The sequence below is a fragment of the Sphingopyxis sp. YF1 genome (genome assembly GCF_022701295.1).
Taxonomy (GTDB): Bacteria; Pseudomonadota; Alphaproteobacteria; order Sphingomonadales; family Sphingomonadaceae; genus Sphingopyxis.
In genome coordinates this window covers 57,672-113,614 of sequence record NZ_CP033204.1, presented here as the reverse complement: position 1 = coordinate 113,614, position 55,943 = coordinate 57,672, and the positions used below count along the sequence as shown (strand labels likewise).

Annotated in this window: 54 protein-coding genes (2 of these 54 cut by a window edge); 19 read left to right on the top strand and 35 right to left on the bottom strand. The window is 68.5% G+C overall.

The features are described 5' to 3' along the window. From EAO27_RS00595 to EAO27_RS00570, 6 genes are all read right to left on the bottom strand, one after another. Positions 1–176, bottom strand: partial view of a DUF924 family protein gene (locus EAO27_RS00595; protein WP_242775976.1) — the beginning only. 400 nt of this gene lie to the left of the window's left edge; 176 of the gene's 576 nt are visible here — the first part of the coding sequence; the start codon lies at positions 174–176; the stop codon falls past the left edge of the window. A gap of 7 nt (positions 177–183) precedes the next feature. Continuing rightward, positions 184–591: a hypothetical protein gene (locus EAO27_RS00590; protein WP_242775973.1), complete on the bottom strand. Its 408-nt coding sequence runs from the start codon at positions 589–591 to the stop codon at positions 184–186. Between the two features lie 94 nt (positions 592–685). Then, positions 686–1,897 (bottom strand): hypothetical protein, encoded by a 1,212-nt coding sequence (locus tag EAO27_RS00585; protein WP_242775970.1) that lies wholly within the window; start codon positions 1,895–1,897, stop codon positions 686–688. A 215-nt stretch (positions 1,898–2,112) separates the two neighbouring features. Further along, complete coding sequence (gene tldD, locus EAO27_RS00580) at positions 2,113–3,555, bottom strand: metalloprotease TldD (protein WP_242775967.1); 1,443 nt, start codon at positions 3,553–3,555, stop codon at positions 2,113–2,115. 192 nt (positions 3,556–3,747) lie between these two features. Beyond that, on the bottom strand, positions 3,748–4,527 hold the full coding sequence (locus EAO27_RS00575; RefSeq protein ID WP_242775964.1) for an SDR family oxidoreductase: 780 nt from the start codon (positions 4,525–4,527) through the stop codon (positions 3,748–3,750). Positions 4,528–4,537: 10 nt separating this feature from the next. Further along, the gene (locus EAO27_RS00570; protein ID WP_242775961.1) at positions 4,538–5,038 is read right to left on the bottom strand and encodes a thioredoxin family protein; all 501 of its coding nucleotides are present in this window, start codon (positions 5,036–5,038) and stop codon (positions 4,538–4,540) included. Positions 5,039–5,094: 56 nt separating this feature from the next. On the opposite strand from EAO27_RS00570, the gene EAO27_RS00565 reads away from it, so the two are divergent. From EAO27_RS00565 to EAO27_RS00545, 5 genes are all read left to right on the top strand, one after another. Further along, positions 5,095–6,612 (top strand): carboxyl transferase domain-containing protein, encoded by a 1,518-nt coding sequence (locus tag EAO27_RS00565; protein WP_242775959.1) that lies wholly within the window; start codon positions 5,095–5,097, stop codon positions 6,610–6,612. A 95-nt stretch (positions 6,613–6,707) separates the two neighbouring features. Continuing rightward, positions 6,708–7,841, top strand: coding sequence for an acyltransferase family protein (locus EAO27_RS00560; RefSeq protein ID WP_242775957.1), 1,134 nt, complete (start codon positions 6,708–6,710; stop codon positions 7,839–7,841). 12 nt (positions 7,842–7,853) lie between these two features. Next, positions 7,854–8,060 carry a hypothetical protein gene (locus tag EAO27_RS00555; protein WP_242775954.1) on the top strand — a complete coding sequence of 69 codons (207 nt, stop codon included), beginning with the start codon at positions 7,854–7,856 and terminating at the stop codon, positions 8,058–8,060. 77 nt (positions 8,061–8,137) lie between these two features. Next, complete coding sequence (locus tag EAO27_RS00550) at positions 8,138–9,247, top strand: S41 family peptidase (RefSeq protein ID WP_242775951.1); 1,110 nt, start codon at positions 8,138–8,140, stop codon at positions 9,245–9,247. Between the two features lie 224 nt (positions 9,248–9,471). Next, positions 9,472–10,221 carry a methyltransferase gene (locus EAO27_RS00545; protein ID WP_242775948.1) on the top strand — a complete coding sequence of 250 codons (750 nt, stop codon included), beginning with the start codon at positions 9,472–9,474 and terminating at the stop codon, positions 10,219–10,221. 31 nt (positions 10,222–10,252) lie between these two features. Here EAO27_RS00545 and EAO27_RS00540 read toward each other — a convergent pair whose 3' ends face one another. The 6 genes from EAO27_RS00540 to ispG form a co-directional block, all read right to left on the bottom strand. Beyond that, complete coding sequence (locus EAO27_RS00540; protein ID WP_242775945.1) at positions 10,253–10,732, bottom strand: GNAT family N-acetyltransferase; 480 nt, start codon at positions 10,730–10,732, stop codon at positions 10,253–10,255. Continuing rightward, a complete protein-coding gene (locus EAO27_RS00535) occupies positions 10,729–12,546 on the bottom strand; it encodes a hypothetical protein (RefSeq protein ID WP_242775942.1) in 1,818 nt (605 codons plus the stop codon). Before EAO27_RS00535 ends, EAO27_RS00540 begins: the two co-directional genes overlap by 4 nt. Continuing rightward, complete coding sequence (locus EAO27_RS00530) at positions 12,543–12,977, bottom strand: hypothetical protein (protein ID WP_242775939.1); 435 nt, start codon at positions 12,975–12,977, stop codon at positions 12,543–12,545. The genes EAO27_RS00535 and EAO27_RS00530 overlap by 4 nt, the downstream gene beginning before the upstream one ends. After that, on the bottom strand, positions 12,958–13,728 hold the full coding sequence (locus tag EAO27_RS00525) for a hypothetical protein (protein ID WP_242775936.1): 771 nt from the start codon (positions 13,726–13,728) through the stop codon (positions 12,958–12,960). The genes EAO27_RS00530 and EAO27_RS00525 overlap by 20 nt, the downstream gene beginning before the upstream one ends. A gap of 15 nt (positions 13,729–13,743) precedes the next feature. Continuing rightward, positions 13,744–14,598: a hypothetical protein gene (locus EAO27_RS00520; protein WP_242775934.1), complete on the bottom strand. Its 855-nt coding sequence runs from the start codon at positions 14,596–14,598 to the stop codon at positions 13,744–13,746. Positions 14,599–14,722: 124 nt separating this feature from the next. After that, positions 14,723–15,874: a flavodoxin-dependent (E)-4-hydroxy-3-methylbut-2-enyl-diphosphate synthase gene (ispG, locus tag EAO27_RS00515; protein WP_242775932.1), complete on the bottom strand. Its 1,152-nt coding sequence runs from the start codon at positions 15,872–15,874 to the stop codon at positions 14,723–14,725. A 179-nt stretch (positions 15,875–16,053) separates the two neighbouring features. On the opposite strand from ispG, the gene EAO27_RS00510 reads away from it, so the two are divergent. The 3 genes from EAO27_RS00510 to EAO27_RS00500 all read left to right on the top strand — a co-directional run bounded on the left by EAO27_RS00510 (position 16,054) and on the right by EAO27_RS00500 (position 18,092). Further along, complete coding sequence (locus EAO27_RS00510) at positions 16,054–16,785, top strand: TorF family putative porin (RefSeq protein ID WP_242775929.1); 732 nt, start codon at positions 16,054–16,056, stop codon at positions 16,783–16,785. 222 nt (positions 16,786–17,007) lie between these two features. Next, the gene (locus EAO27_RS00505) at positions 17,008–17,742 is read left to right on the top strand and encodes a TorF family putative porin (RefSeq protein ID WP_242775927.1); all 735 of its coding nucleotides are present in this window, start codon (positions 17,008–17,010) and stop codon (positions 17,740–17,742) included. 212 nt (positions 17,743–17,954) lie between these two features. Further along, positions 17,955–18,092, top strand: a complete 138-nt coding sequence (locus EAO27_RS00500; protein WP_242775924.1) for a hypothetical protein — start codon at positions 17,955–17,957, stop codon at positions 18,090–18,092. 580 nt (positions 18,093–18,672) lie between these two features. Here EAO27_RS00500 and EAO27_RS00495 read toward each other — a convergent pair. Next, a complete protein-coding gene (locus EAO27_RS00495; RefSeq protein WP_242775921.1) occupies positions 18,673–19,188 on the bottom strand; it encodes a GNAT family acetyltransferase in 516 nt (171 codons plus the stop codon). A gap of 271 nt (positions 19,189–19,459) precedes the next feature. Between EAO27_RS00495 and EAO27_RS00490 the strand changes: the two genes are divergently transcribed. Continuing rightward, on the top strand, positions 19,460–20,362 hold the full coding sequence (locus EAO27_RS00490; RefSeq protein WP_242775918.1) for a DMT family transporter: 903 nt from the start codon (positions 19,460–19,462) through the stop codon (positions 20,360–20,362). A gap of 185 nt (positions 20,363–20,547) precedes the next feature. On the opposite strand, the gene EAO27_RS00485 is transcribed toward EAO27_RS00490, so the two are convergent. Further along, entirely contained in the window at positions 20,548–21,507 is a 960-nt protein-coding gene (locus EAO27_RS00485; protein WP_242775915.1) for an L-threonylcarbamoyladenylate synthase, read from the bottom strand. 52 nt (positions 21,508–21,559) lie between these two features. Between EAO27_RS00485 and EAO27_RS00480 the strand changes: the two genes are divergently transcribed. Then, entirely contained in the window at positions 21,560–23,293 is a 1,734-nt protein-coding gene (locus tag EAO27_RS00480; RefSeq protein WP_242775912.1) for an acyl-CoA dehydrogenase, read from the top strand. Positions 23,294–23,327: 34 nt separating this feature from the next. Here the strand turns inward: EAO27_RS00480 and EAO27_RS00475 are convergent, their stop codons facing one another. The 9 genes from EAO27_RS00475 to EAO27_RS00435 all read right to left on the bottom strand — a co-directional run bounded on the left by EAO27_RS00475 (position 23,328) and on the right by EAO27_RS00435 (position 35,554). Continuing rightward, positions 23,328–25,307 (bottom strand): serine hydrolase domain-containing protein, encoded by a 1,980-nt coding sequence (locus EAO27_RS00475; RefSeq protein WP_242775909.1) that lies wholly within the window; start codon positions 25,305–25,307, stop codon positions 23,328–23,330. A 61-nt stretch (positions 25,308–25,368) separates the two neighbouring features. Beyond that, on the bottom strand, positions 25,369–26,667 hold the full coding sequence (locus tag EAO27_RS00470) for an amidohydrolase family protein (RefSeq protein ID WP_242775906.1): 1,299 nt from the start codon (positions 26,665–26,667) through the stop codon (positions 25,369–25,371). 29 nt (positions 26,668–26,696) lie between these two features. Next, positions 26,697–27,695, bottom strand: coding sequence for a dipeptide epimerase (locus EAO27_RS00465; protein WP_242775903.1), 999 nt, complete (start codon positions 27,693–27,695; stop codon positions 26,697–26,699). Then, positions 27,692–29,323 carry an amidohydrolase family protein gene (locus EAO27_RS00460; protein ID WP_242775900.1) on the bottom strand — a complete coding sequence of 544 codons (1,632 nt, stop codon included), beginning with the start codon at positions 29,321–29,323 and terminating at the stop codon, positions 27,692–27,694. The genes EAO27_RS00465 and EAO27_RS00460 overlap by 4 nt, the downstream gene beginning before the upstream one ends. After that, positions 29,320–30,402: an alpha/beta hydrolase gene (locus tag EAO27_RS00455; RefSeq protein WP_242775898.1), complete on the bottom strand. Its 1,083-nt coding sequence runs from the start codon at positions 30,400–30,402 to the stop codon at positions 29,320–29,322. The genes EAO27_RS00460 and EAO27_RS00455 overlap by 4 nt, the downstream gene beginning before the upstream one ends. Continuing rightward, the gene (locus EAO27_RS00450; protein ID WP_242775895.1) at positions 30,399–31,544 is read right to left on the bottom strand and encodes a hypothetical protein; all 1,146 of its coding nucleotides are present in this window, start codon (positions 31,542–31,544) and stop codon (positions 30,399–30,401) included. Before EAO27_RS00450 ends, EAO27_RS00455 begins: the two co-directional genes overlap by 4 nt. Further along, complete coding sequence (locus EAO27_RS00445; RefSeq protein ID WP_242775892.1) at positions 31,541–32,587, bottom strand: DUF1611 domain-containing protein; 1,047 nt, start codon at positions 32,585–32,587, stop codon at positions 31,541–31,543. The genes EAO27_RS00450 and EAO27_RS00445 overlap by 4 nt, the downstream gene beginning before the upstream one ends. A 141-nt stretch (positions 32,588–32,728) precedes the next feature. After that, on the bottom strand, positions 32,729–34,696 hold the full coding sequence (locus EAO27_RS00440) for a beta-lactamase family protein (protein ID WP_242775889.1): 1,968 nt from the start codon (positions 34,694–34,696) through the stop codon (positions 32,729–32,731). Between the two features lie 249 nt (positions 34,697–34,945). After that, complete coding sequence (locus tag EAO27_RS00435; protein ID WP_242775886.1) at positions 34,946–35,554, bottom strand: XRE family transcriptional regulator; 609 nt, start codon at positions 35,552–35,554, stop codon at positions 34,946–34,948. Positions 35,555–35,830: 276 nt separating this feature from the next. Here EAO27_RS00435 and EAO27_RS00430 point away from each other — a divergent pair, with 276 nt between their 5' ends. Further along, positions 35,831–38,290, top strand: coding sequence for a M20/M25/M40 family metallo-hydrolase (locus tag EAO27_RS00430; protein WP_242775884.1), 2,460 nt, complete (start codon positions 35,831–35,833; stop codon positions 38,288–38,290). On the opposite strand, the gene EAO27_RS00425 is transcribed toward EAO27_RS00430, so the two are convergent. Both EAO27_RS00425 and EAO27_RS00420 read right to left on the bottom strand, forming a co-directional pair. After that, a complete protein-coding gene (locus EAO27_RS00425; protein ID WP_242775881.1) occupies positions 38,265–38,957 on the bottom strand; it encodes an alpha/beta fold hydrolase in 693 nt (230 codons plus the stop codon). The genes EAO27_RS00430 and EAO27_RS00425 overlap by 26 nt on opposite strands. Positions 38,958–38,990: 33 nt before the next feature. Further along, positions 38,991–40,487, bottom strand: coding sequence for a 4-hydroxyphenylacetate 3-hydroxylase N-terminal domain-containing protein (locus tag EAO27_RS00420; protein ID WP_242775878.1), 1,497 nt, complete (start codon positions 40,485–40,487; stop codon positions 38,991–38,993). Positions 40,488–40,588: 101 nt separating this feature from the next. Here EAO27_RS00420 and EAO27_RS00415 point away from each other — a divergent pair, with 101 nt between their 5' ends. Next, positions 40,589–41,587 carry an AraC family transcriptional regulator gene (locus tag EAO27_RS00415; protein ID WP_242775875.1) on the top strand — a complete coding sequence of 333 codons (999 nt, stop codon included), beginning with the start codon at positions 40,589–40,591 and terminating at the stop codon, positions 41,585–41,587. A gap of 82 nt (positions 41,588–41,669) precedes the next feature. Here the strand turns inward: EAO27_RS00415 and EAO27_RS00410 are convergent, their stop codons facing one another. The 7 genes from EAO27_RS00410 to EAO27_RS00380 all read right to left on the bottom strand — a co-directional run bounded on the left by EAO27_RS00410 (position 41,670) and on the right by EAO27_RS00380 (position 46,878). Beyond that, positions 41,670–43,223 carry an FMN-binding glutamate synthase family protein gene (locus tag EAO27_RS00410; protein ID WP_242780370.1) on the bottom strand — a complete coding sequence of 518 codons (1,554 nt, stop codon included), beginning with the start codon at positions 43,221–43,223 and terminating at the stop codon, positions 41,670–41,672. Between the two features lie 162 nt (positions 43,224–43,385). After that, positions 43,386–43,529: a hypothetical protein gene (locus EAO27_RS00405; protein WP_242775871.1), complete on the bottom strand. Its 144-nt coding sequence runs from the start codon at positions 43,527–43,529 to the stop codon at positions 43,386–43,388. A 28-nt stretch (positions 43,530–43,557) separates the two neighbouring features. Continuing rightward, positions 43,558–43,848: a hypothetical protein gene (locus tag EAO27_RS00400; protein ID WP_242775868.1), complete on the bottom strand. Its 291-nt coding sequence runs from the start codon at positions 43,846–43,848 to the stop codon at positions 43,558–43,560. Beyond that, positions 43,845–44,159: a hypothetical protein gene (locus EAO27_RS00395; protein ID WP_242775865.1), complete on the bottom strand. Its 315-nt coding sequence runs from the start codon at positions 44,157–44,159 to the stop codon at positions 43,845–43,847. Before EAO27_RS00395 ends, EAO27_RS00400 begins: the two co-directional genes overlap by 4 nt. Before the next feature lie 72 nt (positions 44,160–44,231). Continuing rightward, positions 44,232–44,792: a hypothetical protein gene (locus EAO27_RS00390; RefSeq protein WP_242775863.1), complete on the bottom strand. Its 561-nt coding sequence runs from the start codon at positions 44,790–44,792 to the stop codon at positions 44,232–44,234. Between the two features lie 527 nt (positions 44,793–45,319). Further along, positions 45,320–46,525, bottom strand: coding sequence for a UxaA family hydrolase (locus EAO27_RS00385; RefSeq protein WP_242780368.1), 1,206 nt, complete (start codon positions 46,523–46,525; stop codon positions 45,320–45,322). 14 nt (positions 46,526–46,539) lie between these two features. Then, positions 46,540–46,878, bottom strand: a complete 339-nt coding sequence (locus EAO27_RS00380; RefSeq protein WP_242775860.1) for a UxaA family hydrolase — start codon at positions 46,876–46,878, stop codon at positions 46,540–46,542. 229 nt (positions 46,879–47,107) lie between these two features. On the opposite strand from EAO27_RS00380, the gene EAO27_RS00375 reads away from it, so the two are divergent. Genes EAO27_RS00375 through EAO27_RS00350 form a run of 6 tightly spaced genes read left to right on the top strand, consistent with a single transcriptional unit; the run spans position 47,108 to position 52,084 of the window. After that, positions 47,108–47,842, top strand: coding sequence for an SDR family oxidoreductase (locus EAO27_RS00375; protein ID WP_242780365.1), 735 nt, complete (start codon positions 47,108–47,110; stop codon positions 47,840–47,842). Further along, positions 47,839–48,981, top strand: a complete 1,143-nt coding sequence (gene lldD / locus EAO27_RS00370; RefSeq protein ID WP_242775821.1) for an FMN-dependent L-lactate dehydrogenase LldD — start codon at positions 47,839–47,841, stop codon at positions 48,979–48,981. Before EAO27_RS00375 ends, lldD begins: the two co-directional genes overlap by 4 nt. Next, complete coding sequence (locus EAO27_RS00365; protein WP_242775804.1) at positions 48,978–49,316, top strand: L-rhamnose mutarotase; 339 nt, start codon at positions 48,978–48,980, stop codon at positions 49,314–49,316. The genes lldD and EAO27_RS00365 overlap by 4 nt, the downstream gene beginning before the upstream one ends. Positions 49,317–49,325: 9 nt before the next feature. Beyond that, a complete protein-coding gene (locus EAO27_RS00360; protein ID WP_242775801.1) occupies positions 49,326–50,183 on the top strand; it encodes a fumarylacetoacetate hydrolase family protein in 858 nt (285 codons plus the stop codon). Positions 50,184–50,186: 3 nt separating this feature from the next. After that, entirely contained in the window at positions 50,187–51,065 is an 879-nt protein-coding gene (locus EAO27_RS00355; RefSeq protein ID WP_242775789.1) for an amidohydrolase family protein, read from the top strand. Further along, positions 51,062–52,084: an aldo/keto reductase gene (locus EAO27_RS00350; protein ID WP_242775786.1), complete on the top strand. Its 1,023-nt coding sequence runs from the start codon at positions 51,062–51,064 to the stop codon at positions 52,082–52,084. Before EAO27_RS00355 ends, EAO27_RS00350 begins: the two co-directional genes overlap by 4 nt. 34 nt (positions 52,085–52,118) lie before the next feature. Here the strand turns inward: EAO27_RS00350 and EAO27_RS00345 are convergent, their stop codons facing one another. From EAO27_RS00345 to EAO27_RS00335, 3 genes are all read right to left on the bottom strand, one after another. After that, positions 52,119–52,913 carry an IclR family transcriptional regulator gene (locus tag EAO27_RS00345; RefSeq protein WP_242775783.1) on the bottom strand — a complete coding sequence of 265 codons (795 nt, stop codon included), beginning with the start codon at positions 52,911–52,913 and terminating at the stop codon, positions 52,119–52,121. Between the two features lie 76 nt (positions 52,914–52,989). Then, on the bottom strand, positions 52,990–54,096 hold the full coding sequence (locus EAO27_RS00340) for a mandelate racemase/muconate lactonizing enzyme family protein (protein WP_242775780.1): 1,107 nt from the start codon (positions 54,094–54,096) through the stop codon (positions 52,990–52,992). A gap of 517 nt (positions 54,097–54,613) precedes the next feature. After that, entirely contained in the window at positions 54,614–55,549 is a 936-nt protein-coding gene (locus tag EAO27_RS00335; RefSeq protein ID WP_242775777.1) for a hypothetical protein, read from the bottom strand. A 352-nt stretch (positions 55,550–55,901) separates the two neighbouring features. Between EAO27_RS00335 and EAO27_RS00330 the strand changes: the two genes are divergently transcribed. Next, positions 55,902–55,943, top strand: the 5' end (the start) of a protein-coding gene (locus tag EAO27_RS00330) for a M3 family metallopeptidase (RefSeq protein ID WP_242775774.1). Its footprint extends 1,950 nt past the window's final position; the window shows 42 of its 1,992 coding nt (coding positions 1–42); its start codon is at positions 55,902–55,904; its stop codon lies off the right edge, out of view.

Genomic DNA, 55,943 nt, shown 5'->3' with positions numbered 1-55,943 from the left:
GCGGGCTGCGACCGCAACGCTTCGCGCCAATCGCCCGCCAGATCGCGCACCGCGGCGTCGAAGGCATCGCCGCCGCGATACCAGTCGTCCTGGCCGTGCGTGTCGAACCAGAAGGCAAGCAGCCGCGCCGCCCAGTCGGCGGGCGGCGCGGCGAGGGTGCGGTCGTCGTCGGTCACGCGGCGCTTATTTCTTCGCGCCTTCGGGTTTGCGGTACGGCACGAAGTCGCCGAGCGCGACGAAGCCGCTGTACATGTGGCTGCTGCGATCGCGCAGTTCGAGCGTATCGATGCTGCACAGCTGGCTGCTGCTCGTCTTGAGGACGAGGATATCGTCGTCGTCGAGCGATTCAGCGCCGCTGCGCGGCCGGTTGACCCACAAGGTACTGCCCGAGCGGTAGACGATCGCCGTGCCGTCGATGACGGTCGAGCTGCGCGCCGACGCGAGCGGGATGCACTTCTGGGGTTCACCCGCGACGCGGCCCTCGAGCATCTTCTCAAGCTGCGCTTCGGGCGACAGTTTCTCCTTTGCCGTCGCGGCAGGCGACACCGCAACCGCGGCGGCGGCGATGATGGAAAAAATCAACGGACGCATGGGTAAGACTCCTGTCATTCAACACACACCCTCTGCCGCAGATATAGGAAGGAACGCGTGAACGACAACTGACTCGCCCGCACTTTTCCGCCGGTCAGCAGGCCGAATCGGGCAGCGGAATGCCGAGCGGCCCCTTGCATTTCTTCTTCTTGGGCTTGTCGGCCGGGGTGCTGCTTTCGCCGCCGCCGCTCATCCCGCCCATGCCCCCGAAGTCGGCGCCGACCATCAGCATCGTGTACGAACGGAAGCGCACCTTCGCGGTCCAGTCGATGTTCCATACCGCATTGCCCGCGGGCTTGGGCGGATAGGAGAAATTCGCCTCGGGACCGAAGGCATTGAGGTTGCCGATCATCATCTCGCCCGATGCCTTCTTGACCTCGGCGGGGATCTGGCACGTCGTCTGCGACGGCGGCATCACGATCTTCTTGGTGATCAGATTGGCGACCACCGAGGGGGGCAGCCAGTCCCACAGCCCGCCGCCGAACTCCTTCGTCGCGCTGCTCGTCCACCACACCATGTCGCCGCCGCCCGCGCCGCGGTCCATGCCGCCGATCGTCCACGCCGCATAGCCCGTGGCGTTGGTGACCGGGTTCCAGCGGATCATCACCGATCCGTCGGGCTGGTCGGCGGTCGAGGCCTGGAGCGCGGGCATATAATCCTGCGCCAGCGTGAAATTGATGTCGCTGCCGACATTGCTCGCGACGCGGTGCGCGCCGAGCAGCGAGCTGTCGCGCGCGGGAAATTTGTCCGACTTGCCGTTCGGCCATTCCATATAGGATTTGCTGTTCGACGCCGACACTTCGCGGATCACGGGCACCGCGGTCGAGAAGAGGTTCGGCGGCACCTGCCCCGCCGCGACCTTGGCGAAATCGATGATCACCGGCTGCCCCGGCCCCGCCTTGGCGCCGCAGCCCCAGTAGAGCAGCAGCCGTCCCTTCGGCCGTTCGAATTCGGGGGTATAGTCGCCGGTCTTGCGCTCGGGGCTGATCAGCGGCACCGATTTGCCGAGCTTCGCCTGCGGCAGGAAGAAATGGTCGCCCTTGGGCGGCGGCGCGGTCGGCACCGTGTTCGAACCGAGCCGCAGATAGAGCTGGCGCGCCAGCGCCTTGTCGGGGCCGCCGCCGAACATCATGCTCATCGCGCCGCCCATGCCGCCCTTTCCGCCCCCCATCGCGGCAAAGCCCGACATCGTCGCGGCGTCCATTTCGTAGCGTTCCTTGGGACCCGTGGTCTTCTGCGCCGCGGCCGGCGCGGTCAGCATCGCGGCGATCGCCGCAAGCGAGGCGAACTGGAAAGTCTTGCGCATAAATCCTCCCTGCAACCGGCGGCGGCGCCCCCGGCGGAAAAGTTCATGCGACCCAATTCTTCTCTATGTTTGAGAGCGCTATAGGCGCGAGAACGGCCGACGCCAAGTGATGCGCGTCACAGGGTCGCGTCATTGCGAGCGAAGCGAAGCAATCCAGAGTGTGACAGGCCGCTCCGGATTGCTTCGCTTCGCTCGCAAGGACGATGGAGAGGGGGTCAGGCCGTCCCGCCCACCGTCAGCCCGCCGACCAGCAGCGTCGGCTGCCCGACCCCTGCCGGGACGCTCTGGCCGCCCTTGCCGCACACGCCGATCCCTTCGTCGATCGCCATGTCGTTGCCGATGCCGAGCAATTTGGTGAGCACGCTCGGTCCGTCGCCGATCAGCGTCGCGCCCTTGATCGAGTCGCCCAATTTGCCATTCTCGACCTTGTACGCCTCGGTGCAGCTGAAGACGAACTTGCCCGACACGATGTCGACCTGTCCGCCGCCGAAGCTCTTGGCGAAGATGCCGTTCCTGACGCGGCTCAACAGCTCGGCGGGGTCGTCCTTGCCGCTCTTCATGAAGGTGTTGGTCATTCGCGGCATCGGCGCGTGGGCAAAGCTTTCGCGGCGCCCGTTGCCGGTCGGCGCGACCCCCATCAGCCGCGCGTTGAGCCGGTCCTGCATATAGCCCTTGAGGATGCCGTCCTCGATCAGCACCGTCTCCTGCGTCGGGGTGCCCTCGTCATCGATCGACAGCGAGCCGCGGCGACCGCCGCCTTCGGGGCTTTCGAGGCTGCCGTCGTCGACCACGGTGACGCCGGGCACCGCCACGCGCTCGCCGATGCGGCCCGAAAAGGCGCTCGTGCCCTTGCGGTTGAAATCGCCCTCGAGCCCGTGGCCGACGGCTTCGTGGAGCAGCACGCCCGGCCAGCCGGGGCCGAGCAGCACGGTGAACTCGCCCGCGGGCGCGTCGACCGCGCGCAGGTTGACGAGCGCCTGTGCCAGCGCCTCGTCGATCGCGCGGTTCCACTGCGCGGGTTCGAACAGATGGTCGTACATGTAGCGCCCGCCGAGGCCGAAATAGCCCGATTCGCGGCGGCCATTCTCCTCGACCACGATGCTGACGTTGAGCCGGACGAGCGGGCGGATGTCGGTGGCGAGGAAACCGTCGGCGCGGACGATCTCGACCACCGACCAGCTGCCCGCGAGCGCGACCGAGACCTGCACGACGCGCGGATCGCGCGCGCGCGCGGCGGCGTCGACCTCCTGGCACAGCGCGACCTTCTTCGCGAAGGGGATCAGGTCGAGCGGGTTCGCCTCGTCATAGAGGTGGCGGTTGGTGCGCGGCGGCGGCGCGGCGTGCGGCTGGTTCGCCGGGTCGAGCAGCGCGAGCGTCTCCGCGGCGCGGCGGATCGCGCCGGCGCTGATGTCGCTGGCATGGGCAAAGCCCGTCATCTCGCCCGACACGGCGCGCAGGCCGAAACCCGCGTCGGTCGAATAGTCGGCGGTCTTGAGCCGCCTGTCGTCGAACCCGAAGCTCTCGGTCGCGCGATATTGCAGATAGAGTTCGCCGTCGTCGGCCTTGGCCAGCGCCTCGCGCGCGAGCTTCTGCGCCAGATCGGGGTCGAGCGCGTCGGCGCGATAGAGGAAGCGGCGGGGATCGGTGAGACTGGTCATCGCGCCGATATAGGCGCGCGGGTCCGTCGCGCAAAGGGCGATCGTCGGCGGCAGGCAATCGCCGGCCCGGGCGGACCTGGGAACGGGAAACGGATTGGCTTGAACGGCCGCCGCAGCGCCATCGGCCACAGGAAGGATCGTCCGACATCCGCACCGGTCGTCTCCCGCCACCCGGCGGGGGAGATGCGCGGCTCAGCGAAAGGTCGCCATGCCCGCGCCGTCGATGTTGAGCTTCTGCCCCGAGCAATAGGGGTTGGCGTCGCTGACGAACCAGACCACCGCCGCCGCGACGTCGGCGGGGACGGCGACGCGGCCGAAGGGCATTTTGGCGGCGAGATGCTGGATGTCGTCCTGTCCGGTGATCGCGCGCGACAGACGTTCGCCCATGTCGCTGACGGTGAGCGCGGGGGCGACGATGTTGACGCGGACGCCGTTCGCCAGCTCTTCCTTGGCCAGCGTGATCGCGAGCGCTTCGCCCGCCGCCTTTGCCATCGTGTAGGGCGCGCCGTTGGGCGAATTGCTGAGCGTCGCGATGCTCGAGATGACGATGATGTCGCTGCGGGCGTGGGTGCGCAGTTGCGGCAGCGCGAGGCGCGACAGCCGGTGCGGGCCCGCGGCGTGGACCGCGAACAATTTATCGACCTCTTCGGGGCTGGTGTCGGCGACCGACAGCCCACGGCTCGCGATACCGGCATTGTTGACGAGGATCGACAGTGGGCCGAAATCGGCCTCGACCGCGGCGACCATCCCGGCGCAGGCACCCTCGTCGGCGACCGACGCCTGATAGGCCCTGGCCTTGCGGCCCAGCGCCCGGATCGCGGCGACGGTTTCGGCGGCGGCCTCCTCGCCGCGCGTGTAGTTGACCGCAACGTCGGCGCCGGCTTCGGCGAGGCCGATGGCGATGCCGCGGCCGATGCCGCGCGAGGCGCCGGTGACGAGCGCGGTGCGCCCCGCAAGGTTCATCTCGGTCATCTCTCTCTCCCTATTGCATCAGTTCGTCATAGATGGCGTCGTCGCTGCGGCTCGCCGCGTTGCGCCATTTGGGCGCGGCCTTGCGGTTGAGGACCTTGCCGTCGGCATCGAGCACCGCGACCGTCGGGGTGCCCTTGATCCTGAAGCCGAAGCGTTTCGGCACCGCGGCGTTGCGCACGATGCCGCGGTGCGGCATGCCGATGTCGGCAAAGACGATGTGATAGCGGTCGCGCACTGGCGCGAAGCGCTCGCTCGCGACCAGATTGGCGAGCCAGGCGCTGTCGTGGCAGCCGTTCATTCCCATCACCAGCAGCACGCGCTTGCCCGAAGCCTGCGCCGCGGCGAGCGCGGCATCGACCGCCGGCATCGGGTCGCTGCCCTCGGCGAAAGCGTCGGTCCGATAGGGATCCTCGACGCCCGCGATGGTGCGCGGCGCCTTGTCGGCGGCGGCGTGGACGGCGGTGAGCGGCAGGAGCAGGGCGCCGAGGACGGCGAGGGTTCGGGGGGTCATCGGGGCACGATAGGTTTTGCATGACGTTTCCGTCAACGTAAGATAGCCTTCCGCCCATGAGCTGGAAAAAAGAAGTCGAAGAGCTGGGCGCGCGACGCGCGATGGCCGAAAAGATGGGCGGCGAGGAAAAGGTCGCGCGCCAGCACGGGCGCGGCAAGATGGACGCGCGGGCGCGGCTCGCGGCGATCGTCGACCCCGGCAGCTTTCGCGAGATCGGCAAGATCGCGGGGCGCGGCAGCTATGGCCCCGACGGCGAGCTCGAGGATCTGGCGGCGTCGAACTTCATCTTCGGGCGCGCCAATGTGGATGGGCGGCCGGTGGTCGCGAGCGCCGATGATTTCACCGTGCGCGGCGGCGCCGCCGATGCGGCGCTGCACCGCAAGTTCATCCAGTGCGAGGCGATGGCGCACGAATATCGCCTGCCCCTGATCCGCATGATCGACGGCACCGGCGGCGGCGGGTCGGTCAAGACATTGGAGGACATGGGCTATACCTATATCCCCGCGGTTCCCGGCTGGGACCAGATCATCGCCAATCTCGACACCGTGCCGGTGGTCGCGCTCGCGCTGGGCCCGACCGCGGGGCTGGGCGCGGCGCGGGTGGTGGCGAGCCATTACAGCATCATGGTACGCGGGCTGTCGCAGCTTTTCGCGGCGGGGCCCGCGGTCGCGGCGGCGATCGGCGATACGCTGGACCGCGAGGAGCTGGGCGGGGTCGACGTCCATACGCGCAACGGCGTCGTCGACGACGAGGTGGCGTCGGAGGCCGAGGCGTTCGCCGCGGCGCGGCGCTTCCTGTCGTACCTGCCCTCGTCGATCCACGAGCGCGCCGCGCGGACCGAATGCCGCGACCCGGTCGGGCGCCGCGACGAGAGCCTGCTCTCGGTCGTGCCGCGCGAGGCGAAACAGGTCTATTCGATGCGGCGCATCGTCGAGGCCGTGTTCGACCGGGGCAGCGTCTTCGAAATGGGCGCGCGCTGGGGGCGCGCGGCGATCACCGCCTTTGCGCGGCTCGACGGCTGGCCGGTCGCGGTGCTCGCGAGCGATCCCTCGTACCTCGGCGGATCGTGGGACGCGAAGACGAGCGAAAAGGCCGAGCGCTTCGTCAAGATGGCCGACCAGTTCCGGCTGCCGATCGTGCATCTCGTCGACAATCCGGGCTTCATGATCGGCGGCGAGGCCGAAAGGACCGGGACGATCCGCTACGGCGTGCAGGCGATGAACGCCATCTATCGCGCGTCGGTGCCGCTGGCGTCGGTGGTGGTGCGGCGCGCTTACGGGATCGCGGGGAGCGCGATGTCGAACGCCGAGCGCTTCCAGTACCGATTCGCCTGGCCCTCGGGCGACTGGGGCAGCCTGCCGATCGAGGGCGGGGTCGAGGTCGCGTACAAGAGCGAGCTCGAGGCGGCCGAGGACCCCGCGGCGCATCTCGAGGCGATCCGCGAGCGGCTCAACCGCGTGCGAAGTCCGTTCCGCACGGCGGAGAAATATGGCGTCGAGGATATCATCGACCCGCGCGACACACGGCCGCTCCTGTGCGAGTTCGCCGAGCTGGCGTGGCGGGTGCTCCGGTAATTTCGTCATTGCGAGCGCAGCGAAGCAATCCAGGGTTGCGTAAACCGCTCTGGATTGCTTCGCTGCGCTCGCAATGACGGGGTGAAGGGGGGCCTGTGACAGCGCAACGCCATTACGGCATGGACTGGCTCCGCATCGGGGCGTTTGCGCTGCTCATCCTCTATCATATCGGCATGTATTTCGTGCCGTGGGACTGGCATGTGAAGATCGCCGAGCCGCTTGACTGGGTGGCGATCCCGATGCTGGCGACGAACAGCTGGCGGCTGGCGTTGCTGTTCCTCGTATCGGGTTATGCGAGCGCGGCCTTGTTCGCCAAGCTCGGCGGGCCGGGCCGTTTTGCGAGGTCGCGCAGCGCGCGGCTGCTGATCCCCTTGCTGTTCGGCATGATCGTGATCATCCCGCCGCAGCCGTGGATCGACCTCAAGGGCCAGCACGGCTACCCGCACGGCTTCCTGCATTTCTGGCTGCACGATTATTTCGGCTTCCAGTTCATCGACGGCATCGCGCTGCCGACGTGGCAGCATCTGTGGTTCGTCGTTTACCTGTGGGTCTATACGATGCTCGCGGCACTGCTGCTCGCGCTGATCCCCCGGGCGGCGCGGGCGCGGATCGCCGATGGCGCGGCGCAGCTGCTCGGCGGATGGCGGCTGCTGGTCGTGCCCGCCCTGTGGTGGATCGCGCTCTATCTCGCCTTTCCCGACCATGACGAGACGCATGCGCTGTTCGACGACGGGCCGTCGCATCTCCATTATCTCGCCGCCTTCGGCATCGGCTGGCTGCTGCGGGTGCGGCCGATCCTGTTCGAGGCGGTGGCGCGCTGGTGGAAGGTCGCGCTGGTCGTCGGGCTGCTCGCCTTCATCCCCGTCGCGTGGATCGAAGGAACATGGCCGGGCGACACGGTCGCGCCCGACTGGGTGTTCCTGCCCTATCATGTCGCACGCCATATCAACGGCTGGCTGCTGATCGTCGCGCTGGTCGGGATCGCCGATCGCTGGTGGAACCGCGATCGTCCGAGCCGCGCGATGCTCGCCGAGGCGGTCTTCCCCTTCTACATCGTCCACCAGACGATCATCGTCGTCGTCGGCTGGTGGCTGCTCAAGGGACAGGTCGCGGCGCTGCCCTCCTTCCTGATCCTGCTTGTCGCGACCGTCACCGGATGCTGGCTTTTCTACGCGATCGGGCGCAGCATCGGCTGGCTGCGGCCGCTGATCGGACTGCAGCGGAAATAGGGGAGAGCGGGCATGGCGGCTCTGAAGGGCCTGATGGCGATCGTCGGCATCGCGGCGATCATGATGGGCGGGCTGTGGATCCTGCAGGGGCTCGACATCGTGCGCTGGCCCGCCGACAGCTTCATGCTCGGCGACCGGGTCTGGACGCGCAATGGCGCGCTTTTGTCGCTTCTCGGTGTCGTGCTGATCTGGCTCGCGCGCAAAAGAGCGCAGTCCTGATCATTCGACTACAAATGTAGTTGATCTGTATTGAGGACGTGATACACCCCGCTTGCCGGGGCCAGTGGAGATTTGTCATGACAGGTTTTTCGCGCCTCCTTCCCGCCCTGCTGATGGCCACGGCGCCGCTTGCCGTGCTGCCGGTGGTCGCCGCCGAAGAGGCCGCGCCCGCCCCCGCAGTCGATGCCAACGCCGTTGCCGAAACCTACGCCGCGCTGCTCGAACGCGACTATGTCTACCCCGACACGGGGCGGCGCTACGCCGCGGCGATCCGCGCCGCGATTGCCGCGGGGCGCTACGCGCCGCTGACCGGCGCGGCGCTGGGCACCGCGATCGATGCCGATGTGAGCGCGGTGTCGCCCGACGGACATCTGCGCGTCCGCGCACCCGACAATGCCGCCCCCGCGCCGGGCGGTGCCGCGCCGGTGAAACGCCCGCCGCGCGTGCCCGTCGAGCAGGCGGGATGGATCGCGCCGGGAATCGCCTTCGTGCGCTTCAACGTCTTTCCGAACGATCCCGCGGTGACCGCGACGGCGGCGAAATTCATGGCCGACCATGCCGATGCCCGGGCGATCATCTTCGACATCCGGACACACGGCGGCGGCGGCATGGACCAGATGGACGTCATCTTTCCCTGGCTGTTCGCAAAGGAAACGCGGCTGGTGACGATGGCGACGCGCGCGTCGGTCGATGCGCAGGGCGGATCGCCGATCGACGGCATTCCCTCGATGCGCAAGGTCGCGGGCGCCGCGGGCATGGTGACGCGCGAGCATTGGGCGATGCCGAACGGCGACGCGCGGCTGCGCGATGCCCGAATCTATGTGCTGACCTCGGGGGCGACCGCGTCGGCGGCCGAGCATTTCTCGCTGGCGATGAAGCATACGGGGCGCGGGGTGCTGATCGGCGACCCGACCGCGGGCGCCAATCATTTCGGGCGCGGCGAGGAACTGGGCGGCGGCTTCACCGGCTTCATCCCCGTCGGTCGCACCTATGACCCCGCGACCGGGCAGGACTGGGAAGGCGTCGGCGTGCTGCCCGACATCGCGGTCCCGCCCGCCGACGCGCTGGTCCGCGCGCTGACCGAACTGGGCGTCGATGCCGCCGAGGCGAAGCGATTGTCCGACGCGCATATGCCGTCGGCGCCGATGGAACGGCGCAAGGGCCGGGTCCGCGCGCCGGCGCGGTAACGCGGTTTTCGTTCCGTTCCCGACGGACGCGCTCCGTTGCGGCCGCCTTTCCGCGTCATGGCTGAGATGTGGCAGGTTCGGAGCGCCGTTGATCGATTGCCAAAGTGTGTTGGTAGAATAATACAGAAAGGCGGGCAGCGAAGATTTTATTCCGATGTGCATCCGATCGCGCGACTCCCGGCGTCCAGCCGATATTCGCCGCCGTCGACAAAGGGAGGAATATCATGCCGCGTCAGGCCCTGCTTCGAAACACCAGCTTCCTGTTTGCTACCTGCGGACTCGCGGTGGCGGGCATCGCCGCGGTCGCACCCGCGCGCCCGGCACTGGCGCGGGTAGTGATCGACACCAGCCGCCCCGACAGCGACAAGGCGCAGGATGCCGCGCGCATGCCCGCGATGATGATCCGGTTCGCGCAGATCAAGCCGAAGCAGACCGTGGTCGAACTGCTCCCCGGTGACGGCTATTTCACGCGCGTCTTTTCGAACGCCGTCGGCGCGAGGGGCAGAATAATCGCTGTCGAACCCGGCAAGAAGGATCTGATCAGGGCGTTGTCCCGCGACCCGCGCCGCGGGAATATTTTTCTGTCGTCAGGGGCGTTCGATCGGTTCGCCGCTGACGGTACCGCCGATATCGTCTGGACCTCACGCAACTATCACGACCTGAAGGGGCCGAGCGTCCCCGCCGATACCGCGGCGCGGGTCAACAAGGCGGCGTTCGCGGCGCTGAAGCCGGGCGGCTATTATGTGGTGCTCGATCACAGCGCGGCGCCGGGATCGGGCACGCGCGACGTCGACACACTCCACCGGATCGACGCCGAGACGGTGAAGGCCGAAGTGATCGCGGCGGGCTTCGTGCTCGACGACGAGAGCCCGCTGCTCGCGAACCCCGACGATGCGCGCACGGCGGCGGTGTTCGACCCTTCGATCAAGGGCCGGACCGACCAGTTCATACTGCGCTTCAAAAAGCCCGGGTGAACGGTCCGGCCCCTGCGTCGGGGCGAAGGAGCTAGGGCCGCGCCAGTTCGGTGAGCGCGTCGCCGTCGACGCGCATCACGGTCCATTCGTCCATCATGCGCGCGCCGAGGCCCTCGTAGAAGCCGATCGCCGGGGCGTTCCAGTCGAGTACGCTCCATTCGAGCCGCGCGCAGCCGCGCTCGACGCAGAGCTTGGCGAGATGCGCGAGCAGGGCCTTGCCCAGCCCCGACCCGCGTGCTTCGGGGCGGACGAACAGGTCTTCGAGATGGATGCCGGGCCGGCCCTCGAAGGTCGAGAAATTGTGGAAGAAGAGCGCAAAGCCCTGCGCCGCGCCGCCGATCTCGCCGATCACCACCTCGGCATAGGGACGCGCGCCGAACAGTTTTTCGCCGAGCGTCGCCTCGTCGAAGCGGACTTCGTGCGCGAGCTTTTCATAGTCGGCAAGGTCGCGGATGAATTGCGCGATCAGCGGCAGGTCGGCCCGCGTGGCGGGGCGGATCGAAAGGGTCAATACAGGTCTCCGGGCTGGCGTCTGGGGTAGGTGCCTTCGCTTTTGGCGCGCGCGACGATCGTGGCGGCGGCGGCCGTTGCAGCGACGCGCAGTTCGGACCCTTCGTCGAAATAGGCCATGCTGTCCATCTCCGCGATGGCGGCCTGCCCGGGCTGTTCGAGGCCCGCGACGGCGGCCGCCGTCCGGGCTGCTTCGAGCGCGCCCGCGGTCACCGCTTCGCCATCGGCGACATCGATGACCTCGCCGTCCGGCGGCGTCTCGTCGGGTCCGGCGCGGCGGTAACGCGCTTGGTCGCAGGCGATTTCGTCGTCGCCGGCATCGTCGGCGAACAGGTCGCGCGGCTTGCCGCCGAAGCGCGCGCATTGGCGGCGATATTCGCCGTCGTCGCGGGCGAGCAGCGCGATCCGTGCCGTCATCGCGTCATGGTCGCGGCGGTTGCAGGCGATTTCGAGCGCGGCGCCGCGTGTGTCTTCAGGAGTGCCGGTGCACCGGGCAGCGAGCGCGTGCGGATCGGCTTCCAGCGCCGCGACCGCAGCGTCCTGCCGCGCGTCGTGCGCGGTGTAGCAGGCGGCCGAAACATGGCGGTCGCGCTCCATGATCTCGCGTCCGCCATCGCCGTCGCAGAGGATTTGATAGGCCGCGTCGTCGGCGGCGAGCATGTCGCCCAGCGCGCTCTCGACCGCGATGTCATAGCTCAGGCACGCGTGGAACAGCGCGCCCCTGCGCTGGTTCTCGGGCGTCGCCTCGCATTGCGGCGCGAGCGCCGCGCCCTTCATCGCCAGCGCTGCGCCCGCGATACGATCGCGCTCCGATTGCCGCGCGTCGCAGGCGCCGGCGAGCGCCGCGCCGCGCTTGCCGTCCGGCGTGGCGGTGCAAAGCGGGTCGAGCCGCGCGGGGTCGTCAAGCAGGGCAAGCGTTTCGGCCTCGGTCGCTTCGGCGGCGGCCTGTGCCGCCTGACGGCGCGCGCAGGCGGCTTCGGTCTTCGGCGTGCGCTGGTCGTAGGGCGGATATTGCAAAGCACCCGAGCATTTGTCGTTCGCGAGCCGCCGGTCGAGCAGTTCGACCGGGTAGCGGTCGTCGTCGCGAGCCGCGATCACCGCGCGCATCGGCTCGCCCCTGGCGGCGGCGTCGAGCATGTCGTCGGGAACGGTCAGGCCGGCGACCGGGCCGTCGGCCTCGATCGTGTCGAGCCATGCGAGCGCTTCGTCGAAGCGGCCGAGTTCGCGCAGCGCGTTGACGACATGGAAAAGCGCGGCCTGCTTCGCGGCGGCGGGTTCGTCCATCGCCGCGATCAGCGCGGGGGCGTCGGCGGCAAAGGCGGCGACGCGGCGCCGGCGCAGATCGGGGTCGACCGTCGCCCAGGTCGAGCGCTGGAGCAGGTGAAAGCGAAGGCTCGCCGGGCGGCCGAGCTGCGTCGCGAGCCACCAGGCCTGTGCGTGGCGGTTGTCGGCGGCGAGCGCGCGATAGGCGGGGTCGGCGATCAGCGCCGGCAGCCGCGCGAGTTCGGCGGCGTCATAGGCGCCATAGGCCATCGCATCCTGTTCCCCCATCGCGGCATAGTCGGGCAGGATGACGAGGCCGTTGCCCGGGCAGACGGGAATCTGCACGTCCATCGCCGGATCGCCGAGCCAGCTGCCGTCGGGCAGCGTAATCAGCGGGAAGGCGGGGTAGCCGACCTCCTGCGTGAAGCGCTCGCCGCCGAGCGGGCAGGTGAAGCTGCGCCGGTCGGCGGCCGCTTCGCCGTCTCGCGCCGCCAGCGGGGCGGTCGTCGCGAAGAACAGCAGCAGCGCGGCGACGCGGAGCGCACGGATCATGCGCCGCCGCTCGCAAGGCGCCCGCGCGCGGCGAGGATCGCGAGCGCGACAAGGACGAGCGCGGGCTGGCCGATCACCGCGGGGGCATCGGCCCGGAAGGTCGCGGGACCGCAGATGCCGGCCGCGACCTCATAGATGTGGAGCGCGCCGTGGAGCGTCAGCCACAGCCCGCCGACGAGCGCGGCGCGCCAGCGGCGGACGGGGTCGCGCGCGGCGTAGAGCAGGATCGCGCCGCTGCCGAGATAGGCGAGCCCGATGTCGCGGATGAAATGCGGGTTCGGCGGGCCGGTGGTGACGACGGTGGGGACGAAGACATACCAGTCGAGCGGCTTCGTCAGCATGAAGGCGCCGTTGGCGATACAGCTGATCGCCGCGACCAGCAGAAGCAGCTGGACGAGCCGGTCGGGCGCGTCAAATCCCGGTCTTGTCATCTCCCGTCTCCCGTTTCGTTTCATTCGCCCTGAAGAAGCGGTCATAGGCGGTGAACAGCGCGGCGCCGACCGACGAGGCCATCAGCCCGACGACGAGGCTGTCGAAGACCATCAGCGCCCAGACCGCGGCGGCGGGCGCGCCCATTGCCCAGCGATGGTTCATGCCGTGCAGCCACGACAGCGGCGCGAAGACGAGCGGCAACAGCAGCGCGAGCAGCAGCAGCCAGGGCCAGCTTCGCGCGATCAGCGCCTTCATCGGGGTCGTCCGGTCGCCGAACAGCCCCGCGAGCATCACGAAGAGATAGGGCAGCGAGAGCAGGCTGGCGACGATGGTGAAGGCGAGCGGCGGAGCGCGATGCGCGAGCAGCGGGAAAAGCTCGCCCGCCGAACCGATCGCCATGAACAGGACGAAGCCGAGCAGCAGCCGGCCCCAGCCGATCCGCCGGATATCGTACCAGCGCCCGCCATGGGCGCGGCACCACCAGAAGCGCGCCGAGGCGAGGAAGGCGAGCACCAGCCCCGCGAGCTTGGCATAGCCGAAGGCCCAGCGCAGCGGATCGTTGGCGAGGCTGCGCCCGATCGCGACGCTGTCGAACATGCCGAGGTGGATTTCGGCGGCATGCTGCGCGAACTCGGGGATGACGACGAGCGCGGCGACCGCGGGGCCGAGCCGGAACAGGGTGACGGTGCGCGTCAGATAGTCGCCGATGGCCGACAGCAGCGCGCGAAAGAAGGCGGCCAGGGCGGTCATGCCGGGCGCCGCGGGTCAATAATAGACATAGACATAGGTGACGGTCACCGAGACGGGCTTGAAGAGCTGCATGCGGAAGGGGCGGTTGATGCGAAGGTCGGCCTCCCCCTTTTCCGCGTCGACGCGCAGCATCGACACGCTGGCGCCGAGGATGTCGGTAAAGGTCGAGGGATAGGGATATTTCTTGGGGTTGCTCTCGATCCGCGGATAGGTCTGGGCCATCTTGTCGTCGTTGACCGTCGCGATGTAGGTGAAATATTGCTCGGTGCCGTTGCGGTGCACCTTGAGCATGAGCTGCACGCGGTTCGACTGCGGCTTGAACTTGTGCAGCACCAGCGTCACCTCGCCCTGCTCGTCGTCGGGCTGGAGATATTCGCGGCGAAAGGCGGTGGGCGCGATCGGCAGGCTTTTCTGGAACTCCGCATCCTTCGCGCCCGCCAGGAACACCTGGTCCAGCTTGCTGTCGTCGTCGCTGTCGACGAAGCAGAAGCGGACCACGGTTTCGAACTTCGACCCGAAATCGCCGATCATCGCGGCCATGAACTTCGATCGCGCCTGCTGGTCCTCGCCGCAATAATAGCGGCCGCTGGTACCGGTCAGCCGTTCGGTCTTCGGCGGCGCGAGGACGGGGTCGAGCCTGGTGCCCGCCGGGATGTCCTGCGAGAATTTGGCGATCGAGACCGAGATCGGCGCGTCGAGCGTGACGACTTCGGTATCGAGTATCTTCCCCTTCAGGATGACGTCGCCGGCTTTGGCGGTGAAGGTCTCGCCCGGCTTGTGCTCGCCCGGCGCGGGCGCGAGCGTTTCGGGAAGCGGCGCGACCGACGTGCGCGCGGCGGTGAGCAGCACCACCAAAGGCAAAGCCAGCATGGCACGCAGCGCCCGCCGGCCCTCGACCCCAGATCCCATATCGTCCCCCAAGCGGCCCCTTTGCATCGCTGACTATGCGAAGCCGGGGGCGGCCGCCAGCCCGAAAAAAGGGGGAGGAAAGGCCTTACGCCGCCTTGCCGTGGAGCGTGTCCATGCTCACCGCGCTGCCCGCCTCGATCTCGGCGGCCTTGGCTTCGACGAGCTTGACGACATGCGCGATCATGTCGGCGTCCTGGACATGGTGGTCGGTGATGCCCGAGAGATAGACCATATGCTTGCCGTTGCCGCCGCCGGTGATGCCGATGTCGGTCTCGCGCGCCTCGCCGGGGCCGTTGACGACGCAGCCCAGGACCGAGAGCGACATCGGGGTCTTGATGTGGCCGAGCGCATCCTCGAGCGCCTGCACGGTGCGGATGACGTCGAAGCCCTGCCGCGCGCAGCTCGGGCACGAGACGACGCGGACGCCGCGGGTGCGGAGGCCCAGCGATTTGAGGATCTCGTAGCCGACGCGGATTTCTTCCTCGGGTTCGGCCGACAGGCTGACGCGGATCGTGTCGCCGATCCCCGCCCAGAGGAGGTTGCCGATGCCGAGCGCCGATTTGACCGTGCCGCCGATCAGGCCGCCCGCCTCGGTGATGCCGAGGTGCAGCGGGCAGTCGACCGCTTCGGCGAGCTGCATATAGGAGGCGACCGCGAGGAAGACGTCGCTCGCCTTCACCGCGACCTTATATTCGTGGAAGTCGTGATCCTGGAGCAGCTTGATATGGTCGAGCGCGCTTTCGGTCAGCGCCTCGGGGCAGGGCTCGCCATATTTTTCGAGCAGATCCTTTTCGAGGCTGCCCGCATTGACCCCGATGCGGATCGCGCAGCCATTCGCCTTGGCGGCGCGCACGACCTCGCCGACGCGCTCCGACGAGCCGATGTTGCCGGGGTTGATGCGCAGGCACGCGGCGCCGGCGTCGGCGGCTTCCAATGCGCGCTTGTAGTGGAAATGGATGTCGGCGATGATCGGCACGCGCGCCGCGCGCACGATCTTGCCGAGCGCCGCGGTCGAATCGGTGTCGGGGCACGAGACGCGGATCAGGTCGGCGCCGGCCTCCTCGCAGCGACGGATCTGGTCGATCGTCGCGACCGCATCGCTGGTCAGCGTGTTGGTCATCGTCTGCACGCTGATCGGCGCGCCGCCGCCGACGGGGACGGCGCCGACCATGATCTGGCGGCTGGTGCGCCGCGCGATGTCGCGCCAGGGGCGCAGGCCGGGGTTGTGGTCGCTCATTCTTCGGATCCTCGGGAGGGGCTGGGCGACCCTTAGAGGCTTTGCGCGCCAGTTTGAAGCCAATAAGGCCAACCGCGCCGTCGCACGCCCGCGTCGTCTGGCGGCGGCGGGGCGGGATGCGCGGTTGCGTCGGGGCGAGGGTGAGGCCAAGGTCGGCTGCCCCGAACCAAGGATATTGCATGACCCGCCTGTTTGCCGCCGCGCTGTTCCTGTCGCCGATGCTCGCCGCCGCGCCCGCCGCGGCGCAGGAGGTGCCGGGCGGCGGCATCGACCTGTCGGGCGGGGTCGATCTGGTGTCCGACTATCGCTATCGCGGCCTGTCGCTGTCAGACCGCGACGTCGCGGTGCAGCCGACGATCACGGTCAGCCACGACAGCGGCTTCTATGCCGGCGCGTGGGGGTCGAACATCGATCGCGGGGCGGCCTATGGCGATGTCGAGGTCGATCTCTACGGCGGCTACGAGACCGAGATCGCGTCGGGGACGCGGCTCGACGTCGGGCTGACCTATTATTGGCATCCGGGCGGCGACAAGGCGTTCGGGCCGAGCGACCATGGCGAGGCGACGGCACGGCTGTCGTACATGCTGGGGCCGGTCGAGGCGAGCGGCCGCGTCGCCTATGCCTGGGACCAGGCGGCGCTGGGATCGGCCGACAATCTCTACCTGAACCTCGGCCTGTCGGCGGGGATTCCCAACACCCCGGTGACGCTGGCCGCGTCGATCGGGCGCAGCGACGGCGCGCTCGCGCCGGGGGGTGATTATCTCGACTGGTCGATCGGCGCGAAGGCGAATTTCGACCGCCTGACGCTGGGGCTCAAATATGTCGACACCGACATTCGCAAGACCGGGGTGAAGGCGATCGACCGGCGCTATGACGCGACCGTGGTCGCGTCGGTGGGCCTCGCCTTTTGACCGGCGCGGTAATTTTGTTTCGAACGAAACCCGTTCGACGTAAGGTAATTGTTGCATAATTGTCACGCAGCCCATTTTTTAGGCAGTCGCGGCCGTTTTTCCGTTGTGCGCCGCACCAAATTCGCCAAAACAGGCGTCGCACGAAAGGACTGGTCCGCGACCGAGGCCGGCCGTCGTGCAGCAGGCAGGGACGATCCGTTTTTCCGTTTAGGGGATCTGTCCATGAAAAAATTCTCCCGCGCATGCTTCGGCATGCTTCTCGCCGCCGCTCTCGTCCCGCAGGCCGCTTTCGCCCAGGAGGCGGAGGAGGACAGCGACGGCATCACCATCACCGGCAGCGCGACCGTCGTCAGCGACTATCGTTTCCGCGGCTTCAGCCAGTCGAACGAGGAGGCCGCGATCCAGGGCGGCTTCACCATCGCGCACGACAGCGGGCTTTATGCGGGCACCTGGGGGTCGAGCATCGGCTTCAACAACGGCACCGAGATCGATGTCTTCGCGGGCTTTGCGAAGGAAGTGTCGTCGGGGCTGACCGCCGACGTCGGCGCGACGCTCTATCTCTACCCTGGCGCGAGCAACACGACGGTGATCGAACCCTATGCCTCGCTGACCGGCGCGATCGGTCCGGCGACGCTCAAGGGCGGCATCGCGTGGGCGCCCGGCGGGCAGGATTCGCTCGGCGATGCGAGCGCGGTCTATCTCTACAGCGATTTGGGGGTGCAGATCCCCGACACCCCGGTGAAGCTCAAGGCGCACCTCGGCTATGCCAAGAGCGACAGCTTCCTCGGCGGGCTCGACGGCGAAGTGCTCGACTATTCGGTCGGGGTCGATTTCACGTGGAAGGTGCTGACGCTCGGCGTCGCCTATGTGAACACCGATGCCCCCAGGACGCTCGGCTACAAGGAAGCCGTGGGCGCCGACGGCGCGGTGGTCTTTTCGCTCGGCGCGGCTTTCTGACGCCGGGCCGGAGGCGGCCCATGGGGGTGGGCCGCCTCCCTTTTCGCGTGACGGGGGGCCTTGCTCGGGACAGCAACTCGACATCGACGGCGCGGACATGGCGACCTTTCGCTGAGCCCCGCGCCGCTGAAAAAATCGCCCAGATTCGGTTTCTTGCGCCATATTGACGATTGCTCCGCGCCGCGCCAAAGGGCGCGTGCAACAGGGGAGCAATGATGAACAAGCCGAAGACGACCGAACGCCGCGAATGGAAAACGCCGGAAGTCAGGTCCGTCATTCCCGCCCGGCGCACGCAGGGCGGCATTTTTCAAGGCCGGTTCACGGAGAATCCGTTCTACACGGTTTCCTGACAACGGATATTCCCCGTCGCCCGCGGCCAGCATGAGCTGATCGGCAACGGTATCGCGAAATGGCGGATCGATCGGGAACCCGAGCGATCGGGACCGGATCGGACACGGCAAAGCGACCGGTTGCGGCCATAAGACCCTCCCTGTGGCGAAGCCATGGGGAGGTGGCAGCGCGCAGCGCTGACGAAGGGGCTAGAGCGCAGCGTTGCCGGCCCCTCCACCCACCGCCTGCGGCGGCGGTCCCCCTCCCCATTGCTACGCGACAGGGAGGATTGGCAGAAAGCGACCGTAGGCGGCCATTCTTCTCCCCTCCCGCTTGCGGGAGGGGTCGGGGGTGGGCAGCGGCGTCGCGATGGCCCACCCCGCTGCGGCTAACCAGCAAGCTGGCAAGCCTCACTGCCCCTCCCGCACGCGGGAGGGGAAACCGGTTCGTCGCTCAATCGGCAGCTTCCCACCCCATTTCTGTCGCTAGCCGCTGTCGCTGGATAGAATGACCGCCAACGACCGGGAGCAGGCATCGGAAATCCTCCCTGTCGCGCAGCGATGGGGAGGGGGACCCGACCGCCGGCAACAGACCCGCGGATCATGTCGACGGCAACAGATGTTTGGCCATGCTGATCCGCGGTTCAACGCGATAGCCCGACTTTTCGTAAAATCGCACGGTAGCGAAATTGGACTCGACGACCTGCAGATTCACCTTGATGCAGCCGAGTTCGGCGAGGCGACGCTCGGCTTCGGCAAGCAGGTCCTGGCCGATGCCCCGACCGCGATGCGATTGCAGCACCGCAATTCGCGATATCCAGCCCCGGTGTCCTTCGTATCCGGCCATCGCCGACCCGACGACCTGCGTCCCGTCCAGTGCAACCAGCAGGAGATCGGGCTGGAATCGGAGCTTCTCGGGAATGGCCGTCGCAGCCGCGTTCCACGGACTGTCCTCGGGGAACGCTTCGCTCCATAGCGTTTCCACCCCGGCAAAATGCGCGTGATCATATATTGCTATGGATACCAACCGCCGCCCCCGATTTGCTGGCGCCTTCGACCGAGCCCGGCCGAAGGACGTTTCCCCAGCGGCACTGAACCGCTGCGGGCTGCGCTTCAAGCATATCTCTCGCGGGTCGAAGCGGCCGAAGGTCGATCATCGCCTTCATCGCTCCCCGAACCTGTTTCAGGGCCCATGCCCGGCCCTTTCCCCTGGCGCGGCGCCGGGCAGGTGACCCGGCCACGGGTGCCGGCACAGCGAGGCCGTCGCCACGGCCAGCATGCCAGGTATGATCGGGTGGCCCCCGCCCCGAAACGCCCTCTCCATCGGCAGGCCGCGCGCCGCAAAAGGAAGGCGCGAACGCTGCGCCGATCTCCGCTACAGCCCGCCCATGCGCCCCGATTCGCCCTCGCCGCTCATCCCCTTCCTCGTCGCCTGCGCGGGGATCGCGACCTATTCGGCGATGGACGTGCTGATGAAGGGGCTGTCGATCGACCTCGGCGCCTATAATGCAGTGCTGTGGCGCACCAGCGCGGGCACATTGGTCAGCGGCGCCATCTATCTGTCGCTGCGCCCCGCGATGCCCGACGCCGCGACGATGCGCATCCACGCGGTGCGCTCCGTCTTCGTCGCGGCGATGGCGCTCTGTTTCTTCTGGGCGCTCGCGCGGCTGCCGATCGCCGAGGCGATCGCGCTCGCCTTCGTCGCGCCGCTGATGGCGCTCTACATGGCGGCGATCTTCCTCGGCGAAAAGATCGGCCCGCGTTCGGTCGCGGCGTCGCTGCTCGGGCTCGGCGGGGTGCTCGTCATCGTCGCGGGCAAGCTCGGCGGCAGCGACTATGACCCCGAGGCGCTGTGGGCGGTCGGTGCGGTGTTCCTGTCGGCGGTCTTCTATGCCTATAATCTCATCCTCGCGCGGCGGCAGGCGAAGATGGCCGAACCGCTCGAAATCGCCTTTTTCCAGAATTTCTTCGTCGCCGCGATCCTCGCGCTGGGCGCGCCCTGGTTCGCGGTGCTGCCGGGCGAAGGCCATGCGCCGCACATCCTCGGCGCCGCGATCCTCGCGACGCTGTCGCTGCTCTGCCTCAGCTGGGCCTATGCCCGCGCCGAGACCCAGATCCTCGCGACCACCGAATATACCGGATTCCTGTGGGCGATGCTGTTCGGCTGGATCTTCTTTGCCGAGGCGGTGACGCTGCCGACGCTCGCCGGCGCGGTGCTGATCGTCGCCGCGTGCCTGATCGTCGCGCGCAAGGTCCCGCACCAGGACCCGATCGATCCGGCGGCGGCGTAATAATCGCTATTTCGCACGAAGACACGAAGAAGCGAAGAACCTATCCGGGAATCCGTTCGTGCTGAGCGTGTCGAAGCATCGTCCTTCTTCTTGCGGCGCTGAAAGCAAGAGCGGCCCTTCGACACGCTCAGGGCAAACGGAGTTGGCAATGAATCTTCTGCGCGCCGTCGTGCGAACCCGAAAAATCACACCGCCGCGCGCGCAAGCCGGTCGTTGATCGCCGCGCCCAGCCCGTCGTGCGGGATCGCCGCGACCGCGATCCTGCTCTTTGCGCTCGCCGCGCCCGCGTGCAGCGCGTCGAACAGGCGCGCCGCCGCCTCGGTCAGGTCGCCCGCCGCGGAAAGCTGATAGTCGCCCGCGATGGCGCCGAAGCCGATCGCGAACTCGTCCGCGGCGAAATCCGCCGCGTCCAGCCGCACCGGCTTGCCCGGGGCGTAGTGGCTCGCGAGCATCCCCGGCGCGACGACCTCCGATCCCTGCACCCCGGCGACGGGCAATCGCGCCGCCTCGCCCAGCATCGCGGCGGTCACCGGTCCGGGGCGCAATATCTCGACCGCGCCGCCCGTCGCCCGCGCGATCGTCGATTCGACCCCCGCAGTCGTCGGCCCGTCGTCGATCACCAGCGCGATCCGACCGTCGAGCGTCGTGCGCACATGCCCGGCGCGCGTTGGGCTGACCCCGCCGCTCGCATTGGCGCTCGGCGCGGCGAGCGGCGCGCCCGACGCCGCGAGCAGCGCCTGCATCGCGCGGTGCGCCGGCACCCGGATCGCGATCGTGTCGAGCCCCGCGGTCGCGATGCTCGCGACGGGGCAGTCTGCCGTCCGCGGCACCACGAGGGTCAGCGGACCGGGCCAGAAATGCGCCGCCAGCGCCCGCTCGACCGGGCCAAAAATCCCCAGCCGCTCTGCCGCGGCGAGGTCGGGCACATGCACGATCAGCGGGTTGAAATCGGGCCGGCCTTTCGCGGCATAGATGCGTGCGACCGCCGCGGCGTTGCGCGCGTCGGCGGCGAGGCCATAGACCGTCTCGGTCGGCACCGCGACGGGCTGCCCCGCCGCGACCAGCGCGGCGGCGCGCGCGATCGTATCCGCGTCAAACGGCAGGGTCGCGGTCGCGATGCTCTCGTTCCTTTGACCCTCGGCCATGCCGCGCTATAGCGCCGCCACCTGTGGAATCATCCCAAAAAGCGGGGCCAGCATGACCTATACGCCGCCGACCACCGAACAGCTTTTCGTCCTCGACCATATCGCGCACATCGGCGTGCTGGCCGAACACGAGCGTTTCGCCGATGCGACCCCCGACATGGTCGAGGCGATCGTCACCGGAATCGGCGAATTCGCCGCCGAGGTCTACGCCCCGCTCAACCGCGTCGGCGACGTCAACAACCCCAAATGGCAGGACGGCAAGGTCACGATGCCCCCGGGGTTCAAGGACGCCTACAAGGCGTTCGTCGAGGCGGGCTGGGGCAGCATCGACGGCCCGGTCGACTATGGCGGCCAGGGCCTGCCCTTCACCCTCGCGACGGTGGTGATCGAGGCGCTGGGCAGCGCCGACATGGGCTTCACCCTCTGCAACATCCTCACCCCCGGCGCGATCCACGCGCTGATGGCCTATGGCACCGAGGAGCAGCGCCGGACCTGGCTCCCCAAGCTGGTGTCGGGCGAATGGAACGGCACGATGAACCTCACCGAGCCCGCCGCGGGCAGCGACGTCGGCGCGCTGCGCTCGACCGCCGAAAAAGTGACCGAGGGCGAACACGCCGGCCTCTACCGGATCAAGGGCCAGAAGATATTCATCACCTTCGGCGAGCACGATCTCACCGACAATATCGTCCACCTCGTCCTCGCGCGCACCCCCGGCGCGCCCGAGGGGACGCGCGGCATCTCGCTCTTCCTCGTCCCCAAATACCGCCTAGATGCCGAGGGCAAACCGACGCTGTCGAACGGCGTCCACTGCGCCTCGATCGAGCACAAGCTCGGCATCCACGGTTCGCCGACCGCGGTGATGGTCTATGGCGAGGCGGAGGACTGCCTCGGCGAGATCGTCGGCGACGAGATGGGCGGCATGCGCGCGATGTTCGTGATGATGAACAACGCGCGCCTGATGGTCGGCTGCCAGGGCGTCCAGGTCGCCGAGCGTGCAACGCAGCAGGCGCAGAGCTTCGCCGCCGAGCGCGTCCAGTCGTCGCTCGCGGGCTCGCCCGATCGCACCCCGGTGACGATCGACCAGCACCCCGACGTCCGCCGCATGCTGTGGCGGATGCGCGCCCAGACCGAGGCGGCGCGCGCGCTCGTCTATTATGCCGCGGCGCAGACCGACCTCGGCAAGCTGGGCGACGAGAACGCCGCGATGCGCGCCGAAATCCTCATCCCGCTGGTCAAGGCGCACGCGACCGACATCGGCTGCGAGGTCGCCAGCCTCGGCATCCAGGTCCATGGCGGCATGGGCTTCATCGAGGAAACCGGCGCCGCGCAGCATTATCGCGACGCGCGCATCGCGCCGATCTACGAAGGCACCAACGGCATCCAGGCCGCCGACCTCGTCGGGCGCAAGCTCGGCATGGCGGGCGGCGACCTCGTCCGCGGCCTGATCGACGACATCGCCAATGGTGCCGGCGATTTCCCCGAATTGCAGCAGCTCGTCGACGCGTGCCGCGCGGTCACCGACTGGATGGTGAACGCCCCCACCGGCGACCGGCTCGCGGGCAGCTACCCCTATCTCACCATGCTCGCCACCGCGACCTGCGGCTGGCTGATGGCGCTCCAGCACAAGGGCGCGAAGGCGATGCTCGACGCGGGCGAAGGCGACGCCGCCTTCCTCGCCGCCAAGATCGCCTCGACGCGCTTCTACCTGCAACAGATCGTCCCTGCCGCCACCGGCCTCGCCCCCTCGGCACTCGCCGGCGACGCCGCGCTGCCCGCGCTGGGCTGACGCCTCTGCCTGATCGGCGCGCCCGGCGCGCCGATCAGTAGTTCACCGTCATCGCGATCAGGCCGAAGCTCCACGCGGTGTAGAGCAGGAGCAGCATCGCGAGCAGCAGCAACGCCGCCCACAGCGTGCGGAACCAGCCGCGCCGCTCGCGGCGGACGAGACGCAGGTTCCACGCCGCGACCAGCACCCCGCCGACAAAGATCACGGCCCCCGCGATCTGGAGCGACCACAGCCACGGATCGAAGGACGGCAGCGCCTTCAGCGTCAGCAGGCTGACCACCCATGCGGTGACCAGCGCGAGCACCAGCCCCGCCGCGACGCGGACGCCGCGATAGGCACGCAGCGCGGTCCTCCCCAGCGTCAGCGGCGCCTTGTAGTGACGGCGGACCAGCGCCGACACCGGCCATTGCAGCAGCGTGATCAGCAGCACGCCGAGCGCGACACAGAGCGCGGGTTTCAGCCACGCCGCCGATTTCGACGCGGGCGCGCGGTCGAACACCATGAAGGGCGACAGGCCGTCGACGCTCCAGCGCACGACCCTGCCGTCGACGACTTGCGCGGCAAGCCGTCCGTGGCCGTTGGCATTGTGCCAGACGAAGGGCGCGGTCTCGACCCATTTCGCGGGTTTTCCGTTGAGATCGCGCGCCGCGGGAACGACCAGATTGCCCTTGGCATCGACGCTGACCGTCACCTGCCCGATCAGCGAGGCGAGCGCATAGAAGTTCGATTCCGACCGCCGGCTGTTGAGCCAGCTACCCGCCATCATCCGCGCGTGCGCCGCGGCCGTCTTCGCCTCGACGCGCGTCGCGGGCATTTCGGTGCCGGGAAGGTAGCGGTCGGCGAATTTCTCAAACAGCGCGCGCCGCACCGCGCCGACCGAGGCCTGCTCGCCCGTCGCGTTGAACGACATGTAGAGGCCGATTTTCTCGGTCGTGAACAGGTGCAGCGCGGTGTGGAACAGCTGGGTATCGCCCAGATGCGCGATCACCTGCCGCCCGTTGATGTTGGTTTCGAAAAAGCCGAGTTCCATCCGGTTGAGCGACGGCAACAGGGTGAGCGGCGTGTCGTGCATCATCCGCGCGGTTGCGGGCTGCATCAGCCCCGCGCCTTCATTCAGGTGCGCGATCATGAATTTGGCCATGTCGGCACCGGTCGCCGACAGCGCGCCCGCGGGCCCCGGGCCGACGATCTCGAATTTCGACGGCCCCGCCGAAAGCTGGCGATAGCCCGTCGCCATCGCCGGCGCGAGCGCCGCGGGCAGCGGCTGGCGAAAGGTCGACTGCGCCATGCCGAGCGGGCGGAAGATGCGCTGTTCGACATAGTCGTCGAAGGGCATTTTCGCGGTCCGCTCGACGATATAGCCCGCGAGCGCGGTGCCATAGTTGGAGTAGGAGGGCGTCGTCCCCGGCGCATAGATGCGCCTCGGCTGCACCTTCACATAATCGCCGAGCGAGATCGCGAATTTCGGATCCTCGAAGATCGTGCGCTTGCCATGCTCCTCGAACCCCGCGGTGTGCGTCATCAGCTGGCGCATCGTCACCGGCTTGCCGCGATAGGGCGGAATCCGGAAGTCGAGATAGGCGTTGACGTCCTTGTCGAGGTCGATCCGGCCCGCCTCGACCTCCTGCATCACCGCGGTCCAGGTGAACAGCTTCGACACCGACCCGGGGCGGAACAGCGTGCGCGCCGGGTCGACGGGGGTGCGCCGCGCGGCATCGGCATAGCCGAAACCGCGCTGGGTCAGCACCTGCCCGTCCTTGACCACCACCACGACCGCGCCCGCAAGGTCGCCGCGCTCGAGCGCGAAGGGCAGGAAGCCGTCAAGCCAGCCGTCGACATCGGCCTTGGTGAGCGCCGCGGCCGCGCCGGGGAGAGTCGGCGCGGCCGCGGCGGCGCCGGCGTCCGCCTGCGCCTCTTTGGGCACCGCGGGTCCGGTCGCCACCCCCTGTCCCGCCGCCCCGATCCCGAACAGGAGGACGAACGGCAGCAAGGCCAGCAGTTTGATCGATCGCATCAATACTCTCCCGGCGCGGCGCGCAAAGCGCGGCGGCCACCATCGGTTGAAAGGGTCGGGTTCAGTCGGCGGACGGCCGCACGACCGCGCCGCCCTTCATCACGAAATCCACCGTCTCCAGCGCGGTCACATCGGCCAGCGGATCGCCGCGCACCGCGACGATGTCGGCCGCCTTGCCCGCAGCGAGCGACCCGATCTCGCCCTCCAGCCCGATATGCGCCGCGCCCCAGACGGTGGCGGCGCGGATCGCGTCGAGCGGGGTCAGTCCCGCCTTGACCATCAGCGCGAATTCGCGGGCGTTTTCGCCGTGCTTCGACACCGCCGAATCGGTGCCGAAGGCGATGCGTACCCCGCCCTGATGCGCGCGGCGCAGCGCGTCGACCATCAGCGGACCGACCGTCCGCGCCTTGGCGCGCACCGGCGCGGGCATCCAGTCGGCGGTTTCGGCCTGCTGCGACACCGTGTCGCCCGCCAGCAGGGTCGGGACCAGATAGCTGCCCTTCGCCTTGAACAGGCGGATCGATTCGGGGTCGATATAGGTGCCGTGCTCGACCGAATCGACGCCCGCGCGCAGCGCCGCATTGACCCCGTCGGTGCCGTGCGCGTGCGCCGCGACCTTGCGGCCGAGCCGGTGCGCGGTCTCGACGATCGCGACCAGTTCGGCGTCGCTCATCTGCTGGCCCAGCCCCGCCGCGGTGTTCGACATCACCCCGCCGGTCGACGCGGTCTTGATGATGTCGGCGCCCTGCTGCACCGCCACCCGCACCGCGCGCGCGCAATCGTCGGCGCCCGAACAGAGCGTCGGCGAGCGGAACAGGTCGATGATCTCCTGCCGGTATCCGTGCACGTCGCCATGCCCGCCGTGCGCGGCGACCCCGCCCGCCGCGATTACGCGCGGCCCCGTCACCTTGCCCGCCGCGATCGCGTCGCGCAGCGCGTTGATCGCCTCGGGGTCGGACCCCAGATCGACCACCGTGGTGAATCCCGCGCGCACCGTGCGCCCGGCAAAGACGACGCCGTCGAACGCCTGGTCGGTGGTCGATTTGGTGACCGCGTCGATCCGGCTCGTCGGGCCCGATTCAAAGGTCAGGTGGACGTGGCTGTCGATGAAACCCGGCATGACGAACGCGTCGCGCAGGTCGATCACCCGCCCCTCGCCGACGAAGCCGTCGCGGATCGCGGCGACCCTGCCGCCCTCGACGACCAGCGTCTTGCCCGTCTCGACCCGTCCGCTCGCGGGGTCGGCGAGCAGTCGGCCGGCGTGGATATAGGTCGCCCCCGCCGCGGCGGGCGCATCCTGCGCGGCGGCGGGCGGGACCAGCAGAACCGCTGCCAGCGCCGCGAACGTCATTTTCCTCATCCTCTTCCCTTCCCTTTGCTTGGGCGCGGTTATCCGCGTCCCCAGATCGCCTCGCCGCACCACGCGTCGCCGTCGCGATATTCGATCGACGGCGTCCGGTCGGCGGCAAGGAAGATCGGACCGTCGAGGTCGACGATGTCGCAGAGCTGGCCGACGATGAAGGCGGGCGCCATCGCCAGGCTGCTGCTCACCATATTGCCGACCATCACGCCCAGCCCGAGCGCGCGCGCGCGGTGCGCCATCGCCAGCCCCTCGGTCAGCCCGCCGCACTTGTCGAGCTTGATGTTGACGACGTCGAACCGGCCGGCCAGCCCGTCGACATCGGCGAGCGTCAGCACGCTTTCGTCGGCGGCGATCGGGATCGGACAGCGATAGCCGTCGAGATCGGCCTCGCGCCCGCGCGCGAGCGGCTGTTCGAGCAGCTTCACGTCGGCCGCGACCAGCGCCGCGACCAGTGCGTCGAGCTCGCCGATCGCAAAGCCCTGGTTGGCGTCGACCCCGATCCAGCACTCGGGCCGCGCCGCGCGCACCGCGTCGACGCGCGCGATATCGAGGGCGAGGTCGCCGGTGAGCTTGAGCTTGAGCGCGCGCGCCTGCGCATAGCCGACCGCGCCCGCCGCCATCACGTCGGGATCGTCGGCGCCGAGCGTGAAAGTCGTGCGCAGCGGACGCGGCGCGGGCAGTCCCGCCAGTTCGTGCACCGCGATGCCGCTCCGCCGCGCCTCAAGCTCCCACAGCGCGCAGTCGATCGCGTTGCGCGCACCGCCCGCGGGCAGCAGCGCCTGCAATGCCTCGCGCGTGATCCCGCCCGCGACCGCATCGCGAACGCGCGCGATCGCTGCGGTCATCGCGGCGACATCATCGCCCAGATAATAGACCCCCGCGGCCTCGCCGCGCCCGCTGTGCGTGCCGTCGGACAGGGTGACGACGACCACCTCGGACTCGGTGAAGACATGGCCCGAGATGCGGAAGGGCTTGGCGAGCGGCAGGCGTTCGACCGCAAAATCCAGCGTCAGGCCGCTCGTCATGGCTTGCTTGCTCCTTCGCACGCGTGGCGCAGCACCGCGCCCGCGCGCGCGCCGCTGTGCTTGCCGTCGGCCAGCGTGACGACGCCGTTGACGATCACCGTCTCGATCCCGGTCGGCGGCGCCATCGGCTTGTCCCAGCTCGCGCCGTCGTCGAGCTTGCCCAGATCGAAAACGACGATATCGGCGCGCATCCCTTCGCGGATCAGTCCGCGGTCGGACAGCCCCATGCGCTGCGCCGGCCAGCCGGTCATCTTGCGCACCGCCTCCTCGAGCGACAGCACCGGGCGGCGCTTCACATATTCGGCGATGATGCGCGGAAAGGTGCCATAGGCGCGCGGATGCGGCAGCCCGAGCGCGTCCATCTCGCCGAAGGTTTCCGACGCCGCGGCGTCGCTGCCGATGCTGACCCACGGCTGCTTGAGCCCGGTCTCGATATCCTGCTCGCTCATCATGAAATAGAGCGCGACCGAGCGGTTGGGCAGGCCTTCGAGCAATATGTCCCACGCGACGTCGGCCGGGTCGCGGTTCAGCGCCTTGCCGATCTCGGCGAGGCTCTTGCCGTGATACGGCCGGTATTTGTCGCTGAAGCCGTTGGCGAGCCGGACGTTCTGGAAACCGCCCGACGCGTGGACGAGGTTCGACCAGCCGGGCATCGATCCCGCGGCGACCTCCTTCTTCATCCGCTCGCGCACCTTGGGATCGCGCAGCCGTTCGATCCCCTTCTCGATGCCGTCGGCCCACACCCAGCTCGGCGCGATGATCTCGAGGCCCGTGCCGCCGGCGGTATAGGGATAAAGGTCGGCCGCGACGTCGACCCCGCGCGCGCGCGCCGCGTTGATCGCCGCCAGCGCCTCGGGCATCAGCTTGCCCCAGCCGGGGGCATAGGCGCCCTTGAGGTGAAAGATCTCGACCTTCACCCCGCCCTTCTCGCCGATCTCGATCGCTTCCTCGACCGCCTGGACAAGGCCTTCGCTCTCGTCGCGCATGTGCGTCGCGTAAAAACCGTCGCACTGCGCCGCGACCTTCGCCAGCGTCACGAGGTCCGACGTCGTCTGGAAACTGCTCGGCGGATAGATCAGCGCGCTCGTGATGCCGAACGCGCCATTGTCCATCGCGATGCGGACCTCGCGCCCCATCGCCTCGAGCTGCGCCGCGGTCGGCGATCCGGCGCCGTCGCCCATCACCTTCACCCGCGCCTGCGTCGCCGAATAATAGGTGCCGAAATTGATCGCGATGCCCTGCTGCTCCAGCTGGCGGAAATAGTTGGGGATGTCGGCGGCGGGCACCGGCGTCCCGCCCTCGCCCGCGATCACCGTGGTGACGCCCATGCGCAGCTTGTTCTCGGCCGCGCCGCTCTTGAGCAACACGCGCCCCGACTGGTCCATCATGTCGATGAAGCCGGGCGAGACATAGCGGCCCGTCGCGTCGATCTCCTTCGCACCGCGGCCCGCGATCTGGCCGACGCGCACGACGCGCCCGTCCTTGACCGCGACATCGGCGCCGACCCACGGGTTGCCCGCGCCGTCGAGCACGCGGCCGTTCCGGATCACGATGTCGTAATCGGGCGCCGGGCTGTTCGCGGCGAGCAGCGCCGCCAGCGCGCTGCCGAGGAGGATCTTCGTCTTCATCGCTTTTCTCCCTTGGCGGCCGCGCCCTCGGCGCGCACCGCTTCGACGACCTGATTCACCGCCGCGATCACGACGTCGGGGCGGTCGATCTGGATATAATGGCCCGCGTCGGGCACGATCTGCTGCCGCCCGCGCGTCGACATCGCCGCCTGCTCGGCGTGGAGCGCCTTCCACTCCTGCTTGAAACGCGCACCGTCCGAGGCCTTGATTCCCAGCCCTTTCAGCTCCGCGGGCTTGAACGGCGCCATCGCGGTGAGCACGACCAGCGGCCGGTCGCCAAAGCTGCGCACCTTGCGCGCATCGTCCATCGTCGCGTCGAAACCGTCGAGCTCGGCGGTCGCGCCGCGCACCGACGTGCTCGTATAGGCGGCCATGCGCGCCGCGGCGTCCTGCGGCAGCTTGCCCTGCCCGGCATTCGCCATCGCCAGCCGCACCGCGCCCGTCCACGACAGCGCCGATGCGGCGTGCATGATCCACGCGACCTGCCCCGGATGGGCGTCGGTGTTCGCGACCCTGCCCAGCCGCGCGACCTGGTCGGGGTGCGACGCGTCGACCATCACCAGCCCCGCGACCGCGTCGCCGTACCGCCCGGTGTAGGTCCGCACATAGGGCCCGCCGATCGAATGGCCGACCAGCACCAGCGGGCCGGTGATCCCCGCGCCCTTCAGCAGCGCATGAAGGTCGTCGGCGACGGCGGCGGCGTGCTGCGGCGTCTCCTTGGGATCGCTCCACATGATCCCCGCGCGGTCATAGGCGCACGCGCGCGTCGTCTGCGCGATCCTGTCGTGCACCAGCGTCCAGTCGATCGTCCCGCCGGTGCCCAGCCCGGATTCGAAGACGACCGTCGGCGATCCCGCGCCGCGGCAGTCGATGTGCATCATCCGCCCGCCGACGTCGACCAGCTTGCCCGGCGGCGGATAGGCCGCCGCGGCGCTGCGGCGCCCCAGCGCCTCGTAGATCGCGCCGACGACCAGCGCGAGCAGCAGCAGCGCGAGCAGGCCGAGCAGGATACGCTTCAGCCAGCGCCCGGCGCGCCGCCATCCGCCGGTTTTTCGGGCCGCGGCCCCGGGGGTCGTCATGTCGCACTCCTTTCGGCAGGATCCGCCGGGCGGCGGAGAAGGCGGAAGATGCCGACGCTGAGCAGCGGCACGACATAGACGCCGAGGAACACCCACGACAGCGCGCGATAGCCGCCCGCGATCAGCGCCACGAGCCCGAAGCGGTCGGCGAGGAACATGCAGCCGACGAGCAGCGCCGCGGCGATCGCGGCGCGCCCGCGCCGGTCCAGCGGCGTCCGTCCGCGCGCGCGCCGCGCCGCGTCGACGCGCTCGTTGATCGCGTGCACCGACCCCGCGCCGCTTTCGAGCAGCGCGGCAAAGATCATCAGCTGGAACAGCAGGTGGAAGAGCGGCATGTCGAGCTGCCGCAGCATGAAGTCCGACGGCAGCGTTTCGTCCATGATCGCGGGGTGGAAGGCAATCATCGCGACGAAGAAGAGGATCGCCGGCGCCATCGCCAGCGGCCCCGCGATCAGCCCCGACACCACCGCGTCGCGCTGGCTGGTCAGGTGGCGGATCACCGGCAGGATCACCACCGCGCCGATGACGTTGTAGCCGGTATAGGTCAGCCCGCCGAGGACCCAGCCGTCGGCGGGCGCGGGCACCGCGAAGCGCGCCGCGATCGCGTCGCCGAAGCTGCCGAGCGCGAGCAGCATGAACAGCGCATAGACGCCGTATAGGAGGAAGGAGACATATTTGAACAATCCCTCGACCGACGCATTGCCGAAGGTCACGAAGGTCGCGATCGCCGCCGCGAGCAGCGCGGTCCCGGCGAGCGGCGGCCAGCCGAGCACCGCGGCGCCGATCTCGCCCGCCGCGGCGCCGAACACCGCGAGCACCAGCGTCACGAGCAGCACATAGGCGACCTCGAACAGCACCCACGCCGGCCCGAGCAGCCGTTCGAAGAAGCTGCGATAGTCGAAGGTGCCGAGCCGGCGCGCGAGCGCAAAGGTCGCCGCGCAGATGATGCTCCACAGCACCATCGCGAGCAGCATCGCCGCCAGCCCGCCCCACGGCCCGCTGGGCAGGAAGAATTCGGCGAGCTCGCGCCCCGTCGCATAACCGCCGCCGATCACGACGGCCTTGAAGGCGAAGCCCGGCAGCAGGAAGCGCTGGAACCAGCTCGGTCCGGCTCCCGTCGCCATGGCCGCGCCCGCGCTCATGCGAGGCAGCTGTCCAGCAGGCGCTCGAACGCGTCGCCGCCGCGGATGGGGTCGGCGACGGGCAGCCCCAGCCGCGCGCTTTCGGCGGCCATCAGCGCCGTCGCCGCCCCGGCATCCATGTGCGCGGTGTTGAACGACACCCCGGCACAGCGGATCGCCGGGTTGGTGCGCGCGCCCAGCCGCAGGTTGAGGTCGATCGTGTCCTCGATGCTCGGCAGCGCATAGCCGGGACTGCCCAGCACCTGCGTCCGGCCGGGTTCGTGGCAGACGATGATGACGTCGGGCTGGCTGCCGTGGAGCAGCCCGAGCGAGACCGCGGCATAGGCGGGGTGAAAGAGCGACCCCTGCCCCTCGATCACGTCCCAGTGCCCGGGCGCGGCGTCGGGGCTCACCAGTTCGGCCGCCCCCGCCTCGAAATCGGACACCACCGCGTCCATCGGCATGCCGCCGCCCGCGATCATGATGCCGGTCTGGCCCGTCGCGCGGAAATCGGCGTCGACCCCGCGCGCGGCGAACGCGCGCGCGATCGCCAGCGCGGTATATTTCTTGCCCAACGCGCAATCGGTGCCGACGGTCAGCAGGCGCTGCCCCGACCGCTTGCGCCCGGTGCCGACGGTCAGCCCCGCCGGCGGATGGCGCACGTCGATCAGCCGGCGGCCGAGGCGCTGCGCGCGCCCCGCGAGTTCGGGCCGGTCGGCCAGCCGCATGTGCATGCCGCTGACGATATCCAGCCCGGCGTCGAGCGCCTCGACCAGCGCGGGGATCCAGCTTTCGGGGATCACGCCGCCGCTGTTCGCGACGCCGATCAGCAGCGACCGCGCGCCGCGCGCCCGCGCCTCGGCGGGGGTGAGCGACACCAGCCCGGCGCTGACCGTCGCCCCCGGCAGCGCATATTCGCCGACGCATTTTTCGGGCGCCCAGTCGCGCAGCCCGAAGGCGGTCTTGGCATAGCCGCGCTCGGTCGTGTCGCCGAGGAACAGCAGATAGGGCTGGGGAAGAAGGAGCGATTCGGCGGTCGCGTCGAGGGAGGTTTGGATGTTCACGGATTTCGCCCTGCAAGAACCAAAAGACACATGCTCGTCGCAACTGTCCCCGTCACGCTCGATCATGCCTGATCAGGTCATAATTTTCTATTTTTGAAATTTCAAACGAAATCGACACGCCGCGTGCGACGGGCACCGCACTCAAAAGGCGGTTCCATATCCGATCAGGTGGAAAACCACCGCGATCCACAGCAGCACCGCCGCGCTCGCGAAGACTACGACGCTCCACGCGCGCACGAATTTCCCCGGTGCACCGCGCCACACCAGCCACAGGTTCCACCCCGCCGCGGCGAACAGCCCGCCAAAGACGAGCGGCGAGGCGACCCGGAGCGCGATCAGCGCCCAGTCGAGCTCGCCGTTCATCGACGAAAAGTCGGACAACAGCGCGGTCCCGAACAGCAGCCAGCCGACGAGCACCGCGATCGCCAGTCCCGACAGCGCGCGCGTCAGCCGATAGGCGCGCCATTCGGCCGGGCTGCGCGCGGGCCGGACACCATAATGGCGGCGGACCAGCGCCGCGACGGGCCACGACAGCGCGGTCAGCGACAGCGCGGCAAGGCCGACGAGCAGCGCCGGGGTCAGCCACGCGCTCGAACTGTACCAGGGCACGGGTTCGAACAGCATGAAGGGCGACGAGGAATCGATGCCGAAACGCACGACGCGGCCGTCCTTCACCTCGGCCGCCAGCCGCATCGGGCCGCCGACCTCGCGCCAGACAAAGGGTTCGATCTCGACCCATTTGCGATCGGCACCGCCGATCCCGGGCGCCGCCTTGAACAGGATGCCGCCGTCGGCGTCGAGCCCGACTTTCATCTGCCCGCCCAGTTCGGCGACCTTCAGGAAACTCGTCTCCAGCCGCCGCGTCTTGTTGTACGTGCCGACCATCATCCGCGCGTGCGCGCGCGCGGTCGCGGCGTCGACCCGCCCGTCATGCGGCGCGCCGGGGAAATAGCGATCGGCAAAGGCGGTGAACAGATGATTGCGGATCGCCGCCGACACCTTGTCGGACCCGGCGGCGTTCATCGACATGTACAGCCCGACCTTCTCGCCGGGGAACATCCACAGCTGGCTGTGAAAGACGATCGAATCGCCCGCGTGCGACAGGACTTTCCGTCCGTTGATATTCTGTTCGTAAAAACCGAGCGCCATGCCGTTGAGCGGCGGGATCGCCCGCGTGATGCTGTCGTGCATCAGCCGCGCCGTCGCGGGTTGCAGCAACGCGCCGCCGTCGTCGAGGTGCGCGATCATGAACCGCCCCAGGTCGGCGCCGGTCGCGGCGAGCCCGCCCGCCGGCGCAAAGCTGTTGAGCTCGGGCTTGCCCGGCTTGCCCGACCCGAGCAGGTAACCGTTCGCGAGCAGCGGCTCGAGCGCGGCGGGCAGGCGCGCGCGAAAGGTCGAGTGCGTCATGCCCGCCGGCGCAAAGATGCGCTGCTCGACATAGTCGTCAAAGGGCAGGCCCGACACCCGCTCGACGATATAGCCCGCCAGCGCGGTGCCATAGTTGGAATAGGCGGGGGTGGTGCCGGGGGCATAGATGCGCGGCGGCACCTGCCGCTTCATCGCCGCGCCCAGCGTCGGAATATCCTTGAGGTCGTAACTGTTGAGCCCGCGCTGCACCTCGTCGAACCCCGCGGTGTGCGTCATCAGCTGGCGCATCGTCACCGGCTTGCCCTGCCGGGGCGGAATCCTGAAATCGAGATAGGCGTTGATATCCCTGTCGAGGTCGATCCTGCCCGCCTCGACCATCTGCATCACCGCGGTCCAGGTGATCGTCTTCGACACCGACGCCTGCTTGAACAGCGTCGTTTCCGGATCGACCGGGCGCCGTTTCGCGACGTCGGCGAAACCGAAGCCGCGCTGCGTCAGCACCTGCCCGTCCTTGACTACGACCACCACCGCACCCGCCGCGCGCCCGCGCTCGAGCGCATAGGGCATGAACCCGTCGAGCCAGGCATCGACATCGGCCCTGGTCAGCGGCCGCGCCGCCGCTGCCGCTGCCGGCGCCGTCGCGGCGGGCGCCGCGGGCGCCGCCGGACGCGAAACCGCAGGTGCCGCGACCATCGCCAGCGCCAATGCACCGATCAGCTTGAAGGATTGGAAAAACCGCATGCGCCCCTCGTCCCGTCCGGCGGCGCCGCATCGCGGAGGCCGCTCATCGTCAATTTCTCAAATTGAAATTTTTTTCAATTTAGAGACAGAAACAGCCAGAACGGAAATTTGTCAATGGCGATCGCGCGCGGCAACGCGCCGCGGCGATGGCAGCACCGGCGCAGCGTGCACCGCGACACGCGCGGCCAGAAGGACGGAAAACCGGGTTTCGCAAAGCCTCGCCGTGGCTGCGGCGGGCCCGGACCGGCGTCAATCGATCGGATGCAGCGAGGATTTCAGGTCGGCGTCGGGCGCCGAACACACCGACAGGATGCGGCACGGCCCCTCGCCCACCGCGACATAACCATGCCCCATCGAGGCGTCGAAATAGGCCGAATCGCCCGTCTTGAGCAGCGACGGCGCATAGATGTCGGTGTGGAACTCGCACTGCCCCTCCAGCACCAGCACATATTCCTCGCCCGGGTGGCGCATCAGTTCGCCGAAATCGTCGATCGACCGCACCTCGACCTCGATGATCATCGGGTTGAGCGCCTTGTTCAGCAGGTCGGCCGACGGATAGGTGTAATTATAGGTGCCCGTGCGGATGGTCGGCCCCTCGTTGGCGGGGGTGATGCTCCGCCGTCCGGTCGCCGCCAGCGTCGACACCGGCGGCGCGGCGGGTGCCGCGAACAGGCGGGTGATGTCGATTTCCAGCCCGCGGCTGAGCCGCACCAGCTTTTCGTAACTGAGCGACATCTTGCCCGTTTCGACTTTTGACAATGTCGAAACCGGAATACCGGTCTTTTCGCTCACCTCGACCAGCGTCCAGCCCTTTTCGGTGCGAAATTCTCTCAGGAACGCGCCCGGATTACTGTCCACCGGGCCGCGCCGCTCGGCACCTGCTGCCCGCTTTTCCCGCGTCGACGCCATTCCTGTCCTTTCGATCGATTTTCTCATTTAGCATATATTTGCATGATTGCACGCCGATCAAGCAAAAGCCCGCGCGGACCCGGCCGTGCCGCGTCCGGCGGCGCGCCGGCCCGGCCGCGATTTGCACGCCCGAGCGACCCGGACAGGTCAGAATTTGACAAATCGGAAAATTTTGAAAAAGGTTCGCCGCCGGTCGACACGCGCCGGGGGAGGAAAGACGACATCATGCAGACCCGAAATCGCGGCGCCGAAACCCCGCGCCCCACCCGAGACGGGTTCCGCTGGCTCCTCGCGCTGCTCGCCGTCCTCGCCGCGGTCGCGCTCGCCTGCCTCGCCAACCGGCTCCCCGCCCCCGCGCCCGAAACCGCGCCCGGCACCGCATTCTCGGCGGCGCGCGCGATGCACGACGTCCGCGTCATCGCCGCGAAACCGCATCCGATCGGTTCGCAGGCGATCGAGGAAACGCGCGCCTATCTGGTCGAACGCATGACCGCGCTCGGGCTCGAACCGCGGGTGCGCTCCCAGACGGTGACGCTGACGCGCCGCAATTCGGCCGATTTCGCGATCGGCGGCCGGGTACGGAACATCGTCGGCGAACTGAAGGGGAGCGACCCGACGCTCCCCGCGATCGTCGTGATGGCGCACTACGACACGGCGCCGCTGTCGCCGGGGGCCGGCGACGACACCGCGGGCCTCGCCGTCGCGCTCGAAACCGCGCGCGCGCTCAGGGCCGCGGGGCCGCTGCGGCGATCGGTCCTCTTCCTGTTCACCGACGGCGAAGAAGCCGGACTGCTGGGCGCCACCGCCTTTTTCGAAAGCGACCCCTGGCGCGGCCGGACCGGGCTGGTCGTCAACCTCGAAGCGCGCGGCGACAGCGGCCGCGCGCTGATGTTCCAGACCAGCGCCGGCAACCGCGCGCTGATCGAGGCCTATGCGCGCACCGCCCCCTCGCCCGCGGCGGATTCGCTGATGGTGACGATCTACAAGCGGATGCCCAACGACACCGACCTCACCAGCGCGCTCGATCGCGGCCATGCGGGCATGAACTTCGCCTTCGTCGGGCACCAGATGGCCTATCACACGCCGCTGTCGACCGCGGCGGGGCTCAACCCCGCCAGCGTCCAGCATATGGGCGACCAGGTGCTGCCGCTGGTGCGCGACCTCGCCGGGGCGGAACGCCTCGGCGACGCGGGCGGCGACATGGTCTTCGCCGACCTGTTCGGCCAATATCTCCTCGTCTACCCGTCGTGGGCCGGCTGGTTGCTCGCGATCGCCGCGGTCGGCGCGACCTTCGCGATGCTCGCGGTCGCCCTCGCGCGGCGCAGGGTCGCCTGGCGCGATGCGCTGGCGGGCGCGGGCGGGCTGCTCGCGATGCTGTTCGGCATCGCCGCGCTGCTGATGCTCGCGCTGCGCCTCGCGGCGCTGCTGATGCGTGGCATCGCGTCCCCCTATGCGCTCGTCGGGCAGGCCGGCTGGCTGCTGCCCGCGATGCTGCTCGCCGGGTTCGGCGGCGGCGCGCTGCTGCTCGATCGCGCGGCGCGCGGCGGGCGGCGCTGGCCGGTGGCGCTCGCACTCGCGGCGGTCGGCCTGCTCGGCGCGCTGCTCGGCGAATTCAGCCCCGCGCCGCTCGTCGCGGGGGGCGCGGCGGCGCTGTTCGCCTTCGCCGGGTTCGGGCGCCGCGCGGCGCTCGCCGGCTGGTTCGCGGGCGCGGTGGCGCTCGTCGCGCTGCTCGCGCTGCTGCTCCAGATCCTGCTGCCCAGCGGCGCGCACGCGCTGGTCTGGCCGCTGCTGCTGCTCGTGCCCGCGACCGCGCTGCTGCTCTTCGCGCCCGCGCGCGCCGCGCGTCCCGCGGGGCTCGCCGCGATGGCGCTGTCCGCGGCGCTGCTCGCCGGGCTGATGGCGCGTTCGGGCTATGATTTTTTCGTCATGGTCGGGACGATTTTTCCCGCCGCGATCGCGCCTTTCGTGCTGCTCGCGATTCTGGCGCTCGCGCCGCTGCTCTGGGCGGCGCGCCGCCTCCGCCCCGCCGGGCTCGTCGCGATCGCTGCGGGACTGGCGGTTTCGGGCGCCGCCGGGCTCGCCGGCCGCACCCCCTCGGCGGCCAGCCCCGAACTCGTCGAGGTCTTCCATGTCAGCAACGTCGTCACCGGCACCGCCCAATGGACCACCCCCCTCCCCGACAGCCGCGGCTGGGCGCGGGCGGCGCTGGCGCGCGACGGCGACACGCCCCGACTGCGCTCGATTGCACCGCTCTCCCGGGACGATCATTGGATCGCCGATGCGCGGCCCGCGGCCTTCGCCCCGCCGTCGCTCACGGTCGGCGCTACCGCACAGGGTGGGGCGCACCGGATCGATATCGCGGCGCGCAACGCCAATCGCGGGCGTTCGATGCGGATCTTCCTGAAACCATCGGTCGAACTGACCGGCATCCGGCTGATGGACCGTCCCGTTCCGGGCACGCTCAAGGCCGGCATCTGGTCGCAGATGATCTTTCATGCCAGCGGCGAAGAGGCGGTGCGCCTGTCGCTGACCGCCGTCCGTCCCGGGCAGGTCGAGGTCAGGCTGGCCGAGGTTCGCGACGGCTGGCCCGAAGGCAGCCGGCCCGTGCCGCTGCCGCCGCATGTCATCCCCTATCGCCGGGGCAACGACAGTGTGATCGTCACCGGCCGGATCGCGGCCTGGTGACCCCATCCGCCCACTGCCGCAGAAAGAATGCAACGGGCCCCGGCGCTTCGCGTTGCGGAACATGGCCGCAATCGGGAACGCATTCGAACCGCGCACCGCGGATCGCATCGGCAATCTCCCGCGACCGGTCGGGCGCAACGATGCGATCGGCGTCGCCTGCCAGCACCAATGTCGGCACCGCGATCGAAGCGAGCGACGCGCGATAATCGGGCCGCGCCGCGGCGGCGGCCTGCTGTTCGGCGAAGATACTGCCACCACAGCGCATCAGCATCGCGCGGATCTCTGCGAGCAGTCCCGGCATCGCACGGCTCGCGCGCGACAGCATTGCAGGGGCCAGTCTTTCGGCGACCCCGTCGAAATCCTGCCCGGCCTGCGCGATCACCGCGTCGCGCGCCGCGCGCTGTTCGGGCGTATCGGCCGCCGCCGAACTGCCGAGCAGCGCAAGACCGGCAAGGCGCCCGCCGCTTTGCCGTGCGATTTCGAGCGCGACATAGCCGCCCATCGAATGTCCGCAGAGCGCGAAGCGATCGGGCAACTGGGCGAGGATCGCATCTGCCATCGCCGCGATGCTGCCCCCGCGCGGTACAAAGACGCGCGTGACCGGCATATCCCGCCAGCTCGCTTCGTCGGTCGCGATGCCGCAGATCGCGATCACCGGAATGGTCATCGATCCTCTCCCGTCCATCTGCTCGCGCAGCTGCTATTCTTCCGCGATTCCGGCAAGATTGCGCGCGAACCCCTTCTTCGTTTCGACCTCCATACCGCGCAAGATCTGGATTCGCTGCGCCTGCGGCGAGCCCGCGCCGTGCATCGACTCGGTAAGATAGCCGACGGCGTTGCGGCCGAGCGTCATATTCTCGATCAGCCGCAGGATGCGCTGGCGAAACTCGACCGGGACATTGTGCTTACCCTTCATATATTTCTCGAGGATCGGGCCGATCGCCTCGTTCTTGAAATCGGCGTCGGAGGGCATCGTCACCATGATCCCGCCGGCGAGATCCTGCGCGAGGCGCGAGATTTCATAGGGGAAACGCGTCACATTATGCTTGCAGACGTTTGCGAGCATCGCGTCGTTCATATAGATGCCCGAGGGCAGCGGCTTCGCCTCGTGGCTCGACGCGATGGCCGAAGAATAGATGGTCTCGTTGAGATGGGTCATCTCGACCAGCTTGTCCTTGATATGGCTCGCGGCTTCGGCGCCATTATAGTCGGCGACCTGCGCCGCCGCGCCGACCATCACGTCGCCGAGCCCGGTTTTGCAGACGTATGAGGCGCGATGGTAAGCGGTGAAGCGCGCGACCATGTCCTGCGCGAATTCATATTCGCCGTCCATCAGCACATGTTCGTGCGGGATGAAGACATCGTCGAAGACGACGAGCACCTCCTGCCCGCCGAAGCGCGCATTGCCCTGGTCGATGTCGCCCGCCTCCATCGCGCGCGTGTCGCACGACTGGCGGCCGTAGATATAGGTGATGCCCGCCGTGTCGCCGGGGACCAGCCCGACGATCGCGAAGTCGCGGTCGGCTTCGCCCATGTTCATCGTCGGCATCACGCAGATCCAGTGCGAGTTGAGCCCGCCGGTCATGTGCGCCTTGGCGCCGGTGACATAGACGCCCGCGTCGGTGCGCCTGGTCACGTGGAGGAACATGTCGGGGTCGGCCTGTTCGTGTGGGCGCTTCGAGCGGTCGCCCTTGGGATCGGTCATGCCGGCGCCGATGATGATGTTGTTGCGCTGCGCGTGGCGCATGAACTCCAGGTAGCGCGGGTGGTACGCCGTGCCGTGCTTCGCATCGATGTCCCAGGTGATCGAATGGAGCACGCTGATCGTGTCGAGCCCCGCGCAGCGCTGGAAACAGGTGCCGGTGAGCTGGCCCATCCTGCGCTGCATGTGGTTCTTCATCACCAGATCGTGCGGCGATCCGACGATGTGGAGGAAGCGGTTCACCGGCGCGTCGATCAGGTCGCTGTGCGCGGTCGCAAGGTCCGGGTCGGCGAGCGCGAGGTCGTAGGTCATCTTGAGCGCGTTGATCGACGGGCGGATGATCGGATGGTCGACGGGTTCCTCGACGCGTTCGCCGAACAGCCAGACCTCGACGCCGCGGTCCCGGAGCGAGGCGACATAATCGTCGCCGGTGACGATCGGGGCGAAGCGCGCCCAGCGGTCGGCGGCGGATTCCTCGCGCGGATGGATGGTCATGACAGTCTCCCGAAGTTGGTGAAAGTGCCGCCTAGCGTGCATCGGGGGTGGCAAAACAGGGCATGACAGGCGAGGAAAACTCACCATAATGCACAGACATCATGGCGACGATCGACGGCTATTATTTCGCGGTGTGCACCCGCGGCGCCGAGCGCGCAGGAATGGCCGTGCGCGATCTGGTCGCCGGGACCGGGCTGGATCCCGAAGATTTCGCGGTGCCGGGATGGCGCGGGTCGGTCGAGGCGATGGCGCGGCTCGTCCGCCATATCTGGGCAGGCCTCGACGACGAATTCATGGGCTATACGCCGCGCCGCACCGCGCCCGGAAGTTTTGCCTTTGCCTGCGAACTGGCGCTGGAAGGCGGCGACGTCGCCGATGGGCTGGCGCGCGCGGCGCGCTTCTACAACCTGCTCGATGCGGGGATCGCGACCGGGATCCGGACCGGGACGGCGGGGCTGGAAGTCGAGGTGCGCTTCGCCCGCCCCGACCTCGACCCCGATCATTATTTCAGCGAATTCTGGATGATCATCTGGCACCGTCTCGCCTGCTGGCTGGCGGGCGAGACGATTTCGCTGCTGTCGGCCGAGTTCGACTATCCGCGCCCCGACACCTATTTCGAGGAATTCAAATATCTCTTCCCCTGCCGCCATCGCTTCGACGGCGCGGGCCGGCGGATCGTCATGGACGCGCACGCGCTGCACGCGCCGATCCGCCGCACGCGGCAGGAACTGGAGGCGATGATCGCCGCGGCGCCGCTCGACATCATGACCATCCCCGCGAGCGACGCCAGCATCGCGCGGCCGGTGCGCCAGCTGCTCACGCGGAGCCCCGACCTGACGCTGGCCGAGCTCGCCGCCGCCACGCGACTATCGACCCACAAGCTGCGCCGCCTGCTCCGCGCCGAAGGGACGAGCGCGGCAATGCTGCGCGAACAGGTGCGGCGCGACCGCGCAATGCGGTTGCTGGCGACGAGCAACGCGACCGTCGAGGCAATCGCCGAAGCGCTGGGCTATGCCGAGGCGCGTTCCTTCACGCGCGCCTTCCACGGCTGGACGGGCGCCTCCCCGTCCGCATGGCGCGCGCGCACGGTTCGGCGCTGACCATCGGGGCCGTCGCCCCGGTGCCGGCCGCCCGGGCGATGGCGGGTCCGGCGCCGGAGCGGAGCAGCCGGCCGACGCATCGTCATTGCGGCAGGTCGAAGCTCTTCGCCGAGGCGAGGCGCCACGCCGCACCATAGAAGTCGCGATCCGACGCACCGTCGAGCAGTTCGCCATTTTCGAGGAAAATGTGGAGCTGCGAAAAAAGCCGGATCTCGGTCAGGCTGACCCGGCGGACCAGATGATGCGGGCTGAGTTCGCCGGGATGGCTGAGCCCGGCCGCGGCGATCATCTCCGACAGCGCGAGCAAGGTGTTGCGGTGGTAATTGTGCACGCGTTCGGCCTTGTCGGGCACCACCAGCGCGCGCTGGCGCACGGGGTCCTGCGTCGCCACCCCCGCCGGGCAGCGGTTGGTGTGGCACGCCAGCGACTGGATGCAGCCGATCGCGAACATGAAACCGCGCCCGGCATTGGTCCAGTCGGCGCCGAGCGCCATCGCGGTCGCAATGTCGAACGCGCTGACGATCTTGCCCGCCGCACCGACCTTGATCGCGTCGCGAAGCCCCGCGCCGACGAGCGTGTTGTGGACGAAGAGCAGGCTTTCGCGCATCGGCATGCCGAGGTGATCGGTGAATTCGAGCGGCGCGGCGCCGGTGCCGCCCTCGCCGCCGTCGACCACGATATAGTCGGGCATGATACGCGTTTCGAGCATCGCCTTGACGATGCCCATGAATTCCCACGGCTGACCGATGCACAGCTTGAATCCGATCGGCTTGCCGCCGGACAGGTGGCGCAGCCGCGCGATGAATTCGACAAATTCAAGCGGCGTCGAAAAGGCCGCGTGGCGCGACGGCGAGATGCAGTCGCGCCCGCGCGGGATACCCCGCGTCGCGGCGATTTCGGCGGTGATCTTGGCCGCGGGCAGAATGCCCCCCATCCCCGGCTTGGCGCCCTGGCTGAGCTTGATCTCGATCATCCGCACCTGCGGGTCGGCCGCCTGCTCGGCAAAGCGGCCCTCGTCGAACAGGCCGTCCGCGTTGCGGCAACCGAAATAGCCGCTTCCGATTTCCCAGATGAGGTCGCCGCCATGTTCGCGGTGATAGGGGCTGATCGAGCCCTCGCCCGTGTCGTGCGCAAACCCGCCGAGCTTTGCCCCCTTGTTGAGGGCGAGAATGGCGTTGGCGCTGAGCGCGCCGAAGCTCATCGCCGAAATGTTGAAGATCGAGGCGCGGTACGGTTGGCGGCAATCGGCCCCGCCGATCGGAACGCGGAAGGTTGCGGGATCGCTGACCGGAACCGGGCGCGTCGAATGCGCGATGAATTCATAGCCGTTGCGATAGAGGTCGACCATCGTCCCGAACGGGCGATCGCTGACTTCATTCTTGGCGCGCGCATAGACGAGCGAACGCTGGCTGCGCGAAAAGGGCGTCTGTTCCTGATCATCCTCGATCAGATATTGGCGAATTCCGGGCCTGATGCTCTCGAAGAACCAGCGCAACCGGCCGACGATCGGATAGTTGCGCCGGACCGAATGGCGCGCCTGCGCCAGGTCGAGAAGGCCCACGCCCGTCAGCGTGGCAAAGACGGCGAGCGCCGCGATCGACCAGGGCACGGGAAGCAGGAGGAAACCTGCGGCCATGCCAGCGAGGCTGGCGGCAAAGGGAAGATAGCGTCGGGACAACAAGGGAAGCTCCATTGGCGATGGGGGCGGATGATCGGAAGCAGATGGCGTGCGAGGTCCGGGTGCGGTGGAGGCCCGGCATCGGCGCCGGACGACCAGGTGCACACCCGGACGGCCCTCTCAGTTGAGCATCACGAAGCAGCGCCGCCGCGGCGGGGCGCTGTGACGCGCAAAGGGCGCCACCGGCGATGCGACCGCGACGAGCGGCGGCACCGCACGGCACGCCGCGCCGGTCCATCGGGCAACCGGGTCGACGTCCGTCACGGGAGGGAATAGTCGCATCGCGGCCCGATCAGTCGGCGAGGACGACGAACAGCGCCGCGCCGACGACGGCCAGCGCGGCCACCGCGAGCGCGCGCCAGCTCCAAGGGAGGGCGAGCGCCGCCCGATGATCGGCGAAAAAGGCGTCGGCCCGGGGCGCGAGACGCGGATCGGAGGCGATAATCGCCTGATCGATCATCGACAGCCGGTGAAAGAGGTCCACCAGCCGCGCGACCTCGTGTCCATCGAGGTGCGGATAGCGCAGCAGGAGCGCCTCGAACTCGATCACATGGTCGGAAGGGGCCCGCCAGCGCGAGGTCATGACCGCCGCCCTTCGTTCCCGGCCGGTGCGGCGACGGGCAAGGCGCGCGGCGACGCGTCTGCGCCGCCCACCGCCGACGGCGAGGCCGCGACGGGCGGGGCGCACTTGCGACGGGCATCGCAGGAGCCGGCAATCACGAGCAGCGCCGTGGTCGTCGCCGCGACGAACAGCACGAACCACCCGTGCCACGGCCGGCGCACGAGCGCGAAGACGAGCCCGTAGAGCGCCACGATCCCGAGCACGAAGATCATTCCCGAAATTTCGCCGATTGTCCGGCTGTGGGCGGCGAACCCCGACAGGATTTCAACCATGCCGGCCTCGCCCGGACCCCATGACGCCGGCGCCGCGCGGCCGGCAAGGCCGCGCGGTCCCGCACGCCATGGTCACGGCCCTGCCTGCACCGCCACCACCCGGCTCTTGAGCTCGAGCGAGCGTTCGTGGAGAATTGTCACCATCGCGAGCATGATCCGCCGCGCCGCGGCGGTGGCACCGATACGCGGATCGCCCCAGAGGTCGGCGTAGAGTGCGGCGTGCGCGCGCATCAGCGCGCCGGGATCCTCGTGCCCGGGCGGGCAATCGCGGACAAAGGCTCCGACGATCTCGCCCGCCTTTTCGAACGGCAACCCCGCGCGCTCGACGTCGGACCAGACGTTCCGGCGCTGCGCCTCGATCGCGATCGCGGGTGCCGGCATATGGAAATGCTGCGACAGCGCGACCGAAAGCGGGCGCGCGGCGGTGTGCCCGGCAAGGCGCAGCGCCACCGCCACAAACTGGTCCTCGGCAAGTGGCGAGAGCTCGAGCCGTTCGATTTCGGTGAAGCCGTCGTCGCCGATCGCACGGATACGGACGCCGTCCGATGGCGCGCGCAGCATCTTTTCGGCGCGCAGCCCCGCCGCGCGCAGCAGATCGGCGAAGATCGCCTCGCGGGAATGTCGGTCGGTCATCGCGCCGTCTCCCCCGGGGCGAGGCGGCAGGGTTTCGAAGGGCGGTACGTCACGGCGGACGCACGCGCGCCCGGGCGCCCGTCGGGCGCGAAAAACATCTGGAAATCCATGCTGAACTCTCGATCGGCTCACGGCCGATACAAAAGGGAAAGCCGAACAGCCCCGGGCCCGCCGATCGCGGAGCCGGGGCCGCTAGCCTTCGAGCCGGCGGCCTGCGTGGTGGGCGGAAAGCCTCAGGAATGCGCACGTCGACATGGTGCGTCCATTGTCCCGTGCGGCGCCGGGAAAGTCAAGCCGGGCCCCGCCGCAGTCGGCCGCCGACGACAAGCTTTGAGCGCCGAAATATCTTCGCGCCCTGTACTGGTCGTTTCGAGCAAGATTGATGAAAAGGTCCGGCCGGTCCTTGACCGATTATTGCCCGCGCCGGTCCGCGGCGAGCGAGTGCGATCCGTCTCAAGACGCCGATAGCGCTCCAAAGGCGATGAGGAGAAACAAAAATTTGGCGCCATGCACCACTGCGCCCGGCGTCAAGGTGCGCGCGCGGCGAGTGGCAGGCAGGCCGGTCCGACCGCCTCGAAGCTCTTGTAGGTCAGGATGAATTCCTGGTGCCCGAGTGCTTCGGAGGCGCTCGGCGATCCCGCCGCGACCGCCAGCACGAGCGCGAAGATTTCGCCGCCGACCTCGTCGAGCCCGGCCTGCTGAAGCAGGATCCGGCCGGCATTGACGTCCATGTCCTCCGCAAGGCGGGCATAGGTTTCGGGATTGGCGCAAATCTTGACGACCGGGGCGATCGCCGAACCGACGACCGATCCCCGGCCCGTCGTGAACAGGATCAGGTGGCATCCCGAGGCGATCATCTCGACGATCTCGGCATTGTCCGAGATATTGGGGAAACCGAAGCGCACCTCGCCGTCGGGGACCACGTCCATCAGATAGAGCCCCGGCGCGGGCGGGATGTCGCCGGGCTTGATCAACCCCGCGATCGGCGAACGCCCCGATTTCGAATAGGCGCCGAGCGATTTTTCTTCCTGCGTGCTGAGCCCGCCGTCGGCGTTGCCGGGGGCAAAGCTGCCGTAACCGAGGGTCGTATAATAGCGTGCGGCCTTGGCGACCGCCGCCTCGATCTCCCGCCCCAGTTCAGGCGTGATCGCGCGGTCGGCCATGATCCGCTCGCATCCGATCAGTTCGCCGGTTTCCTCGAACATGCACGTCGCGCCGGCGCCGATCAGGCGGTCGAAGCAACGCCCCACCGCCGGATTGGCGGTAATCCCGCTGGTGCCGTCCGAGCCGCCGCAGATCGTCCCGACGACCAGTTCGTCCACGCGCATCGCCACACGCGGCGCCGCACGCGCCTGCTCGCCGATCCGTTCGAGCGCCGCAAGGCCCGCCGCGATCGTCGAACGCGTGCCGCCCGCCTCCTGGATGACCAGCCTTTCGACCGGCCGGCCGCTTGCGGCGATATCCGCGAGCAGGCCCTCGCGGTCGAAGCCCTCGCACCCGAGCGACACCAGCAGGACGCCGCCGACATTCGGGTGCGTCGCGAGCCGGCTCATCATGCGATAGGCATAGCTATTGGGGTAGCAGCCGGGAAAACCGGCGAGCTGCACCGACAGGTCGCCCGCCCTGCTGACGATTGCGCGCGCCACATGGTGGGCGCATTCGACGAGATAGACGACGAGGATGACATTGCGGATGCCCTTGCGGCCGTCGGAGCGCAGAAACCCCTCGAACACCTGGTCCTGGCCGGTCATTCGCCCGTTTCCTTCCGTACGGCATCGCGCCCGTGCGCGGGCAGATAGTCGCTGGCAAGATTGTGATGGTGGACATGATCGCCCGGCGCGGCGGATGCGGTCATCGTGCCGATCGGAAAACCATAGCGAAAGACCTTGTCGCCGGCGGCGAGCGCGATGCGCGCCACCTTGTGCCCGACCTCGATCGCCGCGCGGAGCGCGACGGCCGCGCCTTCGATGTCCACCACCGCCCCCTGCGGCACCGATTTCACGCATATCAGGATATTGTCTTCGGGCGCGAGCAGCAGGAAGCCGCCGGACCGGCCGGAGGCAGGATTCGTGGACACATCCTCCATCACCGCCTCCCTCGCCCGCTTCCCCCGAAAATGGGGGCAGGGCTTGCCCCCGCACGCCCCGCCCCCTGCTGCATCGGGGAGCACGGCCCCGACACCCGCATGCCCCATGCTCCCGCATTGCGATATAATTGTCAAATATGATTTCATATTTTATATTTGACATACCTTGCCGGCCACCCGAGAACCGGCGAGCGCATGAGGCGCGATTCAACGCACGACGATGGGAAGAATGATGGGGCGACTGTCGGGCAAGCGCGCTGTGGTTTCGGCCGCAGCGCAGGGTATAGGCCGCGCGTCGGCCGAGCTTTTTGCCCGCGAAGGCGCCAAGGTCTTTGCGCTCGACATCGATGCCCTAGCGCTGGCGGGGGTCGCGGGCTGCGAGGCGCGCGTGATCGACCTGCTCGACGGTGGTGCGATCGCGGCGCTCGCCGCCGACATCGGCCAGATCGACATCCTGTTTAACTGCGCGGGCTATGTCGATGCCGGCACCTTGCTCGATACGACCGACAGCGGTTACGACCTCTCCTTCGACCTCAACGTCAAGTCGATGACGCGCATGATCCGCGCCTTCCTGCCCGCGATGATCGCCGGTGGCGGCGGGTCGATCATCAACATGGCGTCGGTCGCCGGTCCCGCGATCGGCGTCGCGAACCGCTTCGCCTATTGCGCGTCGAAGGCCGCCGTCGCGGGGCTCTCGCGGTCGATCGCGGTCGACTATGTCGCCGACGGCATCCGCTGCAACGTCATCTGCCCCGGCACGGTGCAGTCCCCGTCGCTCGACGCGCGCCTTGCGGCGACCGGCGACGAAGCAGCCGCGCGCAAGGCCTTCGTTGCGCGGCAGCCGATGGGGCGGATCGGGAGTGCTGACGAGATTGCAGCCCTGGCGCTGCATCTCGCGTCGGACGAAAGCGCCTATACGACCGGCGCGCTGCACATCATCGACGGCGGCTGGAGCATGGCGTGACGATCGCGTCGGCGGGTGATTTCCGCGACGCGGCCCGGCGGCGCATCCCGCGTTTCCTGTTCGACTATGCCGACGGCGGCGCCGGTGCCGAAGAGACGCTGCGCCGCAACGTCAGCGATCTTTCCGGTATCGCGCTGCGCCAACGCGTGCTTCGGGACGTCGCCGCGATCGATTTGACGACCACGCTGTTCGGCCGGACCATCGCCCTGCCCGTCGCGCTCGGCCCGGTCGGCATCAGCGGCATGTACGCGCGGCGCGGCGAATTGCAGGCGGCGCGCGCGGCGCGGGCCGCCGGTATCCCGACCTGCCTTTCGACCGTGTCGATCTGCCCGATCGAAGAGGTCGCGGCAGCCGCCGATCCGTTCTGGTTCCAGCTCTATGTCATCCGCGATCGCGCGTTCATGAAGGATCTGATCGCGACCGCGAAAACCGCGGGCGCCGAAGCGCTGGTCTTCACCGTCGACATGCCCGTTCCCGGCCCGCGCTACCGCGATGCGCATTCGGGAATGTCGGGGCCGAACGCCCCGCTGCGGCGGCTGTTGCAGGCGATGGGCAAGCCGCGCTGGGCGTGGGATGTCGGAGTGCGCGGACGGCCGCACGCGTTGGGCAATCTGAAACCTGTTCTCGGCAACCGGAGCGGGCTCAACGACTATATGGGCTGGCTCGGGGCCAATTTCGATCCGTCGATCCAGTGGAAGGATCTCGACTGGATCCGCGCCGAGTGGAACGGCCCGCTGATCATCAAGGGCATCCTCGATCCCGAAGACGCGCGCGAAGCCGCCGCGATCGGCGCCGACGGCATCATCGTGTCGAACCATGGCGGGCGCCAGCTCGACGGGGTGCCGTCGACCGCGCACGCGCTGCCGGCCATCGCCGACGCGGTCGGTGACGCACTGACGATCCTCGCGGACGGCGGCGTCAGGAGCGGGCTGGACGTGGTGCGGATGCTCGCGCTCGGCGCGAGGGGCGTCCTGCTCGGCCGCGCGTGGGTCTATGCGCTGGCGGCCGCGGGCGAAGCGGGCGTTGCAAAGCTGCTCGACCTCATCGCAAAAGAAATGACGGTCGCGATGACCTTGACCGGGGTCAACCGGATCGGCGCGATCGACGCCGACATCCTTGCGGAGAGTGGAGCCAGATGAGCCGCCGAATTTGCCATGCCCTCGACCTCGTCGACGACGCCGCGCTGATCGCCGAATATGAGGCCGCGCACGCGGCGGGCGCGGTCTGGCCGCAGGTGATCGCCGGCATCCGGCAGGCCGGTTATGAATCGATGGAAATCTGGCGGACCGGCGACCGGTTGTTCATGATCGCCGAGGTCGCCGACGACTGGCCGCGCGACGTCGCGCCCGAGATCGCGGCCATCGACGCCCACTGGCAGGACAGGATGGACCGGTTCCAGAAGCGGCTCCCGCACGGCGAACCCGACGAAAAATGGACCGCGATGACGCGCATCTTCTCTCTCGACGAACAATAGGAACGACGCATGAAACTCTGCCGCCATGGTGCTCCCGGCGCCGAAAAGCCCGGCCTGATCGACGCGGACGGTCGCCTTCGCGATCTTTCGGCGCATGTCGCCGACATCGGCCCCGACACGATCGGAAAGGACGGCCTGGCAAGGCTCGCCGCGATCGACCCGGCCTCGCTGCCGCTGGTCGATGCCGGCGCCCGATACGGCGCCTGCGTCAGCGGCACCCGCCACTTCATCGCCATCGGCCTCAACTACGCCGACCATGCCGCCGAATCGAACCTGCCTATCCCTGAAGAACCGGTGGTGTTCAACAAGTGGGTGAGCTGCATCCAGGGACCGAACGATCCCGTCACCATCCCCAGGGATTCGCAGAAGACCGACTGGGAAGTCGAACTCGGCGTCGTGATCGGCACGCGGGCGTCCTGTGTTTCGGAGGCCGATGCGCTCGCGCATGTGGCGGGCTATTGCGTCGTCAACGACGTGTCCGAACGCCACTGGCAGCAGGAACGCGGCATGACGTGGGACAAGGGCAAGGGTTTCCCGACCTTCGGGCCGGTCGGGCCCTGGCTGGTCACCCCCGACGAGGTCGGCGACCCGCAGAATCTGTCGATGTGGCTTTCGGTCAACGGCAAGCAGATGCAGGACGGCAACAGCCGGACGATGATCTTTCCGGTCGCCGCGATCATTGCCTATGTCTCGCAGTTCATGACGCTGCTGCCCGGCGACATCATCACGACCGGGACGCCGCCGGGCGTCGGCCTGGGGCAGAAGCCCGAGCCCTGGTATCTGAAGCATGGCGACGTCGTCGAACTGGGTATCGAGAAACTGGGGGAACAGCGCCAGACCTTCGTCGCATGGACGCCGGAGGGCTGAGACATGGCGCGGCCGCCTTTCGTCGATGCCCATCTCCACCTCTGGGATCGCGACCAGCTGCGCTATCCCTGGCTCGATGACCCGGGCATGGCGTCGATCGCGGCCACATACCGCATCGACGACTACCGGCGCGAGGCGGCCGCGTGGAACCTGGCGGGCTGTGTCCATGTCGAAGCCGGGGCCGATCCGGAGGACAGCGCCGCCGAGACCGAATGGCTCGAAACGGTGGCGGCGGACGACGGCTGGCCGAGCGCGCTCGTGGCGCGGGTCGCGCTCGACGATCCCGATGCCGACCGCCAGCTCGAATGGCAGGCTTCGCGCGCAGCCGTGCGCGGCATCCGCCATCTGGTGAACTGGCACCCCGATCCCGCGCGTCAGGCCTATCCGCGCGATCTGACCGCCAATCCGGTGTGGCAGCGCGGCTATGCGATGCTCGGCCCGCTCGGCCTCAACTTCGATTTTCACGGCCATCCGCCGCAACTCGCCAGTCTCGCCGCGGTGGCGCGGCGGCACCCCGACACGCCGCTGATCCTGAACCACCTCGCCCTGCCGTCCCCGGCCGACGGCCTTGACGAATGGCGCGCGGGCATGGCGATGGCGGCGGCGCTGCCCCACGCCGCGGTCAAGCTGTCGGGCGCGGGTTTCATCGCGAGCCCGTTCGATCCGGCGCGCTTTCGCGACCTCATCCTCGAGGTCATCGATCTGTTCGGCCCGGCGCGCGTCATGGTCGCGACCAATTTTCCGACCGATCGGCTGTTCGCGTCGATGGACCGCACGCTCTCCGCCTATGAGGCGATCCTCGCCGGCTTTTCGGGGGAGGAGAAGCGCGACCTGTGGGGCCGGAACGCCAACCGCATCTACCGACTGGGGCTTGAACTATGAAGGGCATTCCGACCCGGCCGCTGGGCCGCAGCGGCCTGTCGGTCGCCGAACTGGGCTTTGGCGCCGCCACGCTGGGCAACCTCTACCACCCCGTGAGCGACGACGAAGCGCGCGCCGCGCTCGACGCCGCGCTTGCCGGCGGATTGACCTATATCGATACCGCACCGCACTATGGCCGCGGCCTCAGCGAGCGCCGGGTCGGCGATGCCATCCGCCTGCACCCCGAGGTCGTGCTTTCGACCAAGGTCGGCCGGTTGCTCGATCCCGACGCATCGGTGGTCGACGACCGCATGCGCGACGGCTTCCGGTCGCCCATGCCGTTCCGCATGCGATATGATTATTCGCACGACGGCATATTGCGCAGCCATGAGCACAGCCTGCACCGGCTGGGCGCGGCGCGGATCGACATCCTCTATGTCCACGACATCGGCACGCTGACGCATGGCGACGCCGCGGCGGCCTATTGGGAGCAGCTGACCAGCGGCGGCGGACTTCGCGCGCTCGAGCGGCTGCGGGGCGAAGGCGCGATCGGCGGCTTCGGCATCGGGGTGAACGAAATCGCCGTCTGCCTCGACGTGATGGAGCGCGCGCGCCTCGACGCCATCCTGCTGGCGGGGCGCTACACCCTGCTCGAACAGGGGGCGCTCGACGCGCTGATGCCCCGATGCGCCGACGCCGGGACGATGGTCGTCATCGGCGGCCCCTATAACAGCGGCATCCTGGCGACGGGCACCAAAAGCGGCACGCCCGTCCACTACAACTATGCCCCCGCCCCGGCGAAGATACGCGACAGGGTAGCGCGGATCGAAGCGGTCGCCGGGCGCCACGGCGTCCCGCTGGCGGCGGCGGCGCTCGCCTTCGTGCTCGCCCATCCGCAGGTCGCGAGCGTCATTCCGGGGATCGGAAGCGCCCGCCGCGTCGACCAGACACTCGCGCTCTATCGCACCGCTATCGCAAGGGATTTCTGGGCCGAACTGCGCGACGAGCGGCTGATCCGTGCGGATGCCCCCACGCCCTGAGCCGGCCGGCCGCGCCCGCGACCAGCGCCGCGCTTCAGATCCGGTGGTCCGCGGCCAGCAGCGACGACGAGATTTGTTCCGCGCTCGCGCGCAGATGGCCGATCGCCGCGTCGATCGGCATGACGAGCGGGGTCGAGTGCACGAACGGCACCGACAGCGCCGCCGCCGCCACCGTCCCCCGCAGGATCGGCGCCGAAAGATCGGTCACGCCGACGACGAACTCGCTCTTCGCCCGTCCGTAGCCGTTCTTGCGCACCGTTGCGGCGCGCGACCGGAAAGCCTCGACCTGCGCCGGCGCGATGTCGGGCGGGACATCGGCGAGCCAGCGGTCCTGGTCGCGCGCCTCCTGAAAGGCATAGAGCACCGCCCCCGAACCGGTGAGGACGAAGCATTTGCGATAGCCGATCCGCACGGTGAAGCCGATCTGCTCGGCCGATTCGATGCGCGCGACGACGACGGTGTCGCTGCCAGACCGCACCGCGAGATGGCAGGATTGCCCGATCGTCGCCGACAGATCGCGCATGACCGGCAGCGCGATTTCGAGCATGGTCTTGACCGGCGCCTGCTCCATGCCGAGCGCGAACAGCTTGTCGGTCGGGACGAAACCCTCGCCGCTTTCCGACTGCCGGATGAAACCGCGATATTCGAGCACCTGCACCATGCGGAACAATTCGCTCATCGACCGGCCCAGCCGCTGGCCGATCATCGAAATCGTCAGCGGATGGCGCTCCTTCGCGAGCAGTTCGAGGATGTCGAGCCCCTTGTCGAGCGCCGGCGCGCGATAACGCTGCTCCTTTTGTCCGGCTTCGGTCTGATCGTTTCGCGCCATCGGCAAACCCCACATGCTTTCCGCCGCCTATAGGATGGTTCGCGGGGGGTGTCGTCCAATTTTGACGACCGGAGCGCTATGACGCGCGGGGCGACAGGTCGGCGCCGACCGTCCAGCCGGTCCCCTCTACCGCCCTATGGCCGATCGCGTCCCAGTCCCAGTCGATCCCCAGCCCCGGCTGCTCCGACGGAATGGCCTGACCGTCCTCGATGCGAAGCCTGCTGGTCGTGATCGGGTCGAGCTGCGGAATATATTCGACCCATTTGCCATTGGGCACCGCGGCGCACAGTGGCGCGTGAATTTCCATCAGGAAATGCGGGCAGACCGCGATGTTGCAGGCCTCGGCCAGATGCGCGACCTTGAGCCAGGGGGTGATGCCGCCGACGCGCGCGACGTCGACCTGCACGATCGAGCAGGCCTCGGCGTGGCAATAGGCGTTGAACTGCCGGAGCGAATAGAGGCTTTCGCCCACCGCGACGGGAATGTCGCTGCGCCGCGCGAGCGCGGCATGATTGTGCAGGTCGTCGGCCGCGAGCGGCTCCTCGATCCAGCCGAGCCCGAAGGGCGCATAGGCGGCGACGCGGCGGATCGCGTCGTCGATCCGGAACGACTGGTTGGCGTCGGTGAAAATCTCGAAATCGGCGCCGACCGCGTCGCGCAGCGCCCCCAGCCGGGCGACGTCCTCCGCGATCGGGCGGCCGATCTTGATCTTGGCGCCCTTGAACCCCCGCGCGCGCACCGCGAGACTGTCCTCGACGATCGCCTCGATCGGAAGGTGCAGCCATCCGCCCTCGGTCGTATAGACGGGGACCCGCTCCTGCGCGCCCCCCGCCAGCTTGTGGAGCGGAATCGCGGTCTTGCGCGACCTGAGGTCCCACAGCGCGGTGTCGATCGCGGCGAGCGCCAGCGAGGTGATCGCCCCGACGCTGGTGGCGTGGGTAAGATAGAGCAGGTCGCGCCAGATCGCCTCGATGCGGTCCGCGTCGCGGCCGATCAGCGCCGGCGCGAGCGTGCGCCGCAGCAGCTCGATCGTCGAAGGGCCGCCGGTTCCGATCGTGTAGCAATAGCCCGTCCCGACCGCGCCGTCGCTGTCATACACCCGCACGATCGGCGTTTCCTGGCTGACAAAGGACTGGATCGCATCGGTCCGTTCGGTCGCGGGCACCAGGTCGACCATCAGCATTTCAACACGTTCGATTCTGGCCAAAATTCAAAACCTTCCAAAGATTGGTTCGATGTTGGTGCCGGGATATGAATTCATATACGGTGAGTCTATTCATAAATGAATTTACATCCCGCCGTCATTCGCCGTGGCTGGCGCAGACAGGTCGCCGGAATGTGCGTTTATTTCCCGTCAGCGGGGGTCTCCGGTGCGGCAGGCACAACCGGCGGCGGCCGTTCCCTGCCGCAAGCGCGGCCGCAAGGGTCGACGAGGCGATTGCCGAGACGCTCCGGGACCAAGCGGGCTGCCGGGCGACGGCACCATCATGCGGAAGACACGCTCACAGCCCGGAACGAAGGCCCCACAGGCATGTTACCGCCGCACAAAGACCCGGTCAGGATCGCGATTTCATGCGGCGGAACGCTGGCTGCAGCATCAACGGCGGATGGCACGAGGCAGGCAATGCGGCTTGACGCTCGCACAGCGGGACGATGGACGGCTGATTGGCGCGCTGTGACCGGACAAGCCGTCCGGGCATCTACGGTCGCGTCACGCCAGCATCCGCGGGTTCCCGAACGATGCTCGCGGCGGCCAGCTGCTGCCTCGCGGCGGCCGCCGTCAGGTCATGGTTGGACATCCCGTCGGCGACAAAGCGATCGAAGCTTTCGAAGATCGCGGGCTTGAGCGTCACCTGCCGGCGCCGTTGATCGATGTCGATCAGCCCCTGCGCCTCGGCGTCGGCGAGGAGTTGCCGGACATGGGTTCGCGAGACGAGAAAGCTCCGGCCAAGGTCCGACAGGGACAGGGCGACCGTCGGCGATCCGCGCTTCATCGCATCCTGCATGAGCCGCATCAGGACCAATATGCCCGCGTCGCGCGAGACAAAGAGCATGATGCCGGGATTGCGCAGCAGGACCATCGCCGACTGCTCGAAGAAACCGGTCGCGATCCGCCGCTGGACCCGCTGAAAATCGGGGTCCCCGCCGAGCGGGAGGGTATAGTCGTCCTTGCCGAACAATGCAGCGGGCGGGCTGTAGTGCGCGACCAGCCACGCCCGGTCGTACGCCAGCATCCTGGCCGTCGGGTACAGAAGGCGCGCGCGCGCGTCCGCCGGCGATACGCGGCTTTCGAGATAGCCGGTCTGGACCAGCCGGCCGACGATCGATTCGATCCGCCTCGGGCTGCTCACACCGAACAGCGCAAGCGCCTTTTTGAGATTGCCGATCGTTGGCCAGCTGCTGCGGTCATCCTCGCGATATCCGGCCGCGAGACAGATGGCGACCGCGAAGATGACGATCCGCGCCGCCTCCATCAGCAGCTTGTTCAAAAAGGCGTCGTCGCCATAGAGCGCCAGCGTCTTGTCGACATATTCGGCGCGCGCATTGGCGAAACCGGGATGGTTCAGGATCGTCGAAGCGGCCCAATATTCGACGCCGAAATGCGGGTCATATGCCTTGCACTGATGCTGCCCCATTCATCCGCTCCCGCACCCGCCATCGGCGAACATCCGCCCCGCCAGCCGGCCCCGTCGGGAGTTGCGGGCAGGCGCAGCGATCTAAATCAATAGAATATACGCAAAAAGTTCCGGCGCAATATTCCCGCATCTGCGATAGGCAGGAACGGAGTGGCAGCGGACGGGGGGGGCAGCGAAGGATAAGGAACATGCGCACGGGCGCGCTTGCCGCAGCGCAAGATCGTCGCTCTTTCAAGTGACGACAGGGCGCGTGCGTCGCGCCGCATGGGCAATCCTTCGGACCCTTCTGCCGACCGGACGGTTTCGGTTTCGCCATGATGACTATATATTTATAAGTAACTTAGGGGGATTTATGCGTCACAATCGTCTCGGGCTGCTTCTGTCGGCGCCCCTT

Bases quoted from the DNA above. Each gene is read 5' to 3' on its own strand.
- EAO27_RS00565 (WP_242775959.1), top strand. From the start codon at position 5,095: ATGAGCTGGAAAAAAGAAGTCGAAGAGCTGGGCGCGCGACGCGCGATG.
- EAO27_RS00520 (WP_242775934.1), bottom strand. From the start codon at position 14,598: ATGCTGGCTTTGCCTTTGGTGGTGCTGCTCACCGCCGCGCGCACGTCG.
- EAO27_RS00440 (WP_242775889.1), bottom strand. From the start codon at position 34,696: ATGCGGTTTTTCCAATCCTTCAAGCTGATCGGTGCATTGGCGCTGGCG.
- EAO27_RS00510 (WP_242775929.1), top strand. From the start codon at position 16,054: ATGACCCGCCTGTTTGCCGCCGCGCTGTTCCTGTCGCCGATGCTCGCC.
- EAO27_RS00500 (WP_242775924.1), top strand. From the start codon at position 17,955: ATGATGAACAAGCCGAAGACGACCGAACGCCGCGAATGGAAAACGCCG.
- EAO27_RS00475 (WP_242775909.1), bottom strand. From the start codon at position 25,307: ATGCGATCGATCAAACTGCTGGCCTTGCTGCCGTTCGTCCTCCTGTTC.
- EAO27_RS00450 (WP_242775895.1), bottom strand. From the start codon at position 31,544: ATGAGCGCGGGCGCGGCCATGGCGACGGGAGCCGGACCGAGCTGGTTC.
- EAO27_RS00530 (WP_242775939.1), bottom strand. From the start codon at position 12,977: ATGACAAGACCGGGATTTGACGCGCCCGACCGGCTCGTCCAGCTGCTT.
- EAO27_RS00480 (WP_242775912.1), top strand. From the start codon at position 21,560: ATGACCTATACGCCGCCGACCACCGAACAGCTTTTCGTCCTCGACCAT.
- ispG (WP_242775932.1), bottom strand. From the start codon at position 15,874: ATGAGCGACCACAACCCCGGCCTGCGCCCCTGGCGCGACATCGCGCGG.
- EAO27_RS00430 (WP_242775884.1), top strand. From the start codon at position 35,831: ATGCAGACCCGAAATCGCGGCGCCGAAACCCCGCGCCCCACCCGAGAC.
- EAO27_RS00350 (WP_242775786.1), top strand. From the start codon at position 51,062: ATGAAGGGCATTCCGACCCGGCCGCTGGGCCGCAGCGGCCTGTCGGTC.
- EAO27_RS00425 (WP_242775881.1), bottom strand. From the start codon at position 38,957: ATGACCATTCCGGTGATCGCGATCTGCGGCATCGCGACCGACGAAGCG.
- EAO27_RS00585 (WP_242775970.1), bottom strand. From the start codon at position 1,897: ATGCGCAAGACTTTCCAGTTCGCCTCGCTTGCGGCGATCGCCGCGATG.
- EAO27_RS00555 (WP_242775954.1), top strand. From the start codon at position 7,854: ATGGCGGCTCTGAAGGGCCTGATGGCGATCGTCGGCATCGCGGCGATC.
- EAO27_RS00535 (WP_242775942.1), bottom strand. From the start codon at position 12,546: ATGATCCGTGCGCTCCGCGTCGCCGCGCTGCTGCTGTTCTTCGCGACG.
- EAO27_RS00490 (WP_242775918.1), top strand. From the start codon at position 19,460: ATGCGCCCCGATTCGCCCTCGCCGCTCATCCCCTTCCTCGTCGCCTGC.
- EAO27_RS00360 (WP_242775801.1), top strand. From the start codon at position 49,326: ATGAAACTCTGCCGCCATGGTGCTCCCGGCGCCGAAAAGCCCGGCCTG.
- EAO27_RS00345 (WP_242775783.1), bottom strand. From the start codon at position 52,913: ATGGCGCGAAACGATCAGACCGAAGCCGGACAAAAGGAGCAGCGTTAT.
- EAO27_RS00455 (WP_242775898.1), bottom strand. From the start codon at position 30,402: ATGACGACCCCCGGGGCCGCGGCCCGAAAAACCGGCGGATGGCGGCGC.
- EAO27_RS00460 (WP_242775900.1), bottom strand. From the start codon at position 29,323: ATGAAGACGAAGATCCTCCTCGGCAGCGCGCTGGCGGCGCTGCTCGCC.
- EAO27_RS00415 (WP_242775875.1), top strand. From the start codon at position 40,589: ATGGCGACGATCGACGGCTATTATTTCGCGGTGTGCACCCGCGGCGCC.
- EAO27_RS00590 (WP_242775973.1), bottom strand. From the start codon at position 591: ATGCGTCCGTTGATTTTTTCCATCATCGCCGCCGCCGCGGTTGCGGTG.
- EAO27_RS00575 (WP_242775964.1), bottom strand. From the start codon at position 4,527: ATGACCGAGATGAACCTTGCGGGGCGCACCGCGCTCGTCACCGGCGCC.
- EAO27_RS00380 (WP_242775860.1), bottom strand. From the start codon at position 46,878: ATGGAGGATGTGTCCACGAATCCTGCCTCCGGCCGGTCCGGCGGCTTC.
- EAO27_RS00470 (WP_242775906.1), bottom strand. From the start codon at position 26,667: ATGAGGAAAATGACGTTCGCGGCGCTGGCAGCGGTTCTGCTGGTCCCG.
- EAO27_RS00545 (WP_242775948.1), top strand. From the start codon at position 9,472: ATGCCGCGTCAGGCCCTGCTTCGAAACACCAGCTTCCTGTTTGCTACC.
- EAO27_RS00525 (WP_242775936.1), bottom strand. From the start codon at position 13,728: ATGACCGCCCTGGCCGCCTTCTTTCGCGCGCTGCTGTCGGCCATCGGC.
- EAO27_RS00465 (WP_242775903.1), bottom strand. From the start codon at position 27,695: ATGACGAGCGGCCTGACGCTGGATTTTGCGGTCGAACGCCTGCCGCTC.
- EAO27_RS00505 (WP_242775927.1), top strand. From the start codon at position 17,008: ATGAAAAAATTCTCCCGCGCATGCTTCGGCATGCTTCTCGCCGCCGCT.
- EAO27_RS00375 (WP_242780365.1), top strand. From the start codon at position 47,108: ATGATGGGGCGACTGTCGGGCAAGCGCGCTGTGGTTTCGGCCGCAGCG.
- EAO27_RS00550 (WP_242775951.1), top strand. From the start codon at position 8,138: ATGACAGGTTTTTCGCGCCTCCTTCCCGCCCTGCTGATGGCCACGGCG.
- EAO27_RS00340 (WP_242775780.1), bottom strand. From the start codon at position 54,096: ATGCTGATGGTCGACCTGGTGCCCGCGACCGAACGGACCGATGCGATC.
- EAO27_RS00400 (WP_242775868.1), bottom strand. From the start codon at position 43,848: ATGACCTCGCGCTGGCGGGCCCCTTCCGACCATGTGATCGAGTTCGAG.
- tldD (WP_242775967.1), bottom strand. From the start codon at position 3,555: ATGACCAGTCTCACCGATCCCCGCCGCTTCCTCTATCGCGCCGACGCG.
- EAO27_RS00485 (WP_242775915.1), bottom strand. From the start codon at position 21,507: ATGGCCGAGGGTCAAAGGAACGAGAGCATCGCGACCGCGACCCTGCCG.
- EAO27_RS00335 (WP_242775777.1), bottom strand. From the start codon at position 55,549: ATGGGGCAGCATCAGTGCAAGGCATATGACCCGCATTTCGGCGTCGAA.
- EAO27_RS00365 (WP_242775804.1), top strand. From the start codon at position 48,978: ATGAGCCGCCGAATTTGCCATGCCCTCGACCTCGTCGACGACGCCGCG.
- EAO27_RS00420 (WP_242775878.1), bottom strand. From the start codon at position 40,487: ATGACCATCCATCCGCGCGAGGAATCCGCCGCCGACCGCTGGGCGCGC.
- EAO27_RS00390 (WP_242775863.1), bottom strand. From the start codon at position 44,792: ATGACCGACCGACATTCCCGCGAGGCGATCTTCGCCGATCTGCTGCGC.
- EAO27_RS00355 (WP_242775789.1), top strand. From the start codon at position 50,187: ATGGCGCGGCCGCCTTTCGTCGATGCCCATCTCCACCTCTGGGATCGC.
- EAO27_RS00395 (WP_242775865.1), bottom strand. From the start codon at position 44,159: ATGGTTGAAATCCTGTCGGGGTTCGCCGCCCACAGCCGGACAATCGGC.
- EAO27_RS00410 (WP_242780370.1), bottom strand. From the start codon at position 43,223: ATGGCCGCAGGTTTCCTCCTGCTTCCCGTGCCCTGGTCGATCGCGGCG.
- EAO27_RS00570 (WP_242775961.1), bottom strand. From the start codon at position 5,038: ATGACCCCCCGAACCCTCGCCGTCCTCGGCGCCCTGCTCCTGCCGCTC.